We start from the raw sequence: 57,671 nt of genomic DNA on the forward strand, positions 1-57,671 counted from the left end.
TAAATGCTTTATCATGTATCGTGCATGCATGTAACACACAAAAATGTCCAACCGTCACCATACTACCAATAATCGTGTCACCGCCTGGATTTCTATCTACATGAATTACGGTCCCATCTTGAATATTCGTTTCATCACCTATTTCGATTGATCCAACATCTCCTCTGATCACACAATTAAACCAGATACTCGCATTCCTTCCTATTTCAACGTTACCTATAATACGCACACCATCTGCGATAAAAGAACTTTCATCCATTTTTGGTTCATAATCTTTGTATTTTAAAATGTGATAGCTCATAATTTAAATAAGGTTTAATACATACTTGGGTTCCAGTAGTCAAGTTACTCGGGTAAAGATATTCTTGACTTATGATCCTTATGCTCCTAAAATCTTTATTTTTAGCTCTATTTATAATGTCAGTAACAGTACTTAGTGTACTTCAAATAATATTAGTTGTTGTATTGGTAATTTTAGTGCTCCTGCAGCCACCTGGAAGTAGTTCATTAAGTGGCTTTAGTAATTCACAACAGGGAATGAATTCAATAATTCCGGTAAAGTCTTCTGAAAATCCACTCAGTAGAATAACTTCTATAGTTGCTGGGCTGTTCATTATAAATACACTGTTACTATCAGGATTATGTTCAAAAGATGTACATAAAAAATCAATTGCAGAGAAGATTATATCAGAAAAGAAGCAAGAAGGCCAATCAACTTCTGTTCCATTTGAAAATTAATGAAAGAAACCAAGTTTATCTTTGTTACAGGTGGAGTTGTTTCATCACTTGGTAAGGGTTTAGTTGCTTCAAGTGTGGGAGCACTTCTTCAAGCTCATGGATTCAATGTTCGCATCAGAAAGCTTGACCCATATCTCAACATTGATCCTGGAACAATGAGCCCAGCTCAGCACGGGGAAGTATTTGTTACTGAGGATGGTGCTGAAACTGATTTAGACCTTGGACATTACGAGCGTTTTACTAAAATTAAAGCAACCAAGGACGACAATATAACAACTGGTAAAGTATATAATAAATTATTAAAGAAGGAAAGGTGTGGTGATTATCTAGGCAAAACTGTGCAAATCATTCCTCATGTGACAGATTTAATCAAATCTTTCATTTTTAATGGTACAGAAGATTTAGATTTTGTAATATGCGAAATAGGCGGAACCGTAGGTGATATTGAAAGCCAACCGTTTTTGGAAGCTATACGCCAAGTTAATTATAAACTAGGAAAGCAAAAAGTTATCCTTATTCACTTAACTTTAATACCATATCTCACTGCAGCACAAGAATTAAAGACAAAACCGACACAGCATTCAGTTCGAGAGTTAAACTCTGCGGGGTTACAACCAGATATTATATTATGTCGCAGTGAAAAAGAAATTTCCGATAATCAAAAAGAAAAGATAGCCAATCTTTGCAATGTTTCTTTATCTAACGTAATACCTGCTCCTGATGTAAACCATATATACGAGTTACCGTCCTTGTATAATCAATGTGGGCTCGGGACACAAATTTTGGATCACTTTCACTTAAGTAAGCCAAAACCAAGCTTACCTGAATGGGACCAAATAGTACACTCTATGAGACATCCAACACAAGAAGTTATCGTTTCCATAGTAGGAAAATATACTGAATTTCCTGACGCATATAAATCACTGATTGAAGCATTAAACCATGGTGCAATTAGTAATAAAGCTAGAGTGAAGATAAATTGGGTCAACTCAAGAGAAGAGAATGGAAAATCTATAGATGCAAAGTTTATCAGAGAAAAATTACAAAGCTCTAATTCAGTCCTTGTTCCAGGAGGATTTGGTGATAACGGAATAGAAGGTAAAATATTAGCAATAAACTATGCCCGTGTAAATAACATTCCTTTTTTAGGAATATGTCTTGGTATGCAGCTTGCAGTGATTGAATTTGCTCGTAACGTTATTAAGCTTGAAGATGTACACTCTGAAGAATTTTATACTTGCAAACACCCAATCATCAAGCTCGCTGATGGTAAGAACGTTGATCTTGGTGGAACCATGAGACTTGGAACATACAAGTGTAATGTAAATCCAAATTCAAAAATGGCAAATGTGTATAGTAGTGTCACTATTTCAGAAAGACACAGACACAGATATATAGTTAATTTAGATTATAAAAATAACTTAGAAGAGAATGGAATGATATGCAGTGGTATATCAGAAGATAAAACATGCATAGAGGCAGTGGAGCTAAAAAATCACTCATGGTTTATTGGTGTGCAATTTCATCCAGAATTTCAATCAAGACCATTTTCTCCTCATCCTCTCTTTACATCATTTATTAAGGCAGCTATTGACAATAGAGTTTAATAGAACTGAATAAACTCTATTCTAATAGAGAGGTAAAAAATGTTACTAAGAAATAGTAAAGATAGCATTACATATGGATCTGCGACCTTCGAGGAATTGAATAGGCATGTAGAACAAATAATATATAAATTAGAGGAGGATCAAATTATAGAGGATATAATGGAAGAAGTAGTTGTAGCTATAAACGAACTAAAATCGGTAGAAGAAATAAAAAAATTAAAGGGGAATGTTCAAAAAAGTGTGTCAAACCGAGAAATAAAAATAAAATAGAAACAAAAAATAGAGGTTTGATATATGAGTTACAAAATAGAAAATGGAACGACTGGCCTGGTAGATTACAAAGAGCTGGAAGCAAATATACTGTCATCAATAAGGGAAGGTAAACCATTGATGGGGAGAGATGGAGCATTAACACCATTTGTAAAAAGGCTGCTGGAAGCAAGTCTAGAAGGTGAAATAGAGCATCATTTATCCAATGAAAGAGAAGAAAAGAATCGAAGAAACGGAAAGAATGGCAAAACTTTGAAGACGAGTATTTGAACTATTGACACCAAGAGATAGAGAGGGAAGTTTCGAACCACAGATAGTGAAAAAAAGGCAAACAAGCTTACATCCAGAACTTGAAACAAAGGTCTTGAACATGTTTGCAAGCGGTGTGGGATACAGGGATATAGCATCCTATGTGGAAGAAATCTATGACCATAAAATATCTGCAGCAGAGATATCTGGAATTACAGATAAATTACTGCCTATAATCAATGAATGGAGGAGTCGTCCCCTACAATCAGTATACCCGATAGTATTTATGGATGGGATGTTTTTTAAGGTCAAAGAGAATGGACATTGCATAAGTAAATGCATGTACAATATATTAGGAATAGACCAAAATGGCAGAAAAGAAGTACTGGGTTTTTACTTAGCAGAAAGTGAGGGAGCTAACTTCTGGCTAGGCGTATTAAATGACTTAAAAGAGAGAGGAGTAGAAGACATTTTGATAGCTTGTGTTGACGGTCTGAAAAGCTTCCCTACAGCTATAAATAGCGTATTTCCCAATGCTGAGGTACAGTTATGCATTGTGCACCAAATAAGAAATTCACTAAAATACGTATCCAGCAAAGATATAAAAGTTTTTATGAATGATTTGAAAAAAATATACCGTGCTACAAGTAGAGAAATCGCCGAAAATTATTTACTTGAACTGGAGGAAAAATGGGGTGAAAAATATCCTTTAGTCATAAAATCGTGGCAAAACAATTGGGAAAATTTGTCTAGTTATTTTAAGTATTCTGGCCCTGTTAGAAGGCTAATTTATACCACCAATCCAATTGAGGGGTTGCACAGACAAATCAGAAAATTTACTAAAACCAAAGGTTCATTTACCAGTACAAATGCCTTGTACAAATTGGTATATTGTGCTATAAAAAAGATAGAGCAAAAATGGGCTATGGCTTTGCCTAATTGGGCTCTAACTATATCTCAACTTGATATCTTTTTTCCTGATAGGTTAAAAATTGAGTTGAACTAAAAATTCGCTTTGACACACTTTTTTGAACATTCCCATTTAAGCGAGAAATAGATAGCCTTGTAAAAAGGACAATAGTCCTTAGTGAATTCTATAACCTAGAAAAAATAGAAAAGCCAAGAAAAGAAAATTATATTTACCCAAGCACCTAATGTTTAAGTACCAATACATGGAACTTGCCATAGAGCAAGCAAAACTTGCTCAGAAAGATGGCGAAGTGCCAATAGGTGCTGTAATAGTTAATGGAAACAATATCATCTCCTCTGCACACAATATATCTAATGATCCAACTGCACATGCAGAAATGTTAACAATTAGACAAGCATTTTCAACTTCCACGCTTTATGAAGCTGAAATGTACGTAACGTTAGAGCCGTGCCCGATGTGCGCTCAAGCTATCTCTTTTGCAAAAATTAAACGTCTGTACTTCGGGGCTTACAATCCCAAAGGTGGAGGAGTTGAAAACGGCACTAGAATATTTCAATTCTGTAACCACATACCTGAAGTTTATGGTGGAATATTAGAAACAAAATGTTCTCTTTTGTTAAAAGATTTCTTTGAGAAATTGAGAACTTAGTTTAAGATGTGTGAGATTGTTTCAATATTTTTTGAGTAAAATCTGTATTATAACTCTTTCGTATATTTGACCAATTTGCTCATGCAACGTACATAAGGGGTGTTATTACGATAACTCCGGTTGCAGGGAGTGTTAAATAAACTGTGTCAAATCGCATTTTTAGTTCAACTCGATTTTTAACCTACCAGGAAAAAAGATATCAAGTTGAGATATAGTTAGAGCCCAATCATGTATAGGCATAGTCCATTTCTCTCCTGCCTTCTTTATAGCACAATATACCTATTCATACAAGGCATTTGTGCTAGTAAATGAGCCCTTAGTTTTAGTAAATTTTCTGATCTGTCTATGTAACCCTTCAATAGGATTTGTGGTATAAATTAACTTTCTTACAGGGCCGGAATATTTAAAATAACTAGACAGATTTTCCCAATTATTCTCCCAAAACTAAAGTATATTTTTCTCCCCATTTTTCCTCTAGCTCAAGCAAATAATTCTCGGCTATTTCTCTACTTGATATGTTTTTTTCAAATCATTCATGAAAACTTTTGCTCGATACATATTTCAGTGAATTTCTTATCTGATGTACTATACATTTCTGCTTTAGGAAATACGCTATTTATAGCTGTAGGAAAGCTTTTTAACACAAGCTATCAGAATATCATCTACTCCTCTCTCCTTTAGGTCATTTAGTACTTCCAACCAGAACTTCACTTTCAGCCAAATAAAAACCCAAAACTTCTTTTCTGCCATTTTGCTAATATGTTATACATACATTTGCTTACACAATGCCCGTCCTCCTTGACCTTAAAAAACCATGAACACTATTGGATATACAGATTGCAGCGGACGACTGCGCCATTCGTTGATTACCGGTAACAATTTGTCAGTAATACTTGATATCTCTGCTGCAGATATTTTATATTTCTTCTACATGCGATGCTATATCCCATGCCACTGGCATATGTACTTAAAACCTTTGCTTCAAGTTCGGTTGTTTGCCTTTTTCTGACTACTTGTGGCTCGAAACTTCCTTCTCTATCTCTTGGTGTCAATAGTTCAAATACTTGTCCGTAAAGTCTTTGAATTTCTTCGGTTGTTTTCTTCGCTTTCAGCCGACAAATGGTTTTCTATCTCGCCTTCCCTCTAGCAGTTTTTTTATAAATGGTGTTAATGCTCCATCTCTTCCTGTCAATGGTCTTCCTTCTCGTATAGATGATAAGATATTTGTTTCTAATTCTTTATAGTCTACCAAACCGGTAGTTGTGTTTGCTTGACTCATTGTCAAACCTCCATTTTTTTATCAATTTATTACTTTACTTCTCGGTTTGACACAGTTTATTTAACACTCCCGACAAGTTCTAATCATTAATGTTATACACGTTCTTTTCTTTTTCTATTCTCTCTTGTTCTTCAATACAATACATAGCAAGCGGATTAGCTTTAAGTCTTTCGACTCCTATTTCTTCTCCCGTTCCATCGCAGTAACCATAAATGCCTAATTTTATTTTTTCCAACGCCTCCTTAATTTTTTCTTTTCTATCTTTTCGGCGCTTAATTAATTCTCCATTTTCACTATCAGAATAAATACTACTATCTTCTAGATCTTGTTTCTCCAGTTCAGAGAGTATTGATTGTAACTTTAAGCTAAAGTATTCCAGTTGTTTTACGTTCATATATTCTTCATTTTCTGAAGGAACGTAATCTTCCGGTAACTTTATTTTTATTAATTTTTCCATAGCATTATCAATAAAATATATTAAAACTTATATAACTTGTAAACACAAAAAATTATACTACCCTCAAAGTAAACACTATAATTTATAATAAACATTTAAAATCCTGGTATGATTAGTTTGGTAAAAAAATTAGTAATAAATGATAATAATCTTGCTTATATAGTATGTATTTTTATTATAATGTTAAGTTTATCTTCATATACACTTGAAAACAACAGTAAACAAGAAGTCATATTAACATTAACATGGATATGTGCTACATTTGTTTTGCAGATCTCTACAAATAATTTATTTACATCTGATTATCATGATGGAATATTAGAGCAAATCTTTTTACAGCCACTCTCTTCTAGGCTGATAGTTGCTTATAAAATCTTCGCTCACTGGTTGTTATTTGGGTTACCGATTTCAGTGATTTCTTTCATGTTCAGCTTTGCAATTCTAGGCAATAATATTGAACATTCAATAGCAGTTGGAGTGTCTTTATTATTTAATACGCTGATAATCATTAATATTTCAGCTACTGGAAATGCATTGATGATTGGTCGAAATAACTTAGCATCAGGAGTGTCGCAAATTCTTGTTTTGCCAATGATAATGCCAACTTTTGTATATTTCAAATTGCTAACTCAATTTGAAAATTTATCCTTGAATATTTATACACTACTAATCACCATCTTAGTTTTTGTCATTTTAATTGTTAACAGCACTATAACTACTCACATAGCATTAAAATTTGCTGTGGAGCAGGATTGAAAAAACTTACTAGTTATAGCCCTTCTCATAATAGTCCAAAAAGAGTAAGATGGATTGATAGTAGTGAAGGTAAGGATGCCAGTAGCAAATAGTTATGACTTAAGAAAAAAGGTAATGGAAGCATTGGATGAAGGAGAGAGTGGAGAAACTGTTGCCAAGAGATTTAAGATCGGAAAAACAACTTTATATGAGTGGAAGAAAAGACGTGAGAAAACGGGAGATTTTCAATCAAAAAAGCTTGGAAGCGTGGCATAAAATTACCGACTGGAATGCATTTGCCGAATTTGCAAATGAGCAAGGTGGCAAAACTCAGTCAGAGATGCTGGGGCAATATTAGTAGACAAACAATTCATCGAGCACTTAAAAATATAGGATTCACAAGAAAAAAAAGACCTACGGATATAAAGAAAGAAATGAAGAAAAGCGAGCTCAATTTTCAAAGGTTATAGCAACAAAAGAACCTAAAGAATTAGTGTATATAGATGAGTCTGGCATTGATAACACTGAACCTATGGTTATTGCCAGAAAGGACAGCGGTTTTATGCCCTAAAATCTGGGAAGAAAACTCAACGAATTAGCATGGTTGCAGCCTTAAGTGGAAGAAAAATAATTGCTCCGTTAACCTTTGAAGGCCACTGCAATATGGATATCTTTAATAAATGGTTTGAGCAGTTTCTGACACCGATTTTGGAACCTGGACAAACTGTTATCCTTGATAATGCTACTTTTCATAAGTCTAATAAGATTTGCTAAAGGAGTTGGTGCAGAAATTTTATATCTTCCTCCATATTCTCCAGATTTTAACAAAATTGAACATTATTGGTTTGCTATAAAAAACAGAACCAGGAAAAACATTCCTTTATTCAAATCTTTTCGTCATGCTGTCGATTCTTCTTTCTTATGACCTTTTTGGACTATTATGGGAAGGGCTATATTTACTTGTATCTGCTTAGTTAAGGGTGTTAACTTAAGTAGAGATGGAGACATTAGACTTCTTACATGAATTGAAGAGTTACAGCGTGTGAAACCATTATTGGATTTCAGACTGGCTGGTTATGCAAGAAATCTAATATCTATCGAAGAGTCAGAAACTTTTATAACTTACCTTTAATCAACCTAACCCATGCGTGCCAATCTCTCTCACCAAGATTGCTTTCGAAAGACAGAAGATCCTTTACGGCTTTTGAGCAAATTTCTTCACTTGGAATTGACAACTCCCTATTCATTGCTAGCGTCAGGCATTGAGTTTTACAAGCTTGTTCTAAGTGATACGTATAAAACATTGCTTCTTGTATAGTCTGACCACATGTTATAGATCCATGATTGCGCATTAACATCACAAAATTTTCTTTCAAATCAGCTATTAATCTTTTTCCTTCTGTATCATCAAGTGCCAGGGAATTATAATCATGGTAAGATACCTTATTATAAAAGTGCAGCGCCCACTGACTTATTGGGAGTAATCCATCCTTGAGAGAAGAAACTGCTACAATAGAAGGTGTATGTAGATGAAAAATTGCTTGAATATCTTTCCTTGCTTGATAAATGAAGCCATGGATTACATAGCCAGTTTTATTATATTGATATTCTTTGCCTTCAATTATATTCCCATCAAACGATACTTTCATCAATGAACTTTCATCTACTTCATAAAAACGTATACCAAACGGATAAACATAAAATGACTTTTTATCTTCAGAACGTACAGAGAGATGAGTATACGTATGATCATCTAATTTAAGATAAGATAAAATTTGATAGGCGTTAACTAGGTCTCTTTTCAACTCACTATTTGTTAATAACATAGCTCTTGACTAAAATTTTCTAAAGATTTATACGTAAAAAAAAGTTTATTACAAACTAAAAGGTGAACCTACGTTAAAATACTAAGCACTTTTACTTGCCTTAGGTGATTAGAGTTTACATTTCTAGATTACATAGTATTTTAACTATAAAAGCGACTTTTTATGTAATATTTCATATGTTTTAAAGCCTTGTTTTTATGTTATTATAATTGTAGGTTTTAATATTAAAAATAATATGATAAACGTTGACATAAAAAAACAGCTAACAAAATTTTTCATATATATCACTGGTCTTCCAGGAAGTGGTAAACTTTCTACAGCAATAGTATTATCTAGTATGATAAATGCAGTAATTGTAAGTGGACTTGAATATAATCAAACTTCCAAAGAAGCTCGAGATAGAATATATAACACTACACATGTTATGTTTCAGGCAATAGAAGCCTATCCTATTGACTCAAAAAATTATATATTTGTTGATGAATTAATTAAAAATAATGATTACAACATAAGAATATATAACTCAGTAGTAGAACTTATTAAAAAAATGAGCACAAAAATCCTCCCTATAGTACTTAGGTGCAATCCATTGATATTACAAGAGCGTACTATATCAAAAAAGCAAAGAAAAAATAGGAAGGTTACTAATATAAATAGTATTAAATTTAGGGAGGAAGATTTATTTGTACCACAAAATGCTATAGAGGTAGAAAATTCAAATATGAGTATAAAAGAAGTAGCAGAAGAAATAGTAAGTCAGATGTACAAACTTGGCCAAATTAATAGTGTTTACGCAATAGGCAACGATTTCATATACTGAGGCTCATTTAAATATAGAGCCTCAACTCCATTTAATTTTTGTTTATTTTTTAGTCTATAACGGACTAATAGCCCTGCATGGCTAGCATCCAACTTTGGTAAACTGCAATCCATATATGTAATGCAGTGCGTTTCAGGCTGGAGTTCACTTACTACAGCAGGATTTGATAGCGGTAACAAATTGAAATCAAATAACTGCGTATAAAACTTTTGATCATCTTCGATTATAGCTTTAATATTTTTTTTGCTATTTGTACAAAGTAGCGATATTGCATATGCTTGAGCTTCCAGGGCACTAACCCCATATAACGGCTTATTTGTAGCAAGATTTATACCTTGTGCAGTTGATATACCAACTCTGATTCCAGTAAAACTTCCTGGTCCAACTATCACTGCTAAATGGTCTATTTTATCGTAGCTGTAATTATGCTTATCAAACAAAGTATTCAGTATTTGAAAAAATGATTCTGCATGGCTATTGTTTGCAGAATTGCGTTCTACAAAACAATTACCATCGTAATCAATTACTGCTATTGAACTACCAGCACCTACAGTATTAATTGCTAGAATGGACATCACTTAAGCTTATCATAGAGCTTTGTAAACATCATAGTGAACGCACCGTTACCCATAACATTTGCTGAAGTTATTATTGGGTCAAACACTATATACAATGCTGTAATTAATGAAAGCATCTCTGGAGAGAATTTAAGATACTTCTCAAGAACAGGCAACATTACCATAATTCCTCCCGCTGGAACTGCAACAATAGCAAATTTAAATAACAGAAAGTAGAGAAGGAAAGTCACATAGTCTGTTGCAGACAATGCACCACCAAAAGTCATTATCATTGATAGTATTATAATAAAAAAGCAATCACCTACTAAATGAAAGCTAGCAGTTATTGGCACAACAGACGATGCTATATCATGCTGCTTTACATTTTTTTTGCTTCCTTCAAGAGTAAGCGGCATAGCTGCATTACTAGACATTGTGCTCATTGCAGTAATAAATGCTGGTATCATATTACCTATACTAGCTATCCAGCTTGTGATCTTGAACGAATTTGCTGCTCCATATAAGAGAAAAACATAAAGGTAAGTTGAAGATGATATAATAATAAAAATTATTGAGTAATCCTTAAATATTATGGGTAAAACCTGATCATGTTCCATTTTTAAAGCAAGACCAAGTACAAACATTGGAATAATTGGCGTCAAAAATGTCTTCAAAATAAAGAGAGTTAAATCTAACATTTTGTTCGAGAGCTCTTTGCTTTTTTTTGGTAATATTGTGGACACTAATATGCTTAATACAAATCCACAAGCAAGGGCATAAAAATTAGAAAGCAATGCAGGTATCCTAAATGACCATAAAGGAACAATTGTTTCTTCATATGTTATATCTTGTATTGAATAAGTGTTTTGTGTGATGAAATGCCCAACAGAATAAGCTATTAAACTTGAAGCTAGATTCGACAAGAAAATCGTTATAATAAGTAACAATATAAACTTTATAGCCGACTGCTTAAGATTGTTAACACTACTAAAGATTAATGCAAAAACAATAAAAGGCATTATAAATAGTAAGATCTCTTTTATACTAAGGCTTATTGAATACAAGAAGGTTTTCACTTCCATTGGAACTAGATGACCAAAAAATACAACCGAAGTGATAACAGCAAGTAAGGTTAGTAATTGTAACATATTCTAATATAGCGATATCCTATGGAAATACATATGATAAATTAGCTGCTAAGTAAAGTAAAACTGCCTAAAATATTTGCATTACCTTCTAGTACTTGAATGAGATTTCAAATTACAACGTTTCCACAAAGTATATAATTAACATCCACACCTTTGGTCAAGTTCCATTCACGCTTTATTACATTATATTCCATACCAGTCATATCTTGTAGTGTTACATTGTTTTCCCTTAGATGATTTGCAATTTCTGATGGCTTGAGAAATTTATTCCAATTATGTGTGCCTTTTGGCAGCCAGTTTAATATGTACTCTGCGCCGACTATTGCAAGACAGAAGGATTTAATAGTTCTATTTATCGTCGATATAAAAATTAGCCCTTCTGGCTTCAACAGCTCTATTGCTTTTTTCATGAAAAACTCTAAATTATCGACATGTTCAACCACTTCCATCAACAAAACCACGTCATACTTCTTGTCATTGCTTAGCTCTTCAATGCTAGTGTGTGTGTATTCTATATTTAACCCTACTTTCTTCGCATGCGACTGTGCCACTTTTATGTTTTCCTCACATACATCTATTCCCGCAACGCTAATACCAATACGCGCCATTGACTCTGACAAAATGCCACCACCACAACCAACATCGAGCAATGATAGTTCTTTTAAATCGCATTTTTTTAATTCTTTTATTTTCTCAACTATGTATGATACTCTCACAGGATTCATCATGTGCAATGGCTTGAACTTGCCATTCTCATCCCACCATTCACCTGCTATTTTAGCGAATTTTGATATTTCATCTTCATTATAAGTTTTTGTGGTTTTTTTCTTGCTAATATTGCTAAGTTTATCAAGGCGTTCTTTATGTCTACTTTCTTTTGAAAATTCTGTTTCGAGGAATTGTTTGACTATGTCTTTTGCTAATCCACTCGCAGTAAACCCTGCACCAAGACACAGTATATTCGCGTTGCCATGCTCGCGAGCTAATTTTGCGATCTCAACACTATTACATAAAGCAGCGTAGATTCCTTCAAAACGATTTGCCACAGTACTCATGCCCAAACCTGTACCGCAAATTAATATTCCATAATTTGCTTTTTTGTTTGTTATATCTTCTACAACTTCAGCAGCATAGTCAGGGTAGTCTACACTCTTTTGTTCAGCAGTGCAGCCACGGTCTATCACTGTATAATCTAAAGTTTCCAAGTAAGCCTTTATTTCTGATTTTAGTTCATAACCTGCGTGGTCTGAAGCAACTGATATCACATCTGACATATAAGAAATTGCAACTTAAGGGTATTTATATGGGTAATTTATTTTGAGCTTTTTGTCAAGCTCTCCTGATCTTTCTGAATAAATTTCGAGTCAGATATGCATAAATTCTATATAATTTTTATCCTACCACTACTCATTCGGTAAAATGGATCATATAGATATTATAAAGTCAAAATTATTGTTGTCCGACATAGTAGGAAAAAAAGTTAGGTTAATAAAAAGAGGAGATAGTTTTGTTGGACTCTGCCCATTTCATAACGAAAAAACTCCATCTTTTTCGGTCAGCAATGTTAAGGGCTTATATTACTGTTTCGGTTGCTCAGCTCATGGTGATGCGTTTGAATTTATTTCACAAACTGAGGGCTTAAGTTTTAAGGAAGCGTTGGAAAAATTGGCATCTGTTGCAGGTGTTGAGTTACCCAAAAACCTCAGCTTTGCTAAAGAAAATGACAAACTGTTTTCAGCACTGAATTTAGCTGCAAGTTGGTTCGCGCAGAAAAATCGAGGTGTTATGGCTTATTTAAGGCAGCGCAAGATCTCACTCAAAATCATAGATAAATTTAAGATAGGTTATGCACCAAGTTCTGGCTTGAAGGAATATTTGAACTCCTCTGGTATTAAAGACGAGATTTTGATCGATGTTGGGTTAATAAATAAGAATTCTCGTGATTATTTCTATGATCGGCTGATATTTCCTATACACAACATCACGGGCAAAGTTATTGGTTTTGGCGGACGTGCGCTGAACTCTGAGCAACAGCCGAAGTATCTAAACAGCCCAGAGAGTCAGCTCTTTAAGAAAAGAGAAAATTTATATGGATTAAACTTTGCTTTGAGTGAAATACGCAAAAAACAGCATCTATTTGTTGTTGAAGGATATATGGATGTAATAGCACTACATCAAGCGGGAATTACCAATACAGTTGCTCCGCTTGGTACCGCAATTTCTGCAGAGCAGATAAAAAATCTTTGGAAATTTGCTAAAGAAATTTCTATCTGTATGGATGGCGATAGTCCTGGATGTCATGCTGCTATTCGAATTGCAGAACTTGTTCTGCCGATACTGGAGCCTGGATACACATTGAAGTTCGTGACTTTGCCAAGCAACAAGGACCCATACGATATATGCAATGAACTAGAATATAAGACGGAAGATGTACTATCCGCTTTTAACCGCTCAACAGAACTGCACTCTGAATATTTATGGCATCACATAATTGGTAGCAATTTGCAAAATTATGAAAAATTTGCTCCGGAAAAATATTCAATTCTTGAGCACAAGTTCATGAAATATGTCAATGCTATCGGTAACAGCAGTATTAGAAGGTATTATAGAGATTATTTTTACAATAAGGTCAGTGAATTAAGAAGAAACTTTAAAAAGCTGATTTTTAATAGCAAAGCAACAAAAGGTGAGTATCTTTACAATAAATCTCCAGAGCTAATTGAAGCAGAGCAAAATCAGGCCATAATTTTGCGTATAGCCGTAGAATTTCCTGAAATCTTGAACCGTCCTATATTTTTTGAGCAATTTTCTCATTTCGAATTTACTAATGAGATGAAAAAATTACAACAGTGCGTAATTAATATGGTAACTAATGAGAGCAACTTTAATAAAGAAATTCTGCTACAGGAGTCTAGTGTTATAAAGTTTATATTTGAAAAAACTAGCGTACTAAATAGTCAATTAAGTGAGAAGAGATCGGCAGAAACTGTCTGGAATAACATAGTATTACGGAAAGAATTAAATGTATTACAAGAAGAAAAAATTAAAGCAAGGCTGGGCGGTAATTTTGACTTAGAGGAAAGGCTAATAGAACAAATAAAGCAAATAGAGGATAGTATACAAGAAATGCAAATGGAATTTATTCAAAAGTAGATGGCTTAAGATGTTCAAAATTATTAGAAAAACACTGTATTAGTAGTTGCTTAAAATAGCTTATTCTAGTATATTTCTGGTTTGTTCAACTACGATAAGTGTTTTCATTTCTTCCTCTCATTATCTTTCTAGCTTTATACCTTGGAAGTGGTATTTATTTTTCTTTTATCGGACTTGGCAATCCTCTTCATCAAATTTCACCGTTAGTTTGCTTATTACCAGCATTATTTTTTGCTGTTCTATTAAATAAAAACAAAATTCAGCATAGTATTGATACACTTATAAAAGGTATGGGTAATAAAACTACTCTTACCGTGTGTTTGATTTTTCTATTGGCTGGAGCATTTTCTACTATTACTGAATCGCTTGGTAGTATAAATGTTATTACTAACTTAACTATTCGCTTTCTTCCAGCACAATTATTACTTCCTGGAATGTTTTTACTTTCTACTTTTATTTCAAGTGCAATCGGCACATCAATCGGAGTTATTGCACTTATAACACCAATAGCTGTGAATCTAGCACAAAATGGAGCTTTTGATTGTGCGGTGGGCGTTGGAGCTGTGATAGGTGGGTCTATGTTTGGCAGCAACCTTTCAATGATATCTGACACTACTATTGCTGCTACTTCTTCACAAGGAGCTTCAGTAAAGGATAAAATAAAACTCACTTTCAAGACAGGATCTGTTACAGGTCTTATAATACTTATTTATCTAGTAATAATTTCAAATAGTACAGAAGTTGTTTCTATCTCAAGTCTGAATTATTTATCCATAGTCAAAATTATCCCTTATATATCTTTAATAATTATGGGTTTATTTGAAATAAACACTCTGGTAACATTAGCTATTAATATGGTTATTGCTGGGATATTAGGAATAGCTTTTTTTGATTATTCTCTTATTGAATATTCTCGTGACATATATAGGGGTTTTTATAAGATGAATGAAGTAATGATATTTATTCTCTTCAGTAGTGGATTAAGCCACTTAATGTACGAATACAGTCAGAAAAAGATAGATAAATTCACCGATGAGGTGAATCTCACAAGAAGTCAAGCTGAACTTATGATTGCAGGAATATCATCTCTGTTTACTATTTTAGTTTCCAGCAATGTTGTTGCTATTTTATTAACTAGTAATATTGCTAAAAGGCTTGCGCAAAGATATAACATTGCACCACACCGTAGTGCGTACTTATTAGAGATATTTACTTCTATCACAAAAAGTATCTTACCTTATGGTTCTCACGTATTACTAGCAAGCAGCATTGCCTCTCTGTCACCTATCATCGTACTAACAAAAGTATATTATTGTTTTGTTTTTGCAGCAGTTGCGATAGGTGAAATAGTTATTAACGGCAGACGTCGTGCGGTTGTAGCTCCTCAATTACCATAAATAACTCTTTAAATTTTCACTCAATTTGTTGATAAATATTATAATATTTGCTAAAATACTTATATAGTACCAATTCTTTTAAAGACATAGTATTACTAATGTTATAAAAAATGTATCAAAATAGTGGAGAAACAAATGCCTGATTATTATGAAATATTAGGAGTAAAAAGAGATGCTACTCATGGTGAGATAAAAAAAGCATATTACAAATTGGCACGTGAGTTTCATACAGATAAATTGCATAAGGAAGTAAAAGCTTTAGATAAGCTAGAACGAGAAAAGAAGAACAGAACGCTACTACAATCGGAAGAAAATGAACGAGCTCAACTTAAAGAGAAATTGACAAAATTCAAGGAAATATCAGCAGCATACACAGTGTTATCTGACCAAACAAAAAAAAGCCAGTACGATAGAGGAGAGGATCCTAATCAACAAACTTTTGAGACGGAACCTACATGGGAAGAGGAGAGTGACTTTTATAAAAAGATAAGTAAAATACTCAAAGACATGTCTGACTTGCACGAATCTACATCTGAAATCAATGTAATATTAAGGCAATCTAGAATTCTTGACGAAATAACTGATACGTATCATCAGAAAGTAAAAGAGATTAAAAAGCAAAAAAACGGAATAGATAAAACTGAAGAGATTAATGAATTAGAAAAAAGACTATCCTATTTCTCGACTTGTATTAAGTTGGCCAAAGAGATCAAGTCAGGCAACTTTAAATATTGTAGCTCTATAATGAAAGAAGCTATAATTGCTACTGATGACATTACATCTCTAGCACAAATTGCTGTTGCGTATGATCATGTAGAAATTTTTAAGCTCTTAGATGGAGAAGGAACCAAAGTATCACTAAATTCTTATTTGGGTATTACTGCTAAATGTTGCTCTGAAAAGATTTTAGATTTCCTTTTTAATAAATACATTAATGAAATGGATGTCAGGTATAAAGATGAAGAAGGAAAAACAGCTTTACATCATGCATTAAAATGGCTTGATAGGAATGAATCGAAATACCAAATTCTTGTCGAGTCACTTCTTAGCAACGGTGCAAGGCTCGATGTTAAAAGTGACAAAGGTGAAACTCCATTTGATCTCTTACTTAACTATGCTGAGAAATCTTTCTGTCCTCAAGCACAAATAAAAAGATTGAATAATGTTTCAGCGTTGCTTAGTTGTTGTAAAATTGATGAGCTGAAGAAACTACAAGGTACTTCTGCATTGAATAAGCTGGTCAAACTTGCTGCTAGTAAGCATCACAAAGAAATTTTTAATCTCTTGACCAAAAATAACATACATATTGCATATTTAGGTGATGAAGACGGTAACACAGCCTTACATTGTATATTAAAAAGTATTCATTATAAAGATTATGAATGGACAAATTTTGCCAAATTCCTTCTTAGTAAAGGTGCAAGGCTTGGTGTTAAAAATCGTGAAGGTGAAACTCCATTTGATCTCTTGGTTGACTATGTCAGAATGCATTTTTATGATAGGCATAGTTCTGAGAGAAATGCTGATGGAACTTATGACTTTATTTGTCGTGACTCACGTAGTCCACTGCAACGGCTAGATTTAGTTGTGAGGTTACTTAGCGAACATAAAGATAAACTGGAAGATCTAAATGGTACTAGTAAGTTAGGTACATTAGTAAATATTGTTGTTGATTGTAATCATAAAGGAGCTCTAGATCTTCTGCTAGAAAGTAACATAAAAATTTCAAGTATTACTTTAGAAAATATCGTTACAAGCAATTGCAATAAAAAGATTTTTGATTGCTTTTTACATAAAAATAAAATTGACTATCAAGATGAAAGTGGGGATACAGCTCTACATCATGCTTTAAGAAAGTTGCACTCCGATAAGTCAATGCTTTGCAAAGTTGAATCACTTGTGAGTGCAGGTGCGAGATTTTATGTTAAAAATGACCAAGGTGAAACTCCGTTTGATCTCTTGGTTGAATATGTTGAGAAGGGGTTTTATGGTCAAGCGTCAAGGTTAAGTTATGCTTGGAAGTTGCTTAACAAATGTGAAAATAAAGATGTACTAAGAGAGCTAAAATATAAAGATGGTACTACTGCATTAGATAAACTAAATGAGCTTCGTATTAAGTGTCGTAATACTTCTATCATAGTTGCTTCTACGTTAGCAGTAGTAGGAGTTGCTTTAGAAGTAGCTATTGCAGTTTACTCAGGAATGTTAGCGTTAGGGATAGGAATTGGAGTTTGTTGTCTTGTTGTTGCTGCAATCATATACCATTGTAATAGTCCTGCAAATTTATTGAAAGATAGCAATGCTGAAGTTGCAATTAATCAAATGGCATTAGTAAAATTATAACTTAAGATCAGAAGAAATGGCAGATCAAGTTTAATAATGTTAATTCAGTAATATATTTAGTAAAATCTAAAACTAAGAAAATTCTATACTTGCAACTCTGTGAGATGCTGGTGGTATCTATCTTACTTTCTTGATAGGAATATAGATGACAAGAGATAGGCAATGGAATTACAAAGAGTTTGCAAATATTAGTTATTATTTGTAGAATATAGAGAAATTAGTAGAGATTTTAATAGTATGCCATCCGTTACTTTTATTTTACCTGATGGAAGTAAGAAAAGTTATGAAGCTGCAGAGGGAGAAACTCTTCTTAATTTAGCCCATAGAAGTGATCCAGATCTGCTTGAAGGTGCATGTGAAGGTTCTCTTGCTTGCTCTACATGCCATGTGATTGTTGATCCAAAATTTTATGATGTTGTAGAAACACATAATCCTATATCTGATGAGGAAAATGACATGCTGGATCTAGCTTTCGGTTTAACAGAGACATCGAGGCTTGGATGCCAAATAAAAATCACAAAAGATATTGACGGTTTGTGCGTAACCGTGCCCAGAGGTACAAGAAATATATCATTAGATAAATAAGAGGATAATGCGTAAAATTTTTATCTATATTCTCATCTCCTTACCTTTGTTTATTCCTCTAGCGTATAGTGGTTTTTGGTATTTTTCTGCATTTAAGGTAAAAAGTCTTTTAACTGATTACATTAATGACGAAAAAGTTGATATTTCACATGATTTTAAGGGATTTCCTTTTAACCTAGTTTTTCGTGTAACGAATCCAAAATTTTCTAATGAGCAATTAACTGTTTCATCTGAAGCTTTAGTGATAAAAAACAGATTATTTGATAAGTCAGTATATATCTATATACCAAGCAATAAAGTAAACATTGCTGTCCGTAGTGATGAGAAAAAGAATATAAAGTGTCACACACACGTGAGTAGCCACTTTGTTGTTAAACTAAATGATTTACTATCTTCATTAAAATTCAACAGAAATAGCACTGTAATAGACTATATAGATACATTTCGTTACGAAGATTATGGATTAAAATGTGATGTTTTAGAAAATCAGCAAAGTGTTATAACTGAAGTGAATGATAAAAGTAATTACATTCAATTTCACTTTGATAAAGAACTGAATGAAAATACTAAACTAGAATTTGATTTTTATACTTACCGTTATAAACATACTGCAAGTCCTGAAAATTACCTTAGTGTCGACGCTAAATTAGATTATGAATTTGTAAACCATATTTCAGCTTCTAAGATTAATTTCAACATAGAAAAATTTTTGATTGAGAGTAATAACTTTTCTATTGCTGCGAATGGTGGAGTAAGTAATTACAATTTAGTTACATCTTCATTTGAAGATAAAATCAATGTAGCCATATCAAATTATAAAGAATTAATTTCGTTTATGACTAATGATTCAAAGACTGCAGATAAATTGGAAAAATCAATATCTTCCTTATCAGAAAAAATCACTGATAACGACATTCAATTTTCAATAAAGTACGACAATAATGTAGGTTCAGGCTTTATTGGAAAATTATCCACTACTGATTTTATCACTCAATTCACCAAGAATGAGAATAGTAATTAGCTTACTTTTTACATTGATATTCCATTTAAGCATAAATGCTTTTACTTTGGATGATAAACTAAGAGACGAAAGCATGGAAGAGCGAGCAAGTAGCTTATTTGCAGTAATAAAGTGTCCTGTATGCTCTGGTGAATTATTATCCGAATCTGAGTCTCAAGTTGCATATGGTATGCGTAAGACAATTCGCAAGAAGATCAGTGATGGATATACTAACGAGCAAATAGTTTCAGAGTTAAAAAATTCTTATGGAGATTCAATTATCATTGTACCACCTGTAAAATCTAGTACCTACATTTTATGGTTTATTCCTTTTATAATTCTTCTTATTGGATGTTTTCTAATACGAAAATCAGTTCAGAAAATAGATAAAGTAGTAAAAAGATAACTATAGAGTAAAAGTGAGTTTACAACAAATGCAAGTAGATACTATAAACCTCAGTTGCGGATTAGCCAACGAAGTAAAGCTTAGAAATGCAGGGCTTTTTCGGCTGCATGGAATATGAAACAAGCGTAGAAAAAATGTGTACCAAAAAATTTATCGGTGATCTATGTCTTGTATGCTCAATCTCAAAGTTGTTTTTCAGAGAGCCAAAAACTGTCTCAATAATCGATCTTTTTCTTAACAAAATCTTCTCATTTAGCGCCATTAATGAGTTTTTCATACCCTTTTTTATACTGGTTACAAGCTTTAACCCTCTATCGAATAATTCGTGAAAAAGATCTTTTTTGATATATCCTTTATCTCCAAACAATAATCCAGTCAATTTCTGAGTTAAATTTGGCACAGGTTTTCTATCATCAATGTTGCCTTTTGTCACCGTAACCCCTTGAATTTCGCCAGCTTCGTTGATTACTAGATGTAGTTTAAAACCGAAAAACCACCCATAGGTAGTCTTTCCAATCTTTGCCAACCCTTTGAAAACTTTATTTCTCGAGGTCCTTTTTGGATGGCAAACAGCGATAGATGTTGCATCTATGTACGAAATCCCTGTCACTTTTGACTGTTCGCAAAACCATTGCATTAAACCCCAGTTGCGGATTAGAAATCAGTGAAAAAGCCAGGAAAATAGGGTAACCTCGGAAAATTATTTACAAAATAGAGAGGTTACCAATGAATGAAAATATAACAGAATTATTTTGCCTGATCGACGATTTTTGCAATTCAGTTGACAAGAATTTTGCAGAAAAACTTCTACCAAGTAGCAAAAAACCAACCAGGACGCCAGAGATTACGCATTCAGAGATTCTTACCATAATATTGCTATATCACCAATCCAAGTGCGACAATTTTAAAATTTTCTATGTGCATTATTTGAAATTATTATACGAATCAGCGTTTCCAAAATTGCCATCCTATAGTAGGTTTATTAGGCTAAAATCTAGGGTTTTATGGTATTTAGTGCTCTTAACCCCAGTTGCGGATTAGAAATCAGTGAAAAAGCCAGGAAAATAGGGTAACCTCGGAAAATTATTTACAAAATAGAGAGGTTACCAATGAATGAAAATATAACAGAATTATTTTGCCTGATCGACGATTTTTGCAATTCAGTTGACAAGAATTTTGCAGAAAAACTTCTACCAAGTAGCAAAAAACCAACCAGGACGCCAGAGATTACGCATTCAGAGATTCTTACCATAATATTGCTATATCACCAATCCAAGTGCGACAATTTTAAAATTTTCTATGTGCATTATTTGAAATTATTATACGAATCAGCGTTTCCAAAATTGCCATCCTATAGTAGGTTTATTAGGCTAAAATCTAGGGTTTTATGGTATTTAGTGCTCTTAACCCCAGTTGCGGATTAGAAATCAGTGAAAAAGCCAGGAAAATAGGGTAACCTCGGAAAATTATTTACAAAATAGAGAGGTTACCAATGAATGAAAATATAACAGAATTATTTTGCCTGATCGACGATTTTTGCAATTCAGTTGACAAGAATTTTGCAGAAAAACTTCTACCAAGTAGCAAAAAACCAACCAGGACGCCAGAGATTACGCATTCAGAGATTCTTACCATAATATTGCTATATCACCAATCCAAGTGCGACAATTTTAAAATTTTCTATGTGCATTATTTGAAATTATTATACGAATCAGCGTTTCCAAAATTGCCATCCTATAGTAGGTTTATTAGGCTAAAATCTAGGGTTTTATGGTATTTAGTGCTCTTAATGCAATGGTTTTGCGAACAGTCAAAAGTGACAGGGATTTCGTACATAGATGCAACATCTATCGCTGTTTGCCATCCAAAAAGGACCTCGAGAAATAAAGTTTTCAAAGGGTTGGCAAAGATTGGAAAGACTACCTATGGGTGGTTTTTCGGTTTTAAACTACATCTAGTAATCAACGAAGCTGGCGAAATTCAAGGGGTTACGGTGACAAAAGGCAACATTGATGATAGAAAACCTGTGCCAAATTTAACTCAGAAATTGACTGGATTATTGTTTGGAGATAAAGGATATATCAAAAAAGATCTTTTTCACGAATTATTCGATAGAGGGTTAAAGCTTGTAACCAGTATAAAAAAGGGTATGAAAAACTCATTAATGGCGCTAAATGAGAAGATTTTGTTAAGAAAAAGATCGATTATTGAGACAGTTTTTGGCTCTCTGAAAAACAACTTTGAGATTGAGCATACAAGACATAGATCACCGATAAATTTTTTGGTACACATTTTTTCTACGCTTGTTTCATATTCCATGCAGCCGAAAAAGCCCTGCATTTCTAAGCTTTACTTCGTTGGCTAATCCGCAACTGAGGTATTAAGAGCACTAAATACCATAAAACCCTAGATTTTAGCCTAATAAACCTACTATAGGATGGCAATTTTGGAAACGCTGATTCGTATAATAATTTCAAATAATGCACATAGAAAATTTTAAAATTGTCGCACTTGGATTGGTGATATAGCAATATTATGGTAAGAATCTCTGAATGCGTAATCTCTGGCGTCCTGGTTGGTTTTTTGCTACTTGGTAGAAGTTTTTCTGCAAAATTCTTGTCAACTGAATTGCAAAAATCGTCGATCAGGCAAAATAATTCTGTTATATTTTCATTCATTGGTAACCTCTCTATTTTGTAAATAATTTTCCGAGGTTACCCTATTTTCCTGGCTTTTTCACTGATTTCTAATCCGCAACTGGGGTTATAAGAACATTTGAGTTTAGATCAAAGATTGTAAGGTTAAATCTTCCATCCAAATAACCACGCACTCTACCTGCTTATCTGGGTAGACTTCTTGCACTAAGGTTTTATAGATCAACATTTGCTTTTTTATTTCATTTGATGAGGAAATAGAAACGTTATGGTGTGATTTATAGTCAATTATGATTGCTTTGTCTTCTGTTATACACAGTCTGTCTAGCCGCACTAATACTGGTTTTCCGTCAATTGTTCCACTAAGTGGAATTTCTGATTTGCCCTCCAAGTCGAACAGGTAATCATATTTTTCATTAAAGGTTAATATTTTGCTGTAAATTTCATCCTTATCTTCACTAGTGTTTATGCTATCAAGATATTTCCTAACCCAATTTTTTCTCCTGTCTTTCTCTATCTTGGGCATATATTGCAATATACTGTGAATTATTAAGCCTCTTGCATAGCTGTCTGTCGTCCCAATGCTCCTTTTTGTCATTCCAGCATTCTCATCTGTCTGACCTTACCCAGAAAAAGTAGACAGAAAGTTAAGACGTTTTTGAAGTAAAATAAAACGTTTTTTCAAAGAGGTGTGGTATGACAAAAAGAAAAGAATATACAGCAGAATTCAAAATTGAAGCTATAAGACTAGTAAAAGAAACAGGTCAATCATCAGCAAAAATAGCAAGAGATTTGGGTATTAGCGGTGATTCATTAAGCAGATGGGTAAAAACATACAATGATAGAATGTCTGGAGTAGATGCGTTTCCAGGAAAAGGGAAAGTAGCTCATTGTGACAAAGAAAAGTTTGATTTAAAGAAAGAGCTGGCAAGAGTAACGAGGGAAAGAGACATTTTAAAAAAAGCCCTGGGATATTTTGCAAACCAAAAAGAGTAAAATATTCTTTTATAAAAGAACATGAAAACTGCTATAAAATACGGGAATTATGCAGATTTTTGAACGTATCTGCTTGTGGTTATTATAAATGGATTACTAAGGAAAAAAACAACAAAAAATCAATAAGAGAAGAGCTCATACAAGATATTCAGAAGGTATATCGAGCATCACAATGCAGATACGGAGCTCCTAAAATTCACGCTGAATTAAAGGCTTTAGGTAAAAATTATAACATCAAAACAGTGCAAAATGTTATGCAGAAAAATGGCATTCAAGCTAAGCTTAGACGAAAGTTTAAAAGTAAAAAACCACAAATAGACAATAGAGTTATAACTCCTAACATATTAAATCAGAATTTCATCGCTGATCAACCTAACAAGATATGGGTAACTGATATTACGTACATAAAAACTAATGAAGGATGGTTATATTTGGCAGCAATAATAGATTTATATTCACGCATGGTGATTGGCTGGTCAATGAGTAATGCAGTAAATAGGCAATTAGTTATAGATGCGTTATTCATGGCTATTGGTAGGCGCAAATCTGCTAAAAATCTACTATTTCATAGCGATCAAGGATCGCAATACACCTCTAAAAATTATCAATTTTTACTAAGTACAAAAAATATTACTTCTAGTATGAGTCACAAAGGTTGTTGTTATGATAATGCTGTTTCAGAGAGCTTTTTTAGTTCACTTAAGAGAGAGTTACTCATTGATACTTCACAACACTCTGCACAACAAGCTAAAACCGCAATATTTGAATATATAGAAATTTTTTATAATAAACAGCGTAGACATTCTACTATTAACTATTGCATTCCTGAGCTTTTTGATTCATCATTCTCATAGCAAAAACGTCTTAACTTTCTGTCTACTTTTTCTGGGTAAGGTCAGTCATCCCAGTGCTTGACACTGGCTTTTTTTCTCCAGGTTCCAGCGTTACGTGCTGCAATGACATTGATAGGTTTGATGGAGGTGAAATCACTGGAACATCAAAATAATCACGTTTTTTATAAATAGAAGGGTAGTTTGCATTCATGCATAGCACTTCAACTTTTTCTTTAAATATCGGCTGTAAGTATAGTTTTTTCCTCTCATATAATGCTCCATATTGAATAACTAGATCATACCAAGAGCCCTTTTGCACTGGCTCTTTGCCTAAAATGTATAACTCATCTTCAGCACGCGTAAGTGCCACGTACAGCAAACGCAAATATTCGTTATAATCCTCTAGTTTTTTCTCTCTTTTTACTTGATTACAATAAGCATTACTATTTTTGCCACACCAAAATGGTGCTTCCGTTGCATCAAACAAAATATTTTCGCTGTTTCTTGGTACTGTATTTGTGTCAACTAAAAACACTATTGGAGCTTGTAGACCTTTTGATTTATGAATTGTCATTATTCGTACAGCATTGAGTTCTGATTGCATATCGTTTTTAATCTCAGGATTATTTTCTTTGATCCACTGAACAAATGCTTGAAGAGATGGGTGCTCAAATTGCAATACGAGGTTCATAAATTCGTCTAGAATCTCGAAGCACTCAAGACCTAGCCTTGCAGCAAATTTCTTCTTGCCTGTGCGCAATATATGCGTGAATAGTGTAAGGGGGGATTCTGTCTGAGATAAATTAATTAGATAGTTTAATTCATTAGAGATAATCTCCTGATAATCTTGAAGTTTTTCCCACAACGACTGTTCTTTACGATCGTATGCAATATTGAATAAATCATCCTCAGTGAAGTTAAATAGCGGTGATTTTAAAACATTTGCAAGAGCAAGATCATTTGCCTGGAGGAGCAAAAATTCAGCTAAAGCTATTAAGTCCTGCACAGCTATGTAATCCATAATTCTAAAATAATCTCGGCCTATAACTGGTACATTTACTTTTTTTAGTTCACTTATTATGTAATCAACTAACACATTTCGCTGCCGTACCAAAATCATAATATCCCTTGGTTCTATATGACGATCTTTGGCGACTAAAATCCGCCCTTCGTTTAACCAATTGTGAATTCTTTGGGCTATTGCCTGAGCAAGTAATCGATCTGTTACTACATAATCTTTCCTCTGTATTAAATGAATTTGTAAGGCTTGCTGCTCTTCCTCTTTATACCTTGGCAGTAACGGCCAGATTTCAATGTACCCTTGATCGTTTTCTCTATATGGAATATGTTTTATCTTGTTATCATTGAAAGATATTTCTTCACGAAAATTGTTAAATATTCTGTCTACAAGCATCAAAACTTCTGGAGTTGAGCGAAATGACTTTTCAAGTTGACATGATACCCAATCTCTGCCACCGGTTTTCGTGTGAAAATATTGCTGCATGTAATTAAATAGATGGGGATTTGCTCCTTGAAATCTGTAAATTGATTGTTTTACATCTCCAACAACGAATAAAGTTCTCTTTTCGTCACCACCGGTAAAAAATTCATTGCAGAGATTTGTTATAATTTTCCATTGACTGATACTATTGTCTTGTGCCTCGTCAACAAGAATGTGGTCTATTTTTTGATCTAGATTAAACAATATCCAATCTTTATAGCCTGGATTGCTAAGGAGATTTGTTGCTAAATTGATGATATCATCATAATCAAGCAGTGCATTCTTTGATTTTTCACTATTATATAGATCAACATATACTTTAAATATACTAAGTAAACTACTGGTTCTTCCGAATATTTGATAAGAATTTATATCCTTTACATGGGTAAACAATGCATTTTGAATGCTTTCTATCATTTGCTCTACGTCTTCAAATTTTTCCAAAGCACCCTTTGTTATAATGGATGATATGCTCTTTTTTTCGTACGATTCTGATTTGAGAAATACTTTAGCTAAGTTCTCTATCTTGTTGTCATCCCAGTGCTTGACACTGGGATCCATATTTCTTTTTTTCTGGATCCCAGTGTCAAGCACTGGGATGACAACATTTGGTACGGACGATTTTGTGCTATTACACCAATCATAAAGTATCGCACTGTAACTCTGATCTCTTTTGCTGCCCTCACTTAATATTTTAGCTAATCTTTTTATCTGCTCAATCGTTTCACTCTGTAAATCGTGAATCTTATCTGGGGCACTTAGTTTATCTTTGATATACCCTAAATTATTTTCTAGAGCTGATCTCTTTATACATAAGGTATAGAGTAAATCACTCAGCTTGTTTTCATCAATTTCAGCTGCAATGATATTTATATCGTCCTGCACAGTTTCATTATGAAGCGTTTTTTCAAATACGATGGAATGCAATTCTTTACATTCGCTCAACGTACAATTTGGAGCGATACCAGCTTCTGTAGGAAAGCTGGAGATTAATTTGTAACAAAAGGCGTGTATAGTTTGAATATTAAGACCAAGATTTTCCAGTTTAGAAAAAAGCCTTCTTGCTCTTGTTAAATAATCTTTATTTTCTCTGGTCATACACTGGGCTAATTGTTCTAAATCTGTGACCAATATACCCTCTGGACATATTGCCCACTTACTAAGTGTACTGTAAATGCGATCCTCCATTTCATTTGCTGCAGCATTGGTAAATGTTAAGCAGAGAATATTTCTCTTATTCTCTAATAGAAGTCTTAATACTCTGTCTATTAAGATCTTTGTTTTACCTGTACCAGCTGATGCACTTACCCATACAGAGAAGTTAGGATTTATGGCATTTGATCTCATTAGGAGTGTATAAAGTTTGACTGAAGTGGCATTTCAAGTATAGTAAATAAGATAGTGTTAGTGAAGATATACAGATGGAAAGTTTTTGTGTAAAGGCTCCTGCAAAGATCAATCTTTTTTTACATATTATAAATAGAGAAGAAAGAGGGTATCATTTAATTGAAAGTTTGGTTGTCTTTGCTAAACTTTCTAATTTTTTAGAGATAAAAGTAGGAGAAAAAAACTTTAGATATGATAACTCTACAGTTCAATTTGTAAACTCTGAGTTTAAAATAAATTATCGATATAATACTATAACGAAAGCATTGAGTCTACTGCTTAGGCATGCTCCTGTACGCACTAAAGTCACTGTGAAGGTTATAAAAAATGTACCAATTGCTGCAGGATTTGGTAGTGGTTCCTCAGATGCTGGAGCTGTGATACGCACGCTAGGAGAGCTGTGGGATATTGATAGGCAAATTTTAAGTGATATAGCTTTAAGCGTTGGTGCTGATGTGCCTGCAAGTGTAGATAGTAAGCCAGTTTTTGTTAGAGGTGTTGGTGAGGAATTATGTCCCATTAAACAATGCTCTTTACCCATAAGTCTGGTACTTGTGAAACCAAAAAAAAAGTTTTTGAATACATCAGAAGTATTTTCCAAGTATAAAGAGGATTTCTCTGATCCAATTAAGTGGAGTGATAACACTGAGGAGAATTTGTTAGAGCTTCTTAAAGAGACAAAAAATGACCTTCAAGAAGCAGCAATAGGTTTTGTACCTGAAATTCAGAATGTAATATCAACACTAGAGTCACAAGAAGGCTCTATACTTTCTCGTATGTCAGGTAGTGGTGTAGCGTGTTTTGGAATGTTTGATAGTGAAGAAAGTGCAAAAGCTGCAGCGGCAAATATCAAAAAGGAATATCCAGAATGGTGGGTGTGCGACACGGAATTAATAGTTTGATTTATGCCCTTAATTTCCAAGAAGAAAAATCTTATAGATGGTTACAGGGAAGAAAGATTTTGGGTAAATAATCAAGAATATCATGGCTCAATTATAATTTTTCCTGAAAAGGTGATTGAATTGAAAGAAAGTGATATAAATAACAAGGAGTATTTTAAATCTTTTTTAACAGAGGAAATAGAGATTTTGATAATAGGTACTGGTAAGATACGCGATTGTTCAATGAAGTCTTATCTTATGGAGCAAAAGAATTTAAATTTTGAATTTATGACGACGGGTTCTGCATGCAGAACCCATAACGTTTTAATATCTGAAGATAGATTTGTTGTCAGTTATCTGATAGCATGTTAGAGATATTTACACAGAGTTTTTTTATAAACAGTCTAATTGCGGTAATTATGATTAGCCTAGTCACAGGAGCTCTAGGGTCATTTATGATATGGCAAAGGTTATCGTATTTGGGTGATAGTTTGTCCCATTCTTCATTGCTTGGTATTGCACTTGCTTTGATCTTTAATATCAGCCCATCGGTAAGTATAATGCTCATTGCAATTATGTTTGCTATACTACTTTCTCTTAATTTTAATAAATTATACTCTGCTGATACGATATTGAACATAGTTACCAATGTAGTTTTATCATCGAGTTTAATACTTATGTCTTTTCTTCCATCAGGTAATAATAGTATTATTAGCTCACTTTTTGGTGACATATTAATGATTGACCAAAGTAATATAATATCAATTTTTCTAACCTCCGTAATAGTTACTTTGATATTAATATTTAGATGGCGCTATTGGCTGATGATTTCGATTAATCAAGATTTGGCAACAGTTGAGAAAGTACATGTTAATTTTGTTAGGCTAGAATTTTTGATTATACTCGCTATCTTTATTGCAATTTCTGCTCAATTAATAGGAATATTACTCATTGCTGCATTTTTGTTAATACCTGCTGCATCAGCAAGACTCATTTCAAAAACTCCAATGCAAATGATTATTGTTGCAACAGTTTTTTCTGTGATTTCTGGAGTATCAGGTTTGATATTATCTGCAAGTTTTGACTTATTAACTGGACCTGCAATTATACTTATCGCAGCTGTGTATTTAATCATTGCTTATTTTATAAGATTGGTGTTAAGTAGATCGACTTAATTTTGGTCTCGGAAGTTCATAATTCATTAACAAATGAGTGTAACTATCTGAGCGTAAAGTAGTTTTTGCTACGTTGTTTTTATGTGCTAATTGTTAATTTGTGGAGTGAAAGATATGGCCGAAGGATTTTTTTCTAGATATATAGGACAGCCTATAAAAAATTTTTATAATTATGTTACGGGAAAGAAAGAAGTGTCTGATGATATGCAGAATACAGCAAATCAAGAAAGCTCAGAATTGTTGGAAACTGATGTGCAATCAAATGATGTACCACCAAATAGTGATCATATAATATAGATGGCATGAGAATCACGCCATCTAAAGTTAAAAAATTCCTTGAGAAACCCGATACTTTAAGTGGTGTATTAATTCATGGGAGTGACAATAGTAAGGTCGATATTTTTGTACAGAAAATAATTGCCAACTTGAATGAGTATTCAGTTCAGGTGATGGATTTTGCAGTAGTGAATAAGTCGCCTGGCTTGTTATTTTCCGAGTTGGCAAACATTTCGATGTTTACTAAAAAAAGGTTAGTTAAGCTGATAAATGTCAGTGGAAGTATATCTAAAGAGTTAAGAAACATATTGGATCATAATATAGGCGATCATTATATAGTAATGATCGCAAATGATCTTCCATATAGTTCTACAACTAAAAGTTATATGGAAAGCTCAAAAATTTTCGGTGTCATTACCTGCTATAAGGACAGCGGTAGTAATCTTTGTGATATTATATCAAGTTACTTGAAACAAAATGATATAGAGTGCACAAGTGAGATAATCTACCACTTGCAGTCTTATTTTAATCATAGCAAACTGCCTATATATTCAGAGCTTGAAAAATTAGTTTTATATCTAGGAAAAAGAAAAGATCTTAAACTTGCTGATATAGATCTATGCTTTTCAACCTCCGGCAATGATTATGTTACACTTGATAATCTGTGCTCTGCAATAGTGAGTAAAGACATGGGACAATTCATCAAAATTTCCGATGTATTGATATTACAAGAGAATTTTTCACCGATAGCATTAATCCGTATTATATCAAATTATTTTCTACGGCTAGAAAGCGTTTTGCTGTTAATACAAAATGGAATGAATGAACAAGCTGCAATTGACCAGCTGAGTCCTCCATTGTTCTTCAAACAATTGCAGAGTTTTAAATCTCATTTGAAAAGTTTGCAACTTTCAGAACTTAAGAAGATCTTAGAAAATTTGATGAGCTTGGAAGTGACCTGTAAAAGAACTGATCTGAATCATAAAATGATCTTTCAGCATGAGATTAACTATTGGTGTCATTCAAATACATTCGGTGCATTTAAACCTTTTGTATGATTTTCTTCTAACCTTGCAACAATGCTCTCTCTACCGATAAAAATTAATAATTTAGCGAGTTCTGGACCTGTTTCTGTTCCTGTTAAAGCGAGGCGCAACTGCATAAATAGATCTTTTGCCTTTATATCAACTGTCTGTCGAATATTTTTAACCCATTCTGATAACGTATTTTCATTACAATCACCTTGAGGTAATGTGCTTAGCGCTATTTTTATAAATTCTTTATTAATAACCACGGGCTCTATATTGGATTTACATACTTGCCACCATTTGGCCACCTCAGAAAACCTGTTTATGTTGTTTCTTATAAAATACCAAAACTCTGAACCAATTTGACTTAAACGATCTTGCACCATTTCAAATGGCATTTGTTGCAGCACTTTGCTATTTAGCTTATACATTTCACTCAAGCTGAATTGTAAAGATGCTGAGCTAAATTTTTTGATATCAAATGAGTCAAGTAAAGGCTGCATATCAACATGAGCTTCTATTGGATCAGATGTGCCAAGTTTTGCTAAATAGCTAGTTAGCGCCATTGGCTCAATCTCATCTTCTCTTATGGACTTAATATCCAACCCACCTTTCCGTTTCGATATTTTGCTATCATCAAAGTGTAGTAGGGGAAGGTGGGCAAAGATAGGAATTTTCGCTTTTAATGCTTGAATCATTTGAATCTGAACTGCGGTATTAGTTACATGATCTTCCCCGCGTACAACATGGGTTACATTAAAGTCAATGTCATCAATAACAGAAGGTAGCATGTACGTATAAATTCCATCTTCTCTTTTTACTACAGGATCGCTGATATGAATTGTTGCAATATTTATTTCGCCTTTAACTTCATCATTCCATTTTACAGTTTTATTTCTATCCAATTTAAATCTGAAATGTGGTTTTCGTCCTTCTTGCTCATAACGAATTTTCTCTTGCTCAGTTAGAAGCAACGCACCTTTATTGTAAATAGGGGGAAGACCTTGTTTTAATTGCAATTTTCGTTTAGTGTCTAATTCTTCTCTTGTTTCATAACATGCATAAATATGACCTTCTTTCATTAACTGTAAGAACACCTCGTTATAGCGCTCAAAACGCTCTGATTGCTTAAAACTTGAATTCCAATTTATGCCAATCCATTTTAGGTCTTCTATGATATTATCTACATATTTGATATCTGAACGCTCAAGATCAGTATCATCAAAACGTAGTAAAAATTTTCCATTTTGATTACGTGTGTACATCCAACAAATGAGTGCAGTGCGTATGTTTCCTACATGTAGGTAGCCAGTTGGGCTTGGAGCGAATCTTGTTAGCATTTAAATGATTACTTTAGTTTATTTTAATTTTATATAAATGTACTGCTAAAGCAAGATTCTTCTTTGTCTTGGTGTTAGTTGCTACAAAGTACAGCGAACATGAAACCTTTTTGTTAGAGTTCCATGATCTGCCTAAAATACTCTGAAAGCACGGCTTTAGTTATTTACTCTAAATATATTATACGTATACTTGTTATTAAATTAAATTTGAAATGATAAGAAATGAGTGAATTTAAATCAATCCGTAATATTGCAATAATTGCACACGTTGACCACGGAAAAACTACTTTACTTGATAACATGTTAAAACAAAGTGGCACGTTTCGTGAGAATCAAGAAGTTCAAGAACGAGTGATGGATAGTGGTGATCAAGAACGTGAACGTGGGATTACAATACTTGCAAAATGTACGTCAATAATGTGGGGTGATGAGAAAATCAATATCATTGATACACCAGGACATGCGGATTTTGGTGGAGAAGTGGAAAGGGTGCTCTGCATGGCAGATGGTGTATTACTACTGGTTGATGCTGCAGAAGGTCCAATGCCACAGACTAAGTTTGTGTTGTCAAAAGCACTAAAGGCAAATTTAAAACCGATTGTGATAATCAATAAGGTTGATCGACCAGATAGCAGAATTGATGAAGTACTAAATGAAATATATGAGTTATTTTTTAACCTTGATGCAACCAACGAGCAACTAGATTTTCCAGTACTCTATGCTTCAGGTAGAAATGGTTGGTGTGCTAAGGAGCTATCTGATGAGAGAAAAGATTTAAGCCCATTATTTTCAACGGTGATAGATTACATAAAACCTTCCGTTTATGATCAAAATGCACCTTTTGCTATGCTAGTTACTTTACTTGAATCTGATAAATTTCTTGGCAGAATATTGACAGGAAAGATCTACCAAGGAATCGCGCAAGTTAACTCAGATCTTAAGGTAATTGATCTTGATGGTCAAGTGGTTGAGCGAGGGAGATTAACTAAGTTACTCTCATTTTCTGGCTTAAAACGCGTTCCAGTAGAGCAAGCTGTAGCTGGTGATATCATTGCCATTGCAGGACTTGAGAAAGCTTCAGTTTCAGACACTATAGCAGCACCAGAAGTTACAACTGCGATCAGCTCAACTCCAGTTGACCCGCCAACAATGGCGATTACTATAAGCGTTAATGACTCACCTTTTGCTGGGCAAGAGGGAACAAAACTTACCTCAACTGTTATAAAAGATCGTTTATATGCAGAAGCAGAAACAAACGTTGCAATTACTGTAACTTTGGCTCCAAGTGGTGAAGCATTTGAAGTAGGTGGACGTGGTGAGTTGCAGCTTGGGGTACTGATTGAAAATATGAGAAGGGAAGGTTTTGAACTTTCAGTTTCACGGCCTCGAGTGCTGTTTAAAGAAGAAGATGGCAAAAAACTTGAACCTATAGAGGAAGTAGTAATTGATGTAGATGATGAGTATAGTGGAATCATCATGGAAAAACTTAGCTTTCGAAAAGGTGAAGTAACTGACATGAGACCTTCTGGTAGTGGCAGAACTAGGTTGACATTTTTAGTGCCATCAAGGGGATTAATTGGCTATCAAGGAGAATTTTTAACTGATTCTCGCGGCACTGGTATAATCAACCGTTTATTTCACAGTTATGCTCCACATAAAGGTTCAATTTCCGGAAGGCGTAATGGGGTTTTAATTTCAACAGACAAAGGCGAAGCAGTAGCGTATGCAATTTTCAATCTGCAAGATAGGGGAATTATGTTTGTTAAGCCACAAGATAAGGTATATTGTGGTATGATTGTCGGTCAGCATAGTCGTGACAATGATTTAGAAATAAATGTACTTAAAGGTAAGCAATTAACAAACGTAAGAGCTTCAGGTAGCGATGAAGCTATAAAGCTTACTCCACCAAAAATAATGACACTGGAGGATATGATAGCATATATAGACGATGATGAATTGGTAGAAGTAACTCCAAAATCTATACGTTTGCGTAAGAAGTTCCTCGATCCAAATGAACGTAAGCGTGCAGGAAGGGCGAAGAATAAAGAGTAATCAACGTTCCTGATAAAAAGCTGGATGAGCTACTCGGATAACACCATCATAAAGGGAACCAGTGTCAGTTACTTGAGCAGGTACTGGGATGAAAAGAGAAGGCTACAAAGGTGTCATGCAAGTAGCTCATCCAGCTTTTTTATAATCATCGAAAACATTGTATTGGGAATGTTCAAAAAAGTGTGTCAAACCGAGAAATAAAAATAAAATAGAAACAAAAAATAGAGGTTTGATATATGAGTTACAAAATAGAAAATGGAACGACTGGCCTGGTAGATTACAAAGAGCTGGAAGCAAATATACTGTCATCAATAAGGGAAGGTAAACCATTGATGGGGAGAGATGGAGCATTAACACCATTTGTAAAAAGGCTGCTGGAAGCAAGTCTAGAAGGTGAAATAGAGCATCATTTATCCAATGAAAGAGAAGAAAAGAATCGAAGAAACGGAAAGAATGGCAAAACTTTGAAGACGAGTATTTGAACTATTGACACCAAGAGATAGAGAGGGAAGTTTCGAACCACAGATAGTGAAAAAAAGGCAAACAAGCTTACATCCAGAACTTGAAACAAAGGTCTTGAACATGTTTGCAAGCGGTGTGGGATACAGGGATATAGCATCCTATGTGGAAGAAATCTATGACCATAAAATATCTGCAGCAGAGATATCTGGAATTACAGATAAATTACTGCCTATAATCAATGAATGGAGGAGTCGTCCCCTACAATCAGTATACCCGATAGTATTTATGGATGGGATGTTTTTTAAGGTCAAAGAGAATGGACATTGCATAAGTAAATGCATGTACAATATATTAGGAATAGACCAAAATGGCAGAAAAGAAGTACTGGGTTTTTACTTAGCAGAAAGTGAGGGAGCTAACTTCTGGCTAGGCGTATTAAATGACTTAAAAGAGAGAGGAGTAGAAGACATTTTGATAGCTTGTGTTGACGGTCTGAAAAGCTTCCCTACAGCTATAAATAGCGTATTTCCCAATGCTGAGGTACAGTTATGCATTGTGCACCAAATAAGAAATTCACTAAAATACGTATCCAGCAAAGATATAAAAGTTTTTATGAATGATTTGAAAAAAATATACCGTGCTACAAGTAGAGAAATCGCCGAAAATTATTTACTTGAACTGGAGGAAAAATGGGGTGAAAAATACCTTTAGGGAATGTTCAAAAAAGTGTGTCAAAGCGAATTTTTAGTTCAACTCAATTTTTAACCTATCAGGAAAAAAGATATCAAGTTGAGATATAGTTAGAGCCCAATTAGGCAAAGCCATAGCCCATTTTTGCTCTATCTTTTTTATAGCACAATATACCAATTTGTACAAGGCATTTGTACTGGTAAATGAACCTTTGGTTTTAGTAAATTTTCTGATTTGTCTGTGCAACCCCTCAATTGGATTGGTGGTATAAATTAGCCTTCTAACAGGGCCAGAATACTTAAAATAACTAGACAAATTTTCCCAATTGTTTTGCCACGATTTTATGACTAAAGGATATTTTTCACCCCATTTTTCCTCCAGTTCAAGTAAATAATTTTCGGCGATTTCTCTACTTGTAGCACGGTATATTTTTTTCAAATCATTCATAAAAACTTTTATATCTTTGCTGGATACGTATTTTAGTGAATTTCTTATTTGGTGCACAATGCATAACTGTACCTCAGCATTGGGAAATACGCTATTTATAGCTGTAGGGAAGCTTTTCAGACCGTCAACACAAGCTATCAAAATGTCTTCTACTCCTCTCTCTTTTAAGTCATTTAATACGCCTAGCCAGAAGTTAGCTCCCTCACTTTCTGCTAAGTAAAAACCCAGTACTTCTTTTCTGCCATTTTGGTCTATTCCTAATATATTGTACATGCATTTACTTATGCAATGTCCATTCTCTTTGACCTTAAAAAACATCCCATCCATAAATACTATCGGGTATACTGATTGTAGGGGACGACTCCTCCATTCATTGATTATAGGCAGTAATTTATCTGTAATTCCAGATATCTCTGCTGCAGATATTTTATGGTCATAGATTTCTTCCACATAGGATGCTATATCCCTGTATCCCACACCGCTTGCAAACATGTTCAAGACCTTTGTTTCAAGTTCTGGATGTAAGCTTGTTTGCCTTTTTTTCACTATCTGTGGTTCGAAACTTCCCTCTCTATCTCTTGGTGTCAATAGTTCAAATACTCGTCTTCAAAGTTTTGCCATTCTTTCCGTTTCTTCGATTCTTTTCTTCTCTTTCATTGGATAAATGATGCTCTATTTCACCTTCTAGACTTGCTTCCAGCAGCCTTTTTACAAATGGTGTTAATGCTCCATCTCTCCCCATCAATGGTTTACCTTCCCTTATTGATGACAGTATATTTGCTTCCAGCTCTTTGTAATCTACCAGGCCAGTCGTTCCATTTTCTATTTTGTAACTCATATATCAAACCTCTATTTTTTGTTTCTATTTTATTTTTATTTCTCGGTTTGACACACTTTTTTGAACATTCCCAATTAACGGTAAATGGGTTTATTTATATATTGTAGACTTCCTCTTGTGTGTTAGTAGAGACAAGTCTGCAGCACTTGCATTCTTTCGTAAAGCCTTCAGGAGTAACTATCTTCCTGAGAAAATTGTAATTGATAAAAGCGGCAGTAATACTGCTGCTCTTGATGATTTGAATGCAGAAATTTCTGAAGATTACAGTTCTTCAAATAAAATATCTAAATAATATTGTTGATAGATTTATCAAAAAACTAATAAAGCCAATGCTTGGGTTTAAAAGCTTCCATTCCGCAAAGATTACCATCACAGGCATAGAAAATATTCGTATGATTCAAAAAAGACAAATTATTAAAATAATGTTTCTACTTTTGAGAATTTTGCTATGTTAATGGCTTCATAACTCCTATAATCCCACCTTTAATGATCTTCTTTCCTATGGTTTATAGATGCGACAGAACCGGAAGGGCAGCTGAATGATACAAGGCAAGGTCTAACTGATGAAGTAACTCAACAGAAACAATCTGAAAGCAAGGATGAAGAGCTAAATGAAAAATTCTTGAAAGCAAAAATTTATAGTAAAAGGCAAGGTAATTATGCTTCTGTTTCTTTTGTATTATCTGGAGCATTTGCTGTTGGTACAAGTCTAACAATGGTTCATTTAGCAATGTGTGTTTCGCTTGCTGTAGCTGCATTAACTTTTCTTGCAGTAGGATGTTACTGTTCTTATAACGCAAATACCGCACTTAATAACGTTGAAATCGAAAATGGTAGTTATAGAATAGCTGCTTGAGTATTAATTTAAATATTCTTTATTGCTAGTTTTATATCATCACTTTAATTTGGTTGTATTTTACTAAAAAAACTTTAGATTTATTTTATAATCGATACTCAAATATGATTTGGAATTTATTGCAGACAGGGCAAAAGGAAGGCTATAAAATTGCGTATACCAATGCTCGTATTATTGACCCGGAAACTAAACTTGATATAAAAGGTTCATTATTGACTGAAGGGGGTAAAATTGTTGATTTTGGCGAATCATTATTTTCAACAAGTGGAGTTGATGAAATAATAGACTGTAAAGGGCTTGTTCTAATGCCAGGCCTTATTGACATTCACGTACATTTTCGTGAACCAGGTCAAGAGCATAAAGAAACTATACATACAGGCAGCAAATCTGCAGCTGCAGGGGGCGTTACAACTGTAGTTTGCCAGCCAAACACTGTTCCAGCGATTGATAGTGTTGTCTTCGCTAAGTATTTGAAATATAGAGCATTTGAAACTTCGCATGTGAATGTTCAATTTTACGCTAAAATCACCACTTCGGAAGAAAAATTAACTGAAATGGCACTCTTAAAGGAAGCAGGTGCAGTTGGGTTCACCGATGATGGTATGCCAGTTATGAATCCAATGATTATGAGACAGGCACTGCTTTATTCAAGTATGCTTGGTGTTCCTATTGCTCAACACGCAGAGGATTTGAATCTATCTGCTGGTGGCGTAATTAACGAGGGTAAGATTTCTGAAGAATTGGGAGTAAAGGGAATCTTGAGTGCATCGGAATCGGTTATGGTAACTCGTGATATACTGCTAATGAAGAACATAGAAAATGTACACTACCATATTTTACATGTCTCTTCAAAAGATTCACTTGATGCTATTAAACGTGCAAAAGATTTGGGATTAAATGTTACGTGTGAAGTAACTCCTCATCACTTTACTTTAACTGAAGATATAGTAAAACAACACGGAGCAATCGCAAAAATGAACCCGCCGCTTCGCACTGAAGAGGATCGTTTAGCTATGATTGAAGGTTTAAAGACAGGTGTGATTGATTGCATTGCAACCGATCATGCTCCGCATGATCTTAGTTCTAAAGATCTGCCACTTGAAAATGCTGCATTTGGTATTATTGGCCTTGAAACAATGCTGCCCCTTTCACTTGAACTATATCATAGTGGACAAATGGGTCTACTTGATGTGCTTGCAAAATTGACATATAAGCCTGCAGATATCATACATATGCCACGTGGCCGCATACAGAAAAACCTTGTAGCGGACTTAATTTTAGTTGATTTGGATCATGAATGGGAAATTAAAGTTGACAACTTTGCTAGTAAATCAAAGAATTCGCCTTTCGGTGGACGCAAAGTGAAAGGGCACGTAGTACGTACCGTTGTGTCTGGCAAAACTGTATATTTACAGAAGAGTTAGTTATTATACAATTGTGCTCTCAATTTCAATCAATTGTAAAGATTTAATATAAGTGGTAAAATATAGCCACTGAATAAAAAATATATGCTAATTAGTACGACATCGGAACTGGAAAATGCATGTAAAGAATTGATGGAAAAAGATCCAAAATTTATAGCAATTGACACGGAGTTCATTAGAAATAATTTAACCTACTACCCAAAATTATCGTTAATTCAAATTTCTTACGGAGAGAAGAGTTTTATTGTAGATGCATTAGTGCCAGAAATTGATTTATCATTCATTAAGAAAATGATGCTAAATCAGGGAATAATCAAAGTGTTTCATAGCTGCCGGCAGGATATAGAATCCTTACTCACTGTGTTTAAATGTGTTCCCACTCCTATTTTTGATACCCAAGTTGCTGCTATGTTTTGCCATTATTATCATGACTTTATTGGTTATTCAAAAGTAGTAGAGCAATATCAAGGAATAGCACTGGATAAAATTAAAGCTAAAAATTCAGACTGGTTAAGGCGTCCATTGTCTGAGGATCAACTAGACTATGCAATAAACGACGTGGTATATCTATATGATCTATACCAAATATTGTGCAATAAACTTGAAGAAAGTAATAGGATGAGTTGGTTTCAAGAAGAGATGGAATTATTGGTTGATATAAATAAGTATTTGCATAGTCCAAAAGATGCATGGAGGAGGATTAAATTTAACTATGAAGCAAATCCGAGGCTAATGTTAGTTGTTAAAGCAGTGAGTGAGTGGCAAGAGACTTTAGCACAACGCTATAACATCAATCGTAATAAAGTAATTAATAATGCTGTAATAATTGGTCTTATTGAAAAAAATGTGGAGCGTATTGACGAGGTTTTAGATGATCTTGAGAGGAACACAAAAAATATAAAAGAGGAAGATTTATTAGAATTTATGAATATTTTCAATGAGAATGAGAAGGAGTTTGTGCAGCAAAATTATACTCTGTCAGATAATTATGATAAATCTGTATTTGATATACTCTCGATTATTTTAGAGAGCAAATGTAAGGAAAATAACATATCAAGAAAGTTAGTTTCATCAAAAGATGAGTTAGCTGGTTCAATATCTGGGCAGATAGATAAACTATTCAAGGGGTGGAGATATGATTTTTTCGGTAAGTCAGTTGAATCATTTTTGAACGCAGGCTCAAGGTTTGAGATTTTAATGGTAAAATCTGCTGATAGTACAGCTAAAATTCGGAGTAATCTGGTGGAGAATAACTGTTGCTAAAGTAACTTAGATTTATCGACAATCGTCATCCCGCTACGTGTTAGTGGCTAAGAGATACCGCGGCGGTATGACGGTTAAGTAGGGTGTCATCCCAAGTGCCCAGACACTGGGATCCAGGAAAATTGATTGTAAACGAGCAAACATTTTCGATAAAATTACCAAAAAGCTAGATCCCAGTGTCAAGCACTGGGATGACAGGAGAGGGAGGCTACTGGGATGACAGCTACCCTGACAACCGTCATCCCGCTGCTTGTTAGCGGCCAAGTGACGGTATGACGTAAAGCTACGTGTTTAGGTTTAATGAATCCACTATTTTTTTCACTTGAGAAAAAACATTTGCGCTGGTATCGATGATGAAATCACTCATTTGCCTTTTTTCTTCAATAGGTAGCTGAATACTGGACATTAGATTCAGCTTTTCTTTATCCATATTACGCTCACTGAGCCTTTGAGCTTGTACAGCGCTATCTGCATGGATAAAAACAATAAAATCGCAATATAAACGGAATCTTGTTTCCAGCAAGAGTGGAATGTCTAGAACTAGAGATTTTCTATCATTTTTTTTCTCCTGAGCAATAAAAATTTCTAATTCATTTCGCACAACGGAATGCACTAAAGATTGGAATTGTTTCCAATTTTCATCATAGGCTAAAAAATATTCAGACAATACTGCTCTGTCTATTTTACCATTTACTACCACCCCAGGAAATTTTTCTTCTGCATAACTTATTATGTTTTTGTCCACTTTATAAAGCTGGTGCACGACAGAGTCGGCATCAAACAAAGCGGCACCAAATTCTTTAAAGCAATTGGCTACAAAGCTCTTTCCAACTGCAATCCCACCTGTTAAACCTATGATCATATAGCAAATTTCTTATAAAACTATATTTATAGCATCTCCTATGCCTATTTAAAACTGAATGCATAGGTATAAAAAGAAAAGCTATTATTTTTTTAGTAATTAAGTAAAATAGAGTGAAAGATTAAGAGGAAATTTTGAAAGATAAGATAAAAAAGATAGTGATTTCAGGGAAAGAAGTGTGGCCAATCATTGAGGGCGGTAAAGGTATTGCAATCAGTGATGGAGGATCAAGTGGGGCATTTGCTGCAGCGGATGCTGTTGGTACGTTTTCTGGTGCAAATGCTAAACTTATCGATGGCAATGGCGAGCTGGTACCACTAATTTATAAAGGTAAAACAAGAAATGAAAAGCACGAAGAATTAATTAAATATAGCATTGAGGCTGGAGTTAGTCAAGTAAAAATAGCAAATGAAATATCAAAAGGCCATGGGAGAGTACATATGAATGTGCTTTGGGAAATGGGGGCAGCAGAACATGTACTTCATGGTATATTAGAAAAAGCAAAAGGCTTAGTTCATGGCATCACTTGCGGTGCTGGTATGCCTTACAGACTCGGAGAAATTGCAGCTAAATATCAAGTTTATTATTACCCTATTATCTCATCAGCACGCGCTTTTAAAGCGTTATGGAAACGTGCTTACCAAAAAATATCTTCTTTTTTACTTGGTGGAGTAGTATACGAGGATCCGTGGCTTGCTGGTGGTCACAATGGACTAAGTAATAGTGAAGATCCGGAATTACTACAGGCTCCATTTGAAAGAGTTGCAGAGCTTAGATCTTTCATGAACGAAGTTGGTCTTGCTGAAACGCCAATTGTTATGGCAGGGGGAGTGTGGCATTTGAAGGATTGGGAACATTGGTTTGACAATTTACAAATCGGACCAATAGCTTTTCAGCTTGGTACTCGTCCACTTTTAACAAAAGAAAGCCCGATTTCTACAGAGTGGAAAAAGAAGTTACTTACTTTAGAAGAAGGTGATGTATTTTTAAACAAATTTAGTCCAACAGGGTTTTACTCATCTGCAGTAAGAAATAACTTCATACGTGAGCTACAGGAGAGGAATTCACGTAAAATAAAATTTTCGGAAAGTGCAAGCGGAGAGTTTAACAATGAATTTGCAATGGGCAGCAGAGGTAGAAAGATTTACCTTACTGCACAAGACAAAGAACTGGCAGATAAGTGGACTCAGGAAGGTTATACAGAGGCAATGAAAACTCCAGATACAACTGTTATTTTTGTGACACCAAGCAAATTTGCGGAGATAAGACAAGATCAAATTAATTGCATGGGATGTTTGAGCCATTGTCTGTTTAGCAATTGGAAAGATCATGGTGACCATTCAACAGGGCGAAAGCCAGATCCACGGAGTTTCTGTATACAAAAGACACTGCAAAACATTGTACATGACGGCAATGTTGAAAATGAACTCATGTTTTCTGGACACAATGTTTACAGATTTAAGCAAGACCCATTTTATGAGAATGGCTACGTACCGACAGTAAAAGAATTGGTGGAAAGGATATTAACTGGGTATTAGGCTCACTTTTACCCACAAGTATAAAAAGCAAGTAAGATAGAGAAAAATATACTGAGTAAGATGAGGTAAAAATGTGTGAAGTAAATAGAAATGTACAATGTGCTGATGGCTTAGGAGATAAATGGCTAGAAAAAGAGTTGAGACATGTTAATCTGGGAGATGTAAGGCTTAATAAAAGACTTATTAAAACAAGCTATTTAATAGAGAATAAGGCGTCTGGGTCAATTAATCAAAGCTGTGTAGGATGGAAAGAAGCTAAAGGTGCATACAGATTATTTAGCAATGAAAAGCTTGAAGCTAAGGAAATTTATTCTTCCCATTATAAAGAAACTATAGAAAGGATAAAAGGAGATGAGATTGTATTTTCAGTTCAAGATACAAGTTATTTGGATTTTGACTCTCATATAAAGACTAAGGGTCTAGGTAGTATTTCTAAAGCCTATACAAAACATAAAAAGGGTTTGTTATTGCACAGTGCCTTAATAGTTAACAAAGACGGATTACCTTTAGGGCTATCTTCTCAACAGTGTTGGGCACGTTCTATCAGGGAAGAAACAGCGCAAGAAAAAGCAAACAGGAAATACCGTACTGCTATAAAGGAGAAAGAAAGCTATAAATGGATAGCGGCACTAAAAGAAACCCTAAATAACCTCGCAGAAGGTGCACAGCTTGTTACTATTGGTGATAGGGAAGCAGATATTTTTAAGTTTTTATGGACTATTGAATCATTGGATAGTTTTTATGTAATCCGCAACCGAACTAATAGGAAATTCATCTGTATTGAAGGGGGAAAAACGGATTTGCAAACACGTATAACTCAACTGCCTGTAAAAAGGGAAATTGTTTTGAATGTTGCTGAAAATAAATACCAAATCTCAAGAAAAGCTAACATTGAAGTCAGGTATATGAAAGGCTATATACCTATCAGATCTTCTTACATTTATGGATCGAAAGATACAGAGCATAAAATAAGTGATAAAATCGCTATATATGTAGTAAGTGCCAAAGAAACAAATCCTCCTGAAAGAGTAGAAGCTATTGATTGGACTTTGCTGACTAATGTACCAGTTAATAGCACTTTAGATGCTATAGAAAGGATCAATTGGTATAAGCTAAGATGGAAAATCGAGGAGTATTTTAGGATTTTAAAATCAGGATGTAAGGTAGAAAGCTCTCGTTTAGCTACAAAAGAAAGATTAGAGAAATTAATCGCTATAAAGAGCATTATTGCATTTAAAATTTTATATTTAACAAAAGTCGCTTTATCGAATCCCATGGAGGTTTGTACCAAGGTTTTAAGTAATGAAGAGTGGAAAACCCTTTACATACGTGAGCATAAAGTAGCCAAATTGCCAGAAGAACCTCCAAACATAAAACAAGCTATTATTTGGTTAGGAAAATTAGGTGGATTTATGAATAGAAAAAGTGATAATTTAGGGAATGTTCAAAAAAGTGTGTCAAAGCGAATTTTTAGTTCAACTCAATTTTTAACCTATCAGGAAAAAAGATATCAAGTTGAGATATAGTTAGAGCCCAATTAGGCAAAGCCATAGCCCATTTTTGCTCTATCAACGATTTTAGGGATTTAATGGAATAGATGGATGCCTTTTCATATAACCACTTTTTTATTGAAAAATTACTGATAATACTGTATAATTATTAATGTTTTTTAAGCATTTGTGCTATGGCTTTATCTAAATTTCTCGACCCTAAAAATGATATAGCATTTCGCCGTATCTGTAGGGTCGAGAACTGGCGCGCCTTCTTTAGGGTTTAGTGGCTATTCCGTCGTTTTCACTGTGGGCCTCAATCCAAATTCCCATGTTAACGTTTCCAGCTCCCGCCTCGTCAAACGCAGCATGCGGTTTTCCCGCACTACGCTTTCCTAGCAAGTTCTTTACCAAAGTTTATCACATATTGTGTTGGTGATGCTTTCGGTCTGTAATACCTTATTCTGTAATCTGAATATAGATCCAGCGTTTTGTATATCCATTCGCTACTCCACTTCTTCCACCCAAACCCTTTCTTACCCCAGTTGCGGATTAGAAATCAGTGAAAAAGCCAGGAAAATAGGGTAACCTCGGAAAATTATTTACAAAATAGAGAGGTTACCAATGAATGAAAATATAACAGAATTATTTTGCCTGATCGACGATTTTTGCAATTCAGTTGACAAGAATTTTGCAGAAAAACTTCTACCAAGTAGCAAAAAACCAACCAGGACGCCAGAGATTACGCATTCAGAGATTCTTACCATAATATTGCTATATCACCAATCCAAGTGCGACAATTTTAAAATTTTCTATGTGCATTATTTGAAATTATTATACGAATCAGCGTTTCCAAAATTGCCATCCTATAGTAGGTTTATTAGGCTAAAATCTAGGGTTTTATGGTATTTAGTGCTCTTAATGCAATGGTTTTGCGAACAGTCAAAAGTGACAGGGATTTCGTACATAGATGCAACATCTATCGCTGTTTGCCATCCAAAAAGGACCTCGAGAAATAAAGTTTTCAAAGGGTTGGCAAAGATTGGAAAGACTACCTATGGGTGGTTTTTCGGTTTTAAACTACATCTAGTAATCAACGAAGCTGGCGAAATTCAAGGGGTTACGGTGACAAAAGGCAACATTGATGATAGAAAACCTGTGCCAAATTTAACTCAGAAATTGACTGGATTATTGTTTGGAGATAAAGGATATATCAAAAAAGATCTTTTTCACGAATTATTCGATAGAGGGTTAAAGCTTGTAACCAGTATAAAAAAGGGTATGAAAAACTCATTAATGGCGCTAAATGAGAAGATTTTGTTAAGAAAAAGATCGATTATTGAGACAGTTTTTGGCTCTCTGAAAAACAACTTTGAGATTGAGCATACAAGACATAGATCACCGATAAATTTTTTGGTACACATTTTTTCTACGCTTGTTTCATATTCCATGCAGCCGAAAAAGCCCTGCATTTCTAAGCTTTACTTCGTTGGCTAATCCGCAACTGAGGTTTTCTTTGCTTTCCTGGCTCGCATTAAGTTGCGTCTTACCTTCTTTTCCACCCAATGTTTTACGTAATTGAACTTTCGACCAGAGTTCCCTATCCTAAAGTAGTTTACCCACCCTCTCAATATCGGATTGATGTCATTTATCACTCTTTTTATCGGTTGCGATTTATGGCGCCGAAATATTTCCTTCAACTTGCGTAGCAGGTTTGTTCGTGCTTTCATCTGCGGTGTTTTCCTGACATTCCACTTTCCTTGTCTTGTGATATTCTTGACCTTACCCAGAAAAAGTAGACAGAAAGTTAAGACGTTTTTGAAGTAAAATAAAACGTTTTTTCAAAGAGGTGTGGTATGACAAAAAGAAAAGAATATACAGCAGAATTCAAAATTGAAGCTATAAGACTAGTAAAAGAAACAGGTCAATCATCAGCAAAAATAGCAAGAGATTTGGGTATTAGCGGTGATTCATTAAGCAGATGGGTAAAAACATACAATGATAGAATGTCTGGAGTAGATGCGTTTCCAGGAAAAGGGAAAGTAGCTCATTGTGACAAAGAAAAGTTTGATTTAAAGAAAGAGCTGGCAAGAGTAACGAGGGAAAGAGACATTTTAAAAAAAGCCCTGGGATATTTTGCAAACCAAAAAGAGTAAAATATTCTTTTATAAAAGAACATGAAAACTGCTATAAAATACGGGAATTATGCAGATTTTTGAACGTATCTGCTTGTGGTTATTATAAATGGATTACTAAGGAAAAAAACAACAAAAAATCAATAAGAGAAGAGCTCATACAAGATATTCAGAAGGTATATCGAGCATCACAATGCAGATACGGAGCTCCTAAAATTCACGCTGAATTAAAGGCTTTAGGTAAAAATTATAACATCAAAACAGTGCAAAATGTTATGCAGAAAAATGGCATTCAAGCTAAGCTTAGACGAAAGTTTAAAAGTAAAAAACCACAAATAGACAATAGAGTTATAACTCCTAACATATTAAATCAGAATTTCATCGCTGATCAACCTAACAAGATATGGGTAACTGATATTACGTACATAAAAACTAATGAAGGATGGTTATATTTGGCAGCAATAATAGATTTATATTCACGCATGGTGATTGGCTGGTCAATGAGTAATGCAGTAAATAGGCAATTAGTTATAGATGCGTTATTCATGGCTATTGGTAGGCGCAAATCTGCTAAAAATCTACTATTTCATAGCGATCAAGGATCGCAATACACCTCTAAAAATTATCAATTTTTACTAAGTACAAAAAATATTACTTCTAGTATGAGTCACAAAGGTTGTTGTTATGATAATGCTGTTTCAGAGAGCTTTTTTAGTTCACTTAAGAGAGAGTTACTCATTGATACTTCACAACACTCTGCACAACAAGCTAAAACCGCAATATTTGAATATATAGAAATTTTTTATAATAAACAGCGTAGACATTCTACTATTAACTATTGCATTCCTGAGCTTTTTGATTCATCATTCTCATAGCAAAAACGTCTTAACTTTCTGTCTACTTTTTCTGGGTAAGGTCAGGTTGCCCGATTCGCACTGATGCGTAGACTCAGACGGCAAAACATCTGGTTTAATAAGTTTTAGAATCCTTTCAGTTTCTTTCTGAATGAATTCCTCTCCTTTTAAACAATATGACCGAAGACTTTCAGGTCGCAACATAACTTCTATGTTCCAGAAAAACTTCCTGTTAAAGCTGAGGAAATAGAGATGAAGGAACTGAATCGTAAGCCTAAGCCATTCAAAACTCCACCTATCCAACCAACAAGCAGAAGCTCTAGTGCCAATACCTCAAATCAAGTTGTTGTTACTCGACATACACCTGAAGCTACTAAAACAAGATAGATAAAAAACCTACGTTTAAATATGTAGTACTTGAGTGAAGCATTCTTTAAACTGTTCTATTCAATAAAATCTTTACAATATTTGGATCATAGGTTTAACTTTACGAAGTTATAGTCTATAGGGCTTCAATGAACGATTATCTCTCACTGTTAAATCCAGAGCAACAATTAGCTGTAACTAACTTAAATGGGCCAATTTTGATACTGGCAGGGGCGGGAACGGGAAAAACAAGAACGATTACTTCAAGAATAGCTCACATAATTAGAAACGGTCACGCTTATTCTGATGAAATATTAGCAGTTACATTCACGAACAAAGCAGCAAATGAAATGATATCAAGAGTGCTTGAACTCACGGGCACAAACATACCATGGCTTGGCACTTTCCATGCAATTGCAGCAAAAATTCTACGTCATCATGCTGAAGTCGTGGAGCTAAATTCCAATTTTACAATTATTGGTGTGGATGACCAATTACAGGTAATAAAAAACATCATGAATGAAATCAGCCCTGATTACCTATCAGAAAAATGTAAGACCATTATGAATATTATTCAGCAATGGAAAGAGAAGTGTTTACTGCCATTCGAAGTGGAAGACGTTCAATCATTTAGGCCAGTGTACGTAACTGCACTCAAAGTCTATCACCAGTATCAGGAAAGGTTAAAATTCCTTAACTCTGTCGATTTTGGTGACTTATTGCTATATAACATACAACTCTTTAATCAAAAGACCGAGGTTCTATCCTACTACCAAAACAAGTTTAAATATATCATGGTAGATGAATATCAAGATACAAATGCAATACAATATCTTTGGCTAAAATACCTTGCAAAAGAGCACTCAAATATTTGTTGTGTAGGAGATGACGATCAATCGATATACAGTTGGCGTGGTGCAGAAGTTGAAAATATTTTGAAATTTTCCGATGATTTTAAAAATCCAAAAACCGTTAAACTGGAGTGTAACTACAGGTCAACATCCCACATACTTGCAACTGCATCATATGTTATCAATCACAATAAGACTCGCTTAGAAAAAAAGTTGTGGACAACAAACATTGAAGGGGAAAAGGTAAATCTAATAAAATTATGGGACGGGAAAGCTGAAGCAAGGTTCATAAGCGAACAGATATTAAAGCTCAATAAATACAGATTTAGTGACATTGCAGTGCTCGTAAGAGCGACTTTTCAAACTAGAGTGCTCGAAGAGTATTTTATAAAATATTCAATTCCCTATAGGATTATAAGTGGCGTAAAATTCTACGAACGTCAAGAAATAAGGGATATAATTGCATATTTGAGGCTTGTTACAAATAATAATGATGATCTCGCTTTTGAAAGGATCGTAAATCGTCCCAAAAGAAGCATAGGAGCTACAACTCTAAAGAAAATATACACGACTGCTCAGGATAACAAAATTTCTTTTTTTCAGGCAGCAAAAATATTGGTTAATAGTGATCAAGTAACCGAAAGAATTAAACTCTCACTAAATGATTTTTTAAATAAAATTAAAGCTTGGGAAGAAATAGTAAGCGTAAAACCACTGCATGAATTTGTTAAAATCGTAGCAAATCAATCAGGATATATGGAAATGCTTGAGAGTGAAGGAGTGACGGGTTTAGCGCGAATAGAAAATGTTAAAGAGCTCATTTCATCTTTGAAGAATTTTGACAACGCTATAACCTTCTTGGAGCACATTAGCCTGGTGATGGAAGTGGATAATATGAATAGCGATGACACTGTATATGTTATGACTCTTCATGCAGCTAAAGGACTTGAATTTCCGTGTGTGTTTTTACCTGGTTGGGAAGAAGGATTATTTCCTCATCAAAGATCTTTTGAAGATAAAAGTGGTAAAGCTTTAGAAGAAGAGAGAAGACTTGCATATGTCGGCATAACCAGAGCCAAAGAAAGATTAGTCATTTCATGTGCAGATAGGAGGGAAATTAATAATCAGTGGCAACCAATGCGCACTTCTCGATTTATTAAAGAACTGCCAAGAGAAAATGTTGAGGTGATAAAGAGTAGTGCCTACTGTTGAAGCTATAACTGCAGCCCTTACTACAAACACATCTGAATTACTTCAATTATATATTTCTCCTGGCAAAAATTCTCTGATGGTCTTAAATAAAATTTTCAGTGAATGATTATCAGACATGTTGTGTTCTGCTGATTTTATTAAGTGTACTTCAACGTCTGTTGACTTAATTTTTTCAGCTAAATTCAATGAAGTTTGATAAGGAACATCTTTATCATTAATGCTATGCAATAAGCGCACAGGACAGTTTATATCTATTGCTTCTCTGTTTAAAAGAAGGTTCTTTCTACCGTCTTCGATCAGATTTTTAGTTATTTTGTATGCACAATGCTCCGAAGTAAAATCTATTACACCTTTAGAACCTAGTTCTTCTTTTTGCTTGCCTGACAATTGCTTGAATATCAAATCTTCAGTAAAATCAGGAGCAGACGATATGCCGATTAATGCTGCAATTTTTTCTGGAAATTGAAGAGCAGTGAGCAGCATCAGCCATCCTCCCATACTTGAACCTATAATTATTTGTTTATTGCTAGTTAATTCACTTATCACTTTAGCACAATTTTTTTGCCAATCACTTATTGTATAATCAGCAAAATCACCACTTGAATTACCATGGCCAAAATAATCAAAGAGCACAAGTGCTATATCATTTTCTTGGCAAAATTTGTAAACGGCAGTTGCTTTAGTTCCATCCATATTGGATGCAAAACCACTAAAAAAAACTATAGAAGCCTTCTTTCCTTGTAGCTTTCGATATGCTATATGGCCATTACTTCCATCGAGTAATTTACAATAATTCATACTACTTTGGCAAGGCAACCGGACTATCGCTCATCGAACGCAAATAGCTGACTAGATCTGCAATCTCTTGTGGATTGGAAATGCCTGCAAATGCCATACGTGTACCTTTTATGTAGGCTTTTGGATTTTTTAAAAAAGCAAATAACTCCTCATACTCCCATTTCCCACCTTTTTCAAGTAGTGCTTTTGAGTAATTGAATGAGCTGCCAAGATGGGCCTTTTTATTTCCAACCACGTTCCATAAGTTTGGCCCCACTTTATTCATTCCACCTTTCTCAAAACTATGACAAGCTATACATTTTTTTGCTGCTGACTTGCCTTTTTCAAAGCTAGCATTCTGCATGAGCTCTCCAATATCAAGTGCCACTTGTTCAATCTTTTGTTGAGGCTCATTGCTGGCTGCTACTATTGTTTGGTGTTCAATTTTATAATCCTCTGGGTTGTAGAGCATATCAACTACATTACTAACTATTATAATTATTAATCCAGAAAGTAAAATCGATGCTGCAATCTTATTAAGCTCCATAGTTAATTCTTATCAAGTAATGTTACTTAAATTATGCAAATATTTTCGCAAACAGTAAACAATTACCTTTATTTCACCAAAGATAGAAATTTCTATTACTTAGCTAAGTTAGGAGACTGCAATTCTATTTCTATCGGAGTAACTTGTGGTTCAATTACATAATGATCTGGAATAACATATTAAAATAGATTTCCTGCAAACTTGTCTGCAATGATTGAAACTGGAACCACTTCTATAATGTTCGTTTGCTTGACCTAAGATTCAGGAGCATTTAAACTGAATTTTATAAAGTACTAGAAATGATAGGAAATCTAAGAGGAATAGTTGATGAGGTGTGTAGCGATCACATAATCCTGAATGTGAATGATGTTGGCTACATAGTATATCTTTCAGCCAAAACTTTAAGTGCTTGTTCGATTGGAAGTAGAGTAAAATTACTTATCGACACTTATGCAAATAGCAGAGAAAACGTTACTCAGCTATATGGCTTTATAAGTAAAGAAGAACAGCAGTGTCTGCGTTTATTAGTTAAAGTGAGCGGTGTCAGCTATAAAACCGCAATGTCAATTTTGAGCAAATTAACTCCAGAGCAACTGTTTTTGGCAATTATAAATGAGGATAAACTAGCACTTAAGGTGAGTGGACTTGGCCTGAAACTCATAAATCGAATTATTACTGAGCTGAATGGCAAAGTAAGTAAATTAGAGATAAATAACAATCATTTTCACTCAATTAGTGAAGATGCTCTTTCAGCTTTGATCAATCTTGGATATGAAAGAACAAAAGCTTATGATACAATAAAAAAAATAGAAGATGAATCACCAAACTTGGACACTAAAGATATTATTCGTATGGCGCTTAAAACAATATGAAGTCAATATCATGTAGTAAGGAATACTCTGAAGATGTACGTAATTTAAATATCCGGCCTGAGCAACTTGATGATTTTGTCGGGCAAAAAGACTTAATACAAAATTTAAAAGTGTTTATAAATGCTGCACAGACGAGAGCTGAAGCTTTGGATCACGTATTGCTCTATGGTCCTCCAGGGCTTGGTAAAACAACTTTAGCACAAATTGTCTCTAAGGAGTTAAGGGTTAGCTTTCGTGCAACTTCTGGTCCATTGCTTAGTAAAGCTGGGGACTTAGCTGCAGTGCTCACTACTTTAAATGCAAAAGATGTTCTATTTATCGATGAGATCCATAGATTAAATCGTAGCATTGAGGAAGTTTTATATACTGCTATGGAAGATTTTTGCCTAGATATACTAGTAGGTGAGGGCCCATCTACCAGAACTTTAAGAATAGATTTACCACCATTTACACTGATTGGGGCAACAACACGGCTTGGACTGCTTTCTGCACCGCTGAGGGATCGTTTTGGTATTCCCCTGCATCTTGAGTTTTATTCTTTTGAGGAACTGGTTGATATTATAAAAAGAGGTGCAAGAGTTCTTTGTGCTGAAATCGAAAAGGATGCTGTGCAGGAAATTGCCTGCCGCGCCCGTGGTACTCCAAGAATTGCTTTGAGATTACTCAGAAGAATAAGAGATTTTGTTGAAGTAAAAGATGATAAAAAAATTACCTGTGAAATTGCCGGTTCTGCACTATCAAAATTGGGTATAGATAAAATGGGACTAAATAAATTAGATATGGATTATCTGAGATTTTTGTTTAACACCTCAGGACCTGTTGGAATTGACACCATATCTATTGCACTATCTGAAGATGTTGGCAATATTGAAGAAACAGTAGAACCTTATTTAATCAAGGTCAGTTTTGTAAAGCGCACACCAAGAGGACGTGTTTTAACTGATCAAGCAAGGGAATATCTCAGCATTAATTCAGTGGTATGCTAGTATTATACTATATTTTATAACATTGTATAGTATTACATTAAACATTATAATATTCTTTTATTATATGATTTGCAGGTGTTTTAGAGGCAAATAAGAAAGTCTTCTGTTATAGTGAATATGTTCTTGAAAAATTACGTAATATATGCTAGGCTGTATATAGTATGAATGTAAAAATATCAATAATTTATTGGTATTTTTTAAGATTAATACTTATTAAATACTTCATATTATAAGATTGAGTTATTGTATTTTATAGACTTAAGATAAAATGGTAAAAAGCTTTCTAAACAATTATAGAAACAGTAATTCAATTAATGGAGAAAAAGCAATGAAAAATTTTTTAATCAATAACAACGAAGAGGACGGTAGCTCAATCTACATTAATCGAATCAGAGAGCAAGATCTCTCTGCAGAGCAGAAGCTCAATGAATTAAAAGGATTCATGGAGGAGCTTGCTAGGAAAGCTGAGCTCAAGAGAATAGAGCTTGAGCGTCAGGCTGCGAGTTGCATTGATGAAACATTATCTCAAGTAGAGCTACAGATACAAGATAATGAGGATTACTTTACTGATAATAATCAAGGGGTATTCGCAAATTTCTTTGAATCCCTCTTTAATCTTTTTGAAGTAAATGTAGATCCGAAAGTCTACAAAATGCTCAAGGAGAAGAAAGAGAAAAATCTGCTTCTTTCGATAATTAAGTTTTTGCGTGATAAGCTTAAGGAATTAGTTAAAAAGATCTTCAAAAAAGATTTAGATTTAAGTTGGGATAAAAGGCTAGACAAAGAGATAAAAGAATTGCAGGAGAAATTACTCAGTGGTGGGTTATCTCCGGAAGAGGAAATAGCAATACTCGAACGTTTGCAAGCGTTGCAAAATTTAAAATTGAAGCTTCAAACTTTTCTCGTGGGCTCAGTCATTGCAATGTTTGCAGAAATTTTTGCAGTTGATTTAGCAGCAGTAGTAGAGCAAGATGTAACTGAGGAAAAAAGAGACAAAAAAGCAGAAAAAACAGAATCAAAAGAAGTTCGTCAAGAAATAGAAACAAAAGTGAATGAAATCACACCAATTTCCCTATTTAATTTTTCATCTCAAGTTCCAATGCCAAGTGTTCTAGACAAGCAAGAACGTGCTATTTTACCAAAGCCTATAGAAAAATTAGTAGACACTCTACCTAAACCTGTTATAAGTCACAAAAATAGTGAAGTACAAAAACTGGAAAAAATGAATAAAGAAAAGAAAGAAGCAAAAGAAGAGAAAACTGAAAAACCAAAATTAGCTGTCTGTCCACCTGCTCCAGAGCAAAAGCAACACAGGAGAGTTAGAAGAAACACATCGAATGATGCTTATGGGATGAGGCTTAAAAGAAAAGAATCTTCTAATGGTAGTAAGCAAAAGTCTAATGCTTCTATGGAACTGCCAGGAGGATTAACTGATGGTGTAAGAGTTGAAAACCACGCTTCTTCAGTCAAAGAGAGAGGTGTGTAAAGGTTCTCTCTCTTTTTGTCATTCCAGACTGGTTTTTTATCTGGATTCCAGTTTCAAGTGCTGGAATGACATGGCGGACAAGTAGCTCTCTCTCTTGTCATCCAAGTAGCTGACACTGGGATCCAGAAAACTTAATTTAAAAAGTTGTTATTCCAGTACTTCTTCTCTTGTCATCCCAGTCTGGAATCCAGGAGTATAAAAATGGTGAATAAAATTTATGTTAAAAAACTGCTTGTGCTAGTAGTTGATTCTTAATATACTCATTACATAATAATTTAATTTAGAGGTTGATATGCATGGCAATAATGATCCAAATAAAAAAGTACCTGATTCAGGGAGAATAAAGATTGATCTGAGCAAAATAGATCCAAAGAAAATAGATGATTTTAGAGACATGATTAGACGTGGAGAGGAAAGAAAGAAAAATCAATCTAGTGGTCAGGGCACAAGTAGGAGTGGTAAGTAATTATGTTGATTAATTAGAGAGGTGGCGTTATGCCTAATAAAAGTAAAATAAATCGAGAATTAGTAAAAGCGTTTAATAGTGTTCTTCTTTCTGATAATACTGCTATTACTAATCTCACTATAGAAAAAGATCATATTGTTCTCTCATTTGATAAAAATATGAATATTGATCAGCGCAGAGAGTACTTGAGCAATATGAGAGAGAGTATAGTAAGAAAATTTTGTGGAGATGAGGGTGGCAAAGCTGCTGCCGAAGAGGCTGCCAATGATCTTTTTTATACAGACTCTTTTCCTTTTAACTTTAATCAAGGAAAATGGACTACAGATAGTAGCAGACATAGGTTTTCAGTGCCAATTAAAAAAGAGGTAGTTTGTAATCTAAAATATTTGCTAGCTAATGAACTTATAAGATTCACAATAGAGAGTATTATAGACGATCATCCTAAAGGTCCAGATTATGTGGAAAACAATATATACGATGTGAGTTTTGAAAGAAAATCTTATTTATACTGTAAGGGCTTTGATGATCGAGAATTAAAAGACTCTTTTGTAAAATCATTCTCATCGAGAATGGAAAGTTATGAAAATAGTCCTAAAAGATTTAAGGGTTTTTTAGAAGAGAAGGGGAATGATGTATATTTAAAGAAAGGCGTTTTTGATGATCTTAAGTTTGTTCAAGACATAGTAAAGCGTAGAGTATCATCGATGTGTCGTTGTTTTGATGCTCCAAAAGGCGAGATTGGAGTTAGTGACATGCTGAAATTTGCAGTGGTTAATTTGTTTCTTAAAGCAAACATACCAGTTGATCGTATATTGCGTGACTCTTACTTGAACAGTGACGAAGATTCAATTTTAATTCCTATTGTAAGTTATAATAATGAGGAGGGATATTTAACAAGAGAAGAAGTGAATCACGTTAATAATATGTTTGGTATGGATATACTAAATAGCTTTGAAGGTCGGACTTCACAGAAATCGCTATTGGGCAGTAAAGGAGTGTATGGAATAGATTTTGCTAACCCAGACATTGCTTACTGTGTGATGGATAAGATCACAGAGAGCTCTTTAATCAGCGAATATAAAGTTAAAGATAAAGATACAGGTAAAGATAAAGATAAAGTTAAATATAAGCTATCCATTGATCCTGCGCGTGTGCCAGCTATGAAACCACAAACTCTTGCCCCTTCTGAAGAAAAAGTAGGGACGGATGGACCAAGTGCAGATACAAGTGCAGATAGTGGTTTTGGTGATTCACCTAAGAATTCAGTTATAGGTAAATCACATAATGGAAACTCGAGCAAATTCCTTAGGCCCGACTACTATGGTGAAGGTAAAGGTGGGGATGATGCTTCGGCTAAAGATAGTGGCTTTGGCCCTTCTTCAGCACGATCTTCTTTTAATAAGCCCAAAACAACATTTAACCAACCTTCTATATCACAGCCTGACCAATGTTCTGCAAAAAAGCAGACATTAACTAATAAAAAATCAATTTGCTCTATTTCATAGCTAAAGAAAATTAGACTATTTGAGGACGAATTGTGAATGAAAGGTTATGTATCCGTTTAGATGCATGTGAGACCAGTGCCTTCTTTCTTGTTATACAAGTAGCTGACACTGGGATCACACTTGATTATGCAAGAAATCTAATGTTAAAAAACTCACAGTTATCCTAGTACTGCTTTATTATCTGCAGTCTTTTCAGGTTTGACGGAATGCAATTGAGAATCAATAGCAACAACTCCTTCTATCAATTTAGCCTGTTTATAGTCTTGACTTAGGAAATATATAGACAGTCCAACTGCTATTCCAGCAACAAGAGCAGATACTGCGAGTGCGCATAATATAATAGTCATTGAAGGGACTAAAGCACCACCAACACCGAGTCCAATGCCAAGAAAAACGCCAGGTATAATGCCAATCAAACTATTACATCTAGCACTTTCTTTTTTCGATTGAGCTTGGTCTTGCATACATTTAATGAGTACTTTTCTTGTATTTTCTTGAGCTAAATCTAATGGAATTTTATTTCCTTTATTCTTTAACAAAGGATTTGCATTCTTCTGAAAAAGAACTTCTATTGCGTCAGTGTTATTACTTATAACAGCTCGGTGTAATAATGTATTCCCATCGTGATCTTGAAAATTTATCAATTTATAGAAACCCTCAAGAGTAATATAGTCATGCACTGCTTCATATAGAATATTCATTGCGTTTTGAAATGACAATATCTCTCCTTTCTTAGACCTTGCACTATAGTGTTTAATACAGTGATGCAAAATAAGGTATATTTGCACTGCTTGTTCATTGATAAAATCTCCTTTTTTAGAGATTACATCTACAATAGCTGCTGAGAATAACTCTTTCTCAATCACAATTTTTCTATCATCAGTAAGATAGTCTTTCAACTTTTGAATTTTTTTTTTAAGACTCTCGTGTCGATTACAAATAATCGTAATTAAATCATTCATACCATCTCCTTATTCTAATTATATCGATAATATAATAAATCGTAATAAAAGTCAAATTATTGATTAAAAAATTAATATAATTAATTCTGTAAATGTCAAATAAATTCAAATAACATCAAAAGAAACTCACAGGATCAACATCTATTGTTACTGCAATATTTGAATTCAAGTTGTAATTTTTAATCCAATATTTTAGCTTTTTCTTTATAGATAAACTATGTTTATTGTGTATTTTGAGTAGCACTCTATACCGATATTTATTATTTAAGAAATTTATTGCTGCTGGTGATGGGCCAAAAATTTCGAGTTCTTTTTTTCTAGTCACGCACTGGAATGACAACGCAGAAGGAATAGTAGCTGAACATTGATCATGCAAAAAGCTTGTTATCTCACTTGCTGCTTTCTGCGTTGCAAATTGATCCTTACCGCAAACTATAAGCGCTATTAATCTACTAAATGGTGGCATTTTAGCTTTGCGTCTTGACTCAAGTTCAACTTCATAAAACAAAT

At 34.2% G+C, this 57,671-nt stretch carries 44 protein-coding genes and 14 pseudogenes (2 of these 58 only partly in view); 39 read left to right on the forward strand and 19 right to left on the reverse strand.

What is annotated here, in order from left to right:
* A protein-coding gene (locus tag ACQH21_RS03895) for a gamma carbonic anhydrase family protein (RefSeq protein WP_010404888.1) crosses the window boundary here: on the reverse strand, positions 1-301 show its 5' portion. It extends 224 nt beyond the left edge of the window; only the first 301 of its 525 coding nucleotides appear in the window; it begins with the start codon at positions 299-301; its stop codon lies off the left edge, out of view.
* 116 nt (positions 302-417) lie between these two features.
* Between ACQH21_RS03895 and secG the strand changes: the two genes are divergently transcribed.
* From secG to ACQH21_RS03920, 5 genes and pseudogenes are all read left to right on the forward strand, one after another.
* Positions 418-738: a preprotein translocase subunit SecG gene (gene secG, locus ACQH21_RS03900; protein WP_007302593.1), complete on the forward strand. Its 321-nt coding sequence runs from the start codon at positions 418-420 to the stop codon at positions 736-738.
* The gene (locus ACQH21_RS03905) at positions 738-2,345 is read left to right on the forward strand and encodes a CTP synthase (RefSeq protein WP_127464150.1); all 1,608 of its coding nucleotides are present in this window, start codon (positions 738-740) and stop codon (positions 2,343-2,345) included. Before secG ends, ACQH21_RS03905 begins: the two co-directional genes overlap by 1 nt.
* 39 nt (positions 2,346-2,384) lie before the next feature.
* Entirely contained in the window at positions 2,385-2,615 is a 231-nt protein-coding gene (locus ACQH21_RS03910; RefSeq protein ID WP_425384530.1) for a hypothetical protein, read from the forward strand.
* 24 nt (positions 2,616-2,639) lie between these two features.
* Positions 2,640-3,870 (forward strand): annotated as a pseudogene (locus ACQH21_RS03915) (IS256 family transposase).
* Between the two features lie 166 nt (positions 3,871-4,036).
* The gene (locus ACQH21_RS03920) at positions 4,037-4,444 is read left to right on the forward strand and encodes a nucleoside deaminase (protein WP_010404879.1); all 408 of its coding nucleotides are present in this window, start codon (positions 4,037-4,039) and stop codon (positions 4,442-4,444) included.
* 159 nt (positions 4,445-4,603) lie between these two features.
* On the opposite strand, the pseudogene ACQH21_RS03925 reads toward ACQH21_RS03920, so the two are convergent.
* A pseudogene (locus ACQH21_RS03925) lies at positions 4,604-5,723 on the reverse strand (IS256 family transposase).
* A gap of 79 nt (positions 5,724-5,802) precedes the next feature.
* A complete protein-coding gene (locus ACQH21_RS03930; protein ID WP_007302671.1) occupies positions 5,803-6,180 on the reverse strand; it encodes a TraR/DksA family transcriptional regulator in 378 nt (125 codons plus the stop codon).
* 108 nt (positions 6,181-6,288) lie between these two features.
* Between ACQH21_RS03930 and ACQH21_RS03935 the strand changes: the two genes are divergently transcribed.
* Complete coding sequence (locus ACQH21_RS03935) at positions 6,289-6,936, forward strand: heme exporter protein CcmB (protein ID WP_264686454.1); 648 nt, start codon at positions 6,289-6,291, stop codon at positions 6,934-6,936.
* Positions 6,937-7,011: 75 nt separating this feature from the next.
* Positions 7,012-7,840: pseudogene (locus ACQH21_RS03940) on the forward strand (IS630 family transposase).
* Positions 7,841-8,030: 190 nt separating this feature from the next.
* Here the strand turns inward: ACQH21_RS03940 and ACQH21_RS03945 are convergent.
* On the reverse strand, positions 8,031-8,741 hold the full coding sequence (locus tag ACQH21_RS03945; RefSeq protein WP_139686912.1) for a class II aldolase/adducin family protein: 711 nt from the start codon (positions 8,739-8,741) through the stop codon (positions 8,031-8,033).
* 235 nt (positions 8,742-8,976) lie between these two features.
* Between ACQH21_RS03945 and ACQH21_RS03950 the strand changes: the two genes are divergently transcribed.
* A complete protein-coding gene (locus ACQH21_RS03950) occupies positions 8,977-9,561 on the forward strand; it encodes a hypothetical protein (protein WP_425384531.1) in 585 nt (194 codons plus the stop codon).
* Here the strand turns inward: ACQH21_RS03950 and tsaB are convergent.
* The 3 genes from tsaB to ubiG form a co-directional block, all read right to left on the reverse strand.
* On the reverse strand, positions 9,531-10,136 hold the full coding sequence (tsaB, locus tag ACQH21_RS03955; protein WP_007302675.1) for a tRNA (adenosine(37)-N6)-threonylcarbamoyltransferase complex dimerization subunit type 1 TsaB: 606 nt from the start codon (positions 10,134-10,136) through the stop codon (positions 9,531-9,533). The two genes, ACQH21_RS03950 and tsaB, sit on opposite strands and share 31 nt — an antisense overlap.
* Positions 10,136-11,266, reverse strand: coding sequence for a cation:dicarboxylate symporter family transporter (locus tag ACQH21_RS03960; RefSeq protein WP_064085278.1), 1,131 nt, complete (start codon positions 11,264-11,266; stop codon positions 10,136-10,138). Before ACQH21_RS03960 ends, tsaB begins: the two co-directional genes overlap by 1 nt.
* Before the next feature lie 107 nt (positions 11,267-11,373).
* Positions 11,374-12,540 (reverse strand): bifunctional 2-polyprenyl-6-hydroxyphenol methylase/3-demethylubiquinol 3-O-methyltransferase UbiG, encoded by a 1,167-nt coding sequence (ubiG, locus tag ACQH21_RS03965; RefSeq protein WP_064085277.1) that lies wholly within the window; start codon positions 12,538-12,540, stop codon positions 11,374-11,376.
* Between the two features lie 145 nt (positions 12,541-12,685).
* Here ubiG and dnaG point away from each other — a divergent pair, with 145 nt between their 5' ends.
* The 6 genes from dnaG to ACQH21_RS03995 all read left to right on the forward strand — a co-directional run bounded on the left by dnaG (position 12,686) and on the right by ACQH21_RS03995 (position 20,150).
* Entirely contained in the window at positions 12,686-14,419 is a 1,734-nt protein-coding gene (dnaG, locus tag ACQH21_RS03970) for a DNA primase (RefSeq protein WP_425384532.1), read from the forward strand.
* Positions 14,420-14,517: 98 nt separating this feature from the next.
* Positions 14,518-15,816 (forward strand): Na+/H+ antiporter NhaC family protein, encoded by a 1,299-nt coding sequence (locus ACQH21_RS03975; RefSeq protein ID WP_425384533.1) that lies wholly within the window; start codon positions 14,518-14,520, stop codon positions 15,814-15,816.
* A 135-nt stretch (positions 15,817-15,951) separates the two neighbouring features.
* A complete protein-coding gene (locus ACQH21_RS03980) occupies positions 15,952-18,159 on the forward strand; it encodes a TomO hydrophobic C-terminal domain-containing protein (protein WP_425384534.1) in 2,208 nt (735 codons plus the stop codon).
* A gap of 237 nt (positions 18,160-18,396) precedes the next feature.
* On the forward strand, positions 18,397-18,744 hold the full coding sequence (locus ACQH21_RS03985; protein WP_006013713.1) for a ferredoxin family 2Fe-2S iron-sulfur cluster binding protein: 348 nt from the start codon (positions 18,397-18,399) through the stop codon (positions 18,742-18,744).
* Between the two features lie 7 nt (positions 18,745-18,751).
* Complete coding sequence (locus ACQH21_RS03990; RefSeq protein ID WP_064085306.1) at positions 18,752-19,765, forward strand: hypothetical protein; 1,014 nt, start codon at positions 18,752-18,754, stop codon at positions 19,763-19,765.
* Positions 19,749-20,150: a cytochrome c-type biogenesis protein gene (locus ACQH21_RS03995; protein ID WP_010401557.1), complete on the forward strand. Its 402-nt coding sequence runs from the start codon at positions 19,749-19,751 to the stop codon at positions 20,148-20,150. Before ACQH21_RS03990 ends, ACQH21_RS03995 begins: the two co-directional genes overlap by 17 nt.
* Before the next feature lie 61 nt (positions 20,151-20,211).
* On the opposite strand, the pseudogene ACQH21_RS04000 reads toward ACQH21_RS03995, so the two are convergent.
* Positions 20,212-20,790 (reverse strand): annotated as a pseudogene (locus ACQH21_RS04000) (IS982 family transposase); the annotation flags it as partial.
* 86 nt (positions 20,791-20,876) lie between these two features.
* Between ACQH21_RS04000 and ACQH21_RS04005 the strand changes: the two are divergent.
* The 3 genes and pseudogenes from ACQH21_RS04005 to ACQH21_RS04015 all read left to right on the forward strand — a co-directional run.
* A pseudogene (locus ACQH21_RS04005) lies at positions 20,877-21,173 on the forward strand (IS982 family transposase); the annotation flags it as partial.
* 86 nt (positions 21,174-21,259) lie between these two features.
* A pseudogene (locus ACQH21_RS04010) lies at positions 21,260-21,556 on the forward strand (IS982 family transposase); the annotation flags it as partial.
* Between the two features lie 86 nt (positions 21,557-21,642).
* Positions 21,643-22,515: an IS982 family transposase gene (locus ACQH21_RS04015; protein ID WP_425383942.1), complete on the forward strand. Its 873-nt coding sequence runs from the start codon at positions 21,643-21,645 to the stop codon at positions 22,513-22,515.
* A gap of 13 nt (positions 22,516-22,528) precedes the next feature.
* Here the strand turns inward: ACQH21_RS04015 and ACQH21_RS04020 are convergent.
* A pseudogene (locus ACQH21_RS04020) lies at positions 22,529-22,828 on the reverse strand (IS982 family transposase); the annotation flags it as partial.
* Positions 22,829-22,931: 103 nt separating this feature from the next.
* Positions 22,932-23,426: pseudogene (locus tag ACQH21_RS04025) on the reverse strand (PD-(D/E)XK nuclease family protein); the annotation flags it as partial.
* Positions 23,427-23,500: 74 nt separating this feature from the next.
* On the opposite strand from ACQH21_RS04025, the pseudogene ACQH21_RS04030 reads away from it, so the two are divergent.
* Positions 23,501-24,654, forward strand: a pseudogene (locus ACQH21_RS04030) (IS3 family transposase).
* A gap of 22 nt (positions 24,655-24,676) precedes the next feature.
* On the opposite strand, the gene ACQH21_RS04035 reads toward ACQH21_RS04030, so the two are convergent.
* On the reverse strand, positions 24,677-27,481 hold the full coding sequence (locus ACQH21_RS04035; RefSeq protein ID WP_425384535.1) for a UvrD-helicase domain-containing protein: 2,805 nt from the start codon (positions 27,479-27,481) through the stop codon (positions 24,677-24,679).
* Positions 27,482-27,555: 74 nt separating this feature from the next.
* Here ACQH21_RS04035 and ACQH21_RS04040 point away from each other — a divergent pair, with 74 nt between their 5' ends.
* The 5 genes from ACQH21_RS04040 to holA all read left to right on the forward strand — a co-directional run bounded on the left by ACQH21_RS04040 (position 27,556) and on the right by holA (position 30,910).
* Complete coding sequence (locus ACQH21_RS04040; RefSeq protein WP_425384536.1) at positions 27,556-28,422, forward strand: 4-(cytidine 5'-diphospho)-2-C-methyl-D-erythritol kinase; 867 nt, start codon at positions 27,556-27,558, stop codon at positions 28,420-28,422.
* 3 nt (positions 28,423-28,425) lie between these two features.
* The gene (locus ACQH21_RS04045) at positions 28,426-28,773 is read left to right on the forward strand and encodes an Mth938-like domain-containing protein (RefSeq protein WP_007302686.1); all 348 of its coding nucleotides are present in this window, start codon (positions 28,426-28,428) and stop codon (positions 28,771-28,773) included.
* Entirely contained in the window at positions 28,767-29,576 is an 810-nt protein-coding gene (locus tag ACQH21_RS04050) for a metal ABC transporter permease (RefSeq protein ID WP_007302687.1), read from the forward strand. The genes ACQH21_RS04045 and ACQH21_RS04050 overlap by 7 nt, the downstream gene beginning before the upstream one ends.
* 114 nt (positions 29,577-29,690) lie before the next feature.
* Positions 29,691-29,873: a hypothetical protein gene (locus ACQH21_RS04055; protein ID WP_264374746.1), complete on the forward strand. Its 183-nt coding sequence runs from the start codon at positions 29,691-29,693 to the stop codon at positions 29,871-29,873.
* 5 nt (positions 29,874-29,878) lie between these two features.
* Positions 29,879-30,910: a DNA polymerase III subunit delta gene (holA, locus tag ACQH21_RS04060; RefSeq protein WP_265030454.1), complete on the forward strand. Its 1,032-nt coding sequence runs from the start codon at positions 29,879-29,881 to the stop codon at positions 30,908-30,910.
* Here holA and gltX read toward each other — a convergent pair.
* Positions 30,871-32,220, reverse strand: a complete 1,350-nt coding sequence (gene gltX / locus ACQH21_RS04065) for a glutamate--tRNA ligase (RefSeq protein ID WP_425384537.1) — start codon at positions 32,218-32,220, stop codon at positions 30,871-30,873. The two genes, holA and gltX, sit on opposite strands and share 40 nt — an antisense overlap.
* A gap of 222 nt (positions 32,221-32,442) precedes the next feature.
* Between gltX and typA the strand changes: the two genes are divergently transcribed.
* Entirely contained in the window at positions 32,443-34,272 is a 1,830-nt protein-coding gene (typA, locus tag ACQH21_RS04070) for a translational GTPase TypA (protein WP_007302691.1), read from the forward strand.
* 236 nt (positions 34,273-34,508) lie between these two features.
* Positions 34,509-35,439: pseudogene (locus tag ACQH21_RS04075) on the forward strand (IS256 family transposase); the annotation flags it as partial.
* A gap of 39 nt (positions 35,440-35,478) precedes the next feature.
* Here the strand turns inward: ACQH21_RS04075 and ACQH21_RS04080 are convergent.
* A pseudogene (locus tag ACQH21_RS04080) lies at positions 35,479-36,709 on the reverse strand (IS256 family transposase).
* Positions 36,710-36,782: 73 nt separating this feature from the next.
* Here ACQH21_RS04080 and ACQH21_RS04085 point away from each other — a divergent pair.
* From ACQH21_RS04085 to ACQH21_RS04100, 4 genes and pseudogenes are all read left to right on the forward strand, one after another.
* Positions 36,783-37,175, forward strand: a pseudogene (locus tag ACQH21_RS04085) (DDE-type integrase/transposase/recombinase); the annotation flags it as partial.
* 156 nt (positions 37,176-37,331) lie between these two features.
* Positions 37,332-37,565: a TomO hydrophobic C-terminal domain-containing protein gene (locus ACQH21_RS04090; RefSeq protein ID WP_064085884.1), complete on the forward strand. Its 234-nt coding sequence runs from the start codon at positions 37,332-37,334 to the stop codon at positions 37,563-37,565.
* Positions 37,566-37,669: 104 nt separating this feature from the next.
* Complete coding sequence (locus ACQH21_RS04095; protein WP_264686463.1) at positions 37,670-38,989, forward strand: dihydroorotase; 1,320 nt, start codon at positions 37,670-37,672, stop codon at positions 38,987-38,989.
* Between the two features lie 84 nt (positions 38,990-39,073).
* Positions 39,074-40,252: a ribonuclease D gene (locus ACQH21_RS04100; RefSeq protein WP_029237687.1), complete on the forward strand. Its 1,179-nt coding sequence runs from the start codon at positions 39,074-39,076 to the stop codon at positions 40,250-40,252.
* Between the two features lie 283 nt (positions 40,253-40,535).
* On the opposite strand, the gene coaE is transcribed toward ACQH21_RS04100, so the two are convergent.
* Entirely contained in the window at positions 40,536-41,114 is a 579-nt protein-coding gene (gene coaE, locus ACQH21_RS04105; protein WP_264375848.1) for a dephospho-CoA kinase, read from the reverse strand.
* Positions 41,115-41,248: 134 nt separating this feature from the next.
* Here coaE and ACQH21_RS04110 point away from each other — a divergent pair, with 134 nt between their 5' ends.
* The 3 genes and pseudogenes from ACQH21_RS04110 (at position 41,249) to ACQH21_RS04120 (ending at position 45,639) form a co-directional block, all read left to right on the forward strand.
* Positions 41,249-42,652 carry an NAD(P)H-dependent flavin oxidoreductase gene (locus tag ACQH21_RS04110; protein ID WP_425384538.1) on the forward strand — a complete coding sequence of 468 codons (1,404 nt, stop codon included), beginning with the start codon at positions 41,249-41,251 and terminating at the stop codon, positions 42,650-42,652.
* Positions 42,653-42,723: 71 nt separating this feature from the next.
* A pseudogene (locus ACQH21_RS04115) lies at positions 42,724-44,025 on the forward strand (IS4 family transposase); the annotation flags it as partial.
* A 741-nt stretch (positions 44,026-44,766) separates the two neighbouring features.
* Entirely contained in the window at positions 44,767-45,639 is an 873-nt protein-coding gene (locus ACQH21_RS04120; protein WP_425383942.1) for an IS982 family transposase, read from the forward strand.
* On the opposite strand, the gene ACQH21_RS04125 is transcribed toward ACQH21_RS04120, so the two are convergent.
* Positions 45,636-45,872, reverse strand: coding sequence for a group II intron maturase-specific domain-containing protein (locus tag ACQH21_RS04125; protein WP_425383943.1), 237 nt, complete (start codon positions 45,870-45,872; stop codon positions 45,636-45,638). The two genes, ACQH21_RS04120 and ACQH21_RS04125, sit on opposite strands and share 4 nt — an antisense overlap.
* A gap of 126 nt (positions 45,873-45,998) precedes the next feature.
* Here ACQH21_RS04125 and ACQH21_RS04130 point away from each other — a divergent pair.
* Positions 45,999-47,152, forward strand: a pseudogene (locus ACQH21_RS04130) (IS3 family transposase).
* Between the two features lie 494 nt (positions 47,153-47,646).
* Positions 47,647-49,560 carry an ATP-dependent helicase gene (locus tag ACQH21_RS04135; protein WP_425383944.1) on the forward strand — a complete coding sequence of 638 codons (1,914 nt, stop codon included), beginning with the start codon at positions 47,647-47,649 and terminating at the stop codon, positions 49,558-49,560.
* A 42-nt stretch (positions 49,561-49,602) separates the two neighbouring features.
* On the opposite strand, the gene ACQH21_RS04140 is transcribed toward ACQH21_RS04135, so the two are convergent.
* Together ACQH21_RS04140 and ACQH21_RS04145 are read right to left on the reverse strand one after the other, a co-directional pair.
* Entirely contained in the window at positions 49,603-50,358 is a 756-nt protein-coding gene (locus ACQH21_RS04140; RefSeq protein WP_007302377.1) for an alpha/beta hydrolase, read from the reverse strand.
* A gap of 1 nt (position 50,359) precedes the next feature.
* A complete protein-coding gene (locus ACQH21_RS04145; protein ID WP_425383945.1) occupies positions 50,360-50,884 on the reverse strand; it encodes a c-type cytochrome in 525 nt (174 codons plus the stop codon).
* 299 nt (positions 50,885-51,183) lie between these two features.
* Between ACQH21_RS04145 and ruvA the strand changes: the two genes are divergently transcribed.
* The 5 genes from ruvA (at position 51,184) to ACQH21_RS04170 (ending at position 56,199) form a co-directional block, all read left to right on the forward strand.
* Positions 51,184-51,756 (forward strand): Holliday junction branch migration protein RuvA, encoded by a 573-nt coding sequence (gene ruvA / locus ACQH21_RS04150; protein WP_007302375.1) that lies wholly within the window; start codon positions 51,184-51,186, stop codon positions 51,754-51,756.
* Positions 51,753-52,742, forward strand: a complete 990-nt coding sequence (ruvB, locus tag ACQH21_RS04155; protein ID WP_007302374.1) for a Holliday junction branch migration DNA helicase RuvB — start codon at positions 51,753-51,755, stop codon at positions 52,740-52,742. Before ruvA ends, ruvB begins: the two co-directional genes overlap by 4 nt.
* A 268-nt stretch (positions 52,743-53,010) precedes the next feature.
* Positions 53,011-54,228: a hypothetical protein gene (locus ACQH21_RS04160; protein WP_425383946.1), complete on the forward strand. Its 1,218-nt coding sequence runs from the start codon at positions 53,011-53,013 to the stop codon at positions 54,226-54,228.
* A 292-nt stretch (positions 54,229-54,520) separates the two neighbouring features.
* A complete protein-coding gene (locus tag ACQH21_RS04165) occupies positions 54,521-54,694 on the forward strand; it encodes a hypothetical protein (RefSeq protein WP_425383947.1) in 174 nt (57 codons plus the stop codon).
* Between the two features lie 29 nt (positions 54,695-54,723).
* Complete coding sequence (locus tag ACQH21_RS04170; RefSeq protein WP_425383948.1) at positions 54,724-56,199, forward strand: hypothetical protein; 1,476 nt, start codon at positions 54,724-54,726, stop codon at positions 56,197-56,199.
* A 158-nt stretch (positions 56,200-56,357) separates the two neighbouring features.
* Here ACQH21_RS04170 and ACQH21_RS04175 read toward each other — a convergent pair whose 3' ends face one another.
* On the reverse strand, positions 56,358-57,161 hold the full coding sequence (locus ACQH21_RS04175) for an ankyrin repeat domain-containing protein (RefSeq protein ID WP_425383949.1): 804 nt from the start codon (positions 57,159-57,161) through the stop codon (positions 56,358-56,360).
* Between the two features lie 115 nt (positions 57,162-57,276).
* Positions 57,277-57,671 carry the final stretch of a replication restart helicase PriA gene (gene priA, locus ACQH21_RS04180; protein WP_425383950.1) on the reverse strand. It continues 1,927 nt past the right edge of the window, so 395 of the gene's 2,322 nt are visible here — the last part of the coding sequence; the start codon falls outside the window, past its right edge; the stop codon is at positions 57,277-57,279.

The organism is Wolbachia endosymbiont (group B) of Eupithecia inturbata, from assembly GCF_964030915.1.
Lineage (GTDB): Bacteria > Pseudomonadota > Alphaproteobacteria > Rickettsiales > Anaplasmataceae > Wolbachia.

Excerpts from the sequence above, each read along its gene's own strand:
- ACQH21_RS04015 (WP_425383942.1), top strand. The coding sequence starts at position 21,643 with ATGAATGAAAATATAACAGAATTATTTTGCCTGATCGACGATTTTTGC.
- ACQH21_RS03945 (WP_139686912.1), bottom strand. The coding sequence starts at position 8,741 with ATGTTATTAACAAATAGTGAGTTGAAAAGAGACCTAGTTAACGCCTAT.
- ACQH21_RS04170 (WP_425383948.1), top strand. The coding sequence starts at position 54,724 with ATGCCTAATAAAAGTAAAATAAATCGAGAATTAGTAAAAGCGTTTAAT.
- ACQH21_RS04035 (WP_425384535.1), bottom strand. The coding sequence starts at position 27,481 with ATGAGATCAAATGCCATAAATCCTAACTTCTCTGTATGGGTAAGTGCA.
- ACQH21_RS03920 (WP_010404879.1), top strand. The coding sequence starts at position 4,037 with ATGGAACTTGCCATAGAGCAAGCAAAACTTGCTCAGAAAGATGGCGAA.
- secG (WP_007302593.1), top strand. The coding sequence starts at position 418 with ATGTCAGTAACAGTACTTAGTGTACTTCAAATAATATTAGTTGTTGTA.
- gltX (WP_425384537.1), bottom strand. The coding sequence starts at position 32,220 with ATGCTAACAAGATTCGCTCCAAGCCCAACTGGCTACCTACATGTAGGA.
- ACQH21_RS03930 (WP_007302671.1), bottom strand. The coding sequence starts at position 6,180 with ATGGAAAAATTAATAAAAATAAAGTTACCGGAAGATTACGTTCCTTCA.
- ACQH21_RS04100 (WP_029237687.1), top strand. The coding sequence starts at position 39,074 with ATGCTAATTAGTACGACATCGGAACTGGAAAATGCATGTAAAGAATTG.
- ruvB (WP_007302374.1), top strand. The coding sequence starts at position 51,753 with ATGAAGTCAATATCATGTAGTAAGGAATACTCTGAAGATGTACGTAAT.
- ACQH21_RS04175 (WP_425383949.1), bottom strand. The coding sequence starts at position 57,161 with ATGAATGATTTAATTACGATTATTTGTAATCGACACGAGAGTCTTAAA.
- ACQH21_RS03910 (WP_425384530.1), top strand. The coding sequence starts at position 2,385 with ATGTTACTAAGAAATAGTAAAGATAGCATTACATATGGATCTGCGACC.
- ACQH21_RS04045 (WP_007302686.1), top strand. The coding sequence starts at position 28,426 with ATGCCCTTAATTTCCAAGAAGAAAAATCTTATAGATGGTTACAGGGAA.
- ACQH21_RS04135 (WP_425383944.1), top strand. The coding sequence starts at position 47,647 with ATGAACGATTATCTCTCACTGTTAAATCCAGAGCAACAATTAGCTGTA.
- ACQH21_RS04120 (WP_425383942.1), top strand. The coding sequence starts at position 44,767 with ATGAATGAAAATATAACAGAATTATTTTGCCTGATCGACGATTTTTGC.
- ACQH21_RS04040 (WP_425384536.1), top strand. The coding sequence starts at position 27,556 with ATGGAAAGTTTTTGTGTAAAGGCTCCTGCAAAGATCAATCTTTTTTTA.
- holA (WP_265030454.1), top strand. The coding sequence starts at position 29,879 with ATGAGAATCACGCCATCTAAAGTTAAAAAATTCCTTGAGAAACCCGAT.
- ACQH21_RS04055 (WP_264374746.1), top strand. The coding sequence starts at position 29,691 with ATGGCCGAAGGATTTTTTTCTAGATATATAGGACAGCCTATAAAAAAT.
- coaE (WP_264375848.1), bottom strand. The coding sequence starts at position 41,114 with ATGATCATAGGTTTAACAGGTGGGATTGCAGTTGGAAAGAGCTTTGTA.
- ACQH21_RS04095 (WP_264686463.1), top strand. The coding sequence starts at position 37,670 with ATGATTTGGAATTTATTGCAGACAGGGCAAAAGGAAGGCTATAAAATT.
- ACQH21_RS04050 (WP_007302687.1), top strand. The coding sequence starts at position 28,767 with ATGTTAGAGATATTTACACAGAGTTTTTTTATAAACAGTCTAATTGCG.
- ACQH21_RS03935 (WP_264686454.1), top strand. The coding sequence starts at position 6,289 with ATGATTAGTTTGGTAAAAAAATTAGTAATAAATGATAATAATCTTGCT.
- ACQH21_RS03980 (WP_425384534.1), top strand. The coding sequence starts at position 15,952 with ATGCCTGATTATTATGAAATATTAGGAGTAAAAAGAGATGCTACTCAT.
- typA (WP_007302691.1), top strand. The coding sequence starts at position 32,443 with ATGAGTGAATTTAAATCAATCCGTAATATTGCAATAATTGCACACGTT.
- dnaG (WP_425384532.1), top strand. The coding sequence starts at position 12,686 with ATGGATCATATAGATATTATAAAGTCAAAATTATTGTTGTCCGACATA.
- ACQH21_RS04145 (WP_425383945.1), bottom strand. The coding sequence starts at position 50,884 with ATGGAGCTTAATAAGATTGCAGCATCGATTTTACTTTCTGGATTAATA.
- ACQH21_RS04125 (WP_425383943.1), bottom strand. The coding sequence starts at position 45,872 with ATGAAAGCACGAACAAACCTGCTACGCAAGTTGAAGGAAATATTTCGG.
- ACQH21_RS03905 (WP_127464150.1), top strand. The coding sequence starts at position 738 with ATGAAAGAAACCAAGTTTATCTTTGTTACAGGTGGAGTTGTTTCATCA.
- ruvA (WP_007302375.1), top strand. The coding sequence starts at position 51,184 with ATGATAGGAAATCTAAGAGGAATAGTTGATGAGGTGTGTAGCGATCAC.
- ACQH21_RS03995 (WP_010401557.1), top strand. The coding sequence starts at position 19,749 with ATGAGAATAGTAATTAGCTTACTTTTTACATTGATATTCCATTTAAGC.
- ACQH21_RS03950 (WP_425384531.1), top strand. The coding sequence starts at position 8,977 with ATGATAAACGTTGACATAAAAAAACAGCTAACAAAATTTTTCATATAT.
- ACQH21_RS03960 (WP_064085278.1), bottom strand. The coding sequence starts at position 11,266 with ATGTTACAATTACTAACCTTACTTGCTGTTATCACTTCGGTTGTATTT.
- ACQH21_RS03990 (WP_064085306.1), top strand. The coding sequence starts at position 18,752 with ATGCGTAAAATTTTTATCTATATTCTCATCTCCTTACCTTTGTTTATT.
- ACQH21_RS03985 (WP_006013713.1), top strand. The coding sequence starts at position 18,397 with ATGCCATCCGTTACTTTTATTTTACCTGATGGAAGTAAGAAAAGTTAT.
- ubiG (WP_064085277.1), bottom strand. The coding sequence starts at position 12,540 with ATGTCAGATGTGATATCAGTTGCTTCAGACCACGCAGGTTATGAACTA.
- ACQH21_RS04140 (WP_007302377.1), bottom strand. The coding sequence starts at position 50,358 with ATGAATTATTGTAAATTACTCGATGGAAGTAATGGCCATATAGCATAT.
- ACQH21_RS04160 (WP_425383946.1), top strand. The coding sequence starts at position 53,011 with ATGGTAAAAAGCTTTCTAAACAATTATAGAAACAGTAATTCAATTAAT.
- ACQH21_RS04165 (WP_425383947.1), top strand. The coding sequence starts at position 54,521 with ATGCATGGCAATAATGATCCAAATAAAAAAGTACCTGATTCAGGGAGA.
- tsaB (WP_007302675.1), bottom strand. The coding sequence starts at position 10,136 with ATGTCCATTCTAGCAATTAATACTGTAGGTGCTGGTAGTTCAATAGCA.